Here is a 57,671-nt window from a genome sequence, read left to right as displayed (position 1 = left end):
CGCCGTACAGCACCGTGCCCTTGAAGGAGGTGGTGCCGGCCACGACCACGCGGTCCCCCGCGGCGACGGCGCGCGCGAAGCCGATGGAGTCCTCCCAGGGAGTCCCGCTCTGCACGCGCCGCACGTCGCTCATCGGGACACCGCCTCCAGTGCCTCCTCCAGCGTGAAGGCCTTGGCGTAGAGCGCCTTGCCGACGATCGCGCCCTCGACGCCCTCGGCGACCAGGCCGGCCAGCGCCCGCAGGTCGTCGAGCGAGGAGACGCCGCCGGAGGCGACGACGGGCTTGTCGGTGGCGGCGCAGACATTGCGCAGCAGCTCCAGGTTGGGTCCCTGGAGGGTGCCGTCCTTGGCGATGTCGGTGACGACGTAGCGGGAGCAGCCCTCGGAGTCGAGGCGGGCCAGCGTCTCGTACAGATCGCCGCCGTCGCGGGTCCAGCCGCGGCCGCGCAGCGTGGTGCCGCGTACGTCCAGACCGACCGCGATCTTGTCGCCGTGCTCGGCGATGATCTTGGCGACCCACTCGGGGGTCTCCAGCGCGGCGGTGCCCAGGTTGACCCGGGTGCAGCCGGTGGCCAGGGCCGCCGCGAGCGAGGCGTCGTCGCGGATGCCGCCCGACAGCTCGACCTTGATGTCCATGGCGCCGGCGACCTCGGCGATCAGCGCGCGGTTGTCGCCGGTGCCGAAGGCCGCGTCCAGGTCCACCAGGTGCAGCCACTCGGCGCCGGAGCGCTGCCAGGCGAGGGCGGCTTCCAGGGGCGAGCCGTAGGAGGTCTCCGTGCCGGACTCGCCGTGGACCAGGCGCACTGCCTGGCCGTCGCGGACGTCGACGGCGGGGAGGAGTTCTAGCTTCGGCAGTTCAGGCATTACAGCGTCTCAATCCAGTTGGTCAGCAGCTGGGCGCCGGCGTCGCCGGACTTCTCGGGGTGGAACTGCGTCGCCCACAGCGCGCCGTTCTCGACGGCGGCCACGAAGCGCTCGCCGTGCGTGGCCCAGGTGACCTGGGGCGCGCGCAGGGCGGGATTGGCGGTCTCGAGGTCCCAGTCGTGCACGGCGTAGGAGTGCACGAAGTAGAACCGGGCGCCGGCGTCGAGGCCGGCGAAGAGCTGGCTGTCGGCGGGCGCCTCGACGGTGTTCCAGCCCATGTGCGGGACGATCGGGGCCTTCAGCGGGCCGACCGTGCCGGGCCACTCGCCGAGGCCCTCGGTCTCCACGCCGTGCTCGATGCCGCGGCCGAAGAGGATCTGCATGCCGACGCAGATGCCCATGACCGGCCGTCCGCCGGCGAGCCTGCGGTCGACGATCCACTCGCCGCGAGCCTGCGCGAGGCCCTCCATGCACGCGGAGAACGCGCCGACGCCGGGCACGAGCAGCCCGTCGGCGTTCATCGCCGCGTCGAAGTCCCGGGTGATCTCCACGTCCGCGCCGACCCGGGCCAGGGCCCGCTCGGCGGAGCGGACGTTGCCGAATCCGTAGTCGAAGACGACGACCTTCTTGGCTGCGCTCATTCCCAGATCCCCTGAATCCGCAGGACGCCGGCGACCAGGCACATCACCGAGGCGATGGTGAGGAGCACGATCAGGCCCTTGGGCATCTGCTGCTTGGAGAAGGAGTACACACCGCCGGCGAGGAAGAGCCCGACGACGATGAGGATGGTGGAGAGGCCGGTCATGGGGTTAGAGGGCGCCCTTCGTGGAGGGGAGGATGCCGGCGGCGCGCGGGTCGCGCTCGGAGGCGTAGCGCAGCGCCCGGGCCAGGGCCTTGAACTGGCACTCCACGATGTGGTGCGCGTTGCGTCCGTACGGCACGTGGACGTGCAGCGCGATCTGGGCCTGGGCGACGAAGGACTCCAGTATGTGCCGCGTCATCGTCGTGTCGTACGCGCCGATCATCGGGGCCATGTTCTCGGGCTCGGTGTGCACGAGGTAGGGGCGGCCCGACAGGTCCACGGTGACCTGGGCGAGGGACTCGTCCAGGGGCACGGTGCAGTTGCCGAAGCGGTAGATGCCCACCTTGTCGCCGAGCGCCTGCTTGAAGGCGGCGCCGAGCGCGAGGGCGGTGTCCTCGATGGTGTGGTGGGAGTCGATGTGCAGATCGCCGTCGGTCTTGACGGTGAGGTCGAACAGACCGTGGCGGCCGAGCTGGTCGAGCATGTGGTCGTAGAAGCCGACGCCCGTGGCGACGTCGACCTTGCCGGTGCCGTCGAGGTCGATCTCGACGACGACGGAGGTCTCCTTGGTGGTGCGCTCGACTCTTCCTACGCGGCTCATGCGCTCTGCTCCTTCGGGGGCGTGGGGGTGTCCCCCACAAAACACTGCAACTGACGAACCGCGTCGAGGAACGCGTCGTTCTCTTCGGGCGTGCCGGCGGTGACCCGCAGCCAGCCCGGGACTCCGTTGTCGCGGACCAGAACGCCTCGGTCGAGGATCCGCTGCCACATCTCGTGGGCGCCGCCCTCGCCGGCGAAGTGCCCGAACTGCACGAAGTTGGCGTCGGACTCGGTGACTTCGTAGCCGATCGCCCGCAGCTCGGCGACCAGGCGGTCGCGCTCGGTCTTCAGCTGCTCGACATACCCGAGCAGCGTATCGGTGTGCTCCAGCGCGGCGAGCGCGGTGGCCTGGGTGACGGCCGAGAGGTGGTACGGCAGCCGTACCAGCTGGACGGCGTCGACCACGGCGGGGTGCGCGGCCAGATACCCCAGGCGCAGACCGGCCGCGCCGAAGGCCTTGGACATGGTGCGCGAGACCACCAGGTTCGGCCGGCCCTCGATCAGCGGCAGCAGCGAGGGGCGGTGGCTGAACTCGACGTACGCCTCGTCCACCACGACCAGCGACGGCTTGGCCGCCTGCGCCGCCTCGTACAGCGCGAGGACCGTCTCGGCCTCGACCGCGGTGCCCGTGGGGTTGTTGGGCGAGGTGACGAAGACGACGTCCGGCCGGTGCTCGGCGATGGCCGCCGTGGCGGCGGCGACGTCGATGGTGAAGTCGCTCGTGCGCGGCCCGGAGATCCAGCCGGTGCCGGTGCCCCGCGAGATCAGGCCGTGCATGGAGTACGAGGGCTCGAAGCCGATCGCGATCCGGCCCGGCCCGGCGAAGGTCTGCAGCAGTTGCTGGATGACCTCGTTGGAGCCGTTGGCCGCCCAGACGTTGGCGAGGGAGACCTCGTGTCCGCCGGTGCGGGTCAGATAGCGGGCCAGCTCGGTGCGGAGCTCGACCGCGTCCCGGTCGGGGTAGCGGTTGAGCTGCCGGGCCGCCTCGCGCACCCGCTCGGCGATGCGCTCGACCAGCGGCTCGGGCAGCGGGTAGGGGTTCTCGTTGGTGTTCAGGCGTACGGGCACGTCGAGTTGGGGGGCGCCGTACGGGGACTTGCCGCGCAGCTCGTCCCTGATGGGGAGGTCGTCGATACCGGTCACTTGCCCGGCGCCTTCCAGTCGAAGCGCGCCTTGAGGGCGGCCCCGTGCGCGGGCAGGTCCTCGGCCTCCGCCAGGGTCACCACATGGTGGGTGATCTCGGCGAGGGCGTCGCGTGTGTAGTCGACGATGTGGATGCCGCGCAGGAAGGACTGGACGGACAGGCCCGAGGAGTGGCAGGCGCAGCCGCCGGTGGGCAGCACATGGTTGGATCCGGCCGCGTAGTCGCCCAGGGAGACGGGGGACCACGGGCCGACGAACACGGCGCCCGCGTTGCGCACCCGGTCGGCCAGCTCGCGCGCGTCGCGGGTCTGGATCTCCAGGTGCTCGGCGCCGTAGGCGTTCACGACCGCGAGGCCGTCGTCGATGCTGTCGACGAGGACGATCGCGGACTGCTCGCCCCTCAGCGCGGGCTCGATCCGCTCCTCGCGGTGGCGGGCGACGGCGACCTGCTTCTCCAGCTCGACCACGACCCGGTCGGCGAGGTCCGCGCTGTCGGTGACCAGGACGGAGGCCGCGAGCGGGTCGTGCTCGGCCTGGCTGATCAGGTCGGACGCCACGTGGACCGGGTCGGCGGAGTCGTCGGCGAGGACGGCGATCTCGGTCGGTCCGGCCTCGGCGTCGATGCCGATCCTGCCGGTGAAGTAGCGCTTGGCGGCGGCCACCCAGATGTTGCCGGGGCCGGCCACCAGGTTCACCGGCTCGCAGGACTCGGTGCCGTACGCGAACATCGCGACGGCGGTGGCGCCGCCGGCCGCGTACACCTCGTCGATGCCGAGCAGGGCGCAGGCCGCCAGGATCGTGGGGTGCGGCAGGCCGCCGAATTCCTTCTGGGCCGGGGAGGCGAGCGCGATCGAGGGCACGCCGGCCTCCTGCGCCGGGACCGTGTCCATGATCACTGACGAGGGGTAGACGGCGCGGCCGCCGGGCGCGTACAGGCCGACGCGGTCGACCGGCACCCACTTCTCGGTGACGGTGCCGCCGGGCGCGACCTCGGTCACCTCGGTGGTGCGGCGCTGGGCGCGGTGGACGATCCTGGCGCGCCGGATCGACTCCTCCAGAGCGGCCCTGACCTCGGGGTCGAGCTTCTCCAGGGCCTCGTCTATGGCCGCCTGCGGCACGCGTACCCGCGTGAGCTGCACGCCGTCGAACCTCTGCGCGTACTCGATCAGCGCCGCGTCGCCGCGATGATGCACGTCCTCGCAGATGGGCCGCACCTTCTCCAGGGCGGCTTCCACGTCGAACTCGGCACGGGGCAGCAGGTCGCGCAGAGCGCCACCCTCGGGGAGGGCGTCGCCGCGCAGATCGATTCGGGAGATCACAGAGCCAATTCTCTCAGACCGCATCCGGCCGTCGGTCCTCCGTATCACTGGCTGATACACGGGGACGCCCCTGTCACCTCGCGTCACTCGCGCTACCGGAAGTTGACCATGACCACTAGCGTTCAGTCCGTTACTCAGCGGGAAGAACAGCTGTACGACAAGGAAGCGGAGGAGCGGCAGTGACCGAGCCGCTGGACGAAGGGCCTCCGGACGGGCTGAGCCCGACCGAGGTGCGCATGTGGAACGCCTTCAGGAACGGGAGCACGTACGACCTCAGCGACCCCAACCCCCTGCTGAACGATCCCTTCTCCCCCCGCCCCTGGGGCCCCGAGCGCAGCGTCCGCGCCTCCATCGTGGCGCGGCTGCTGCTGAGCGGGCCGAACGCGCTGCCGGGCCGGGTCGCGGCGCTCAAGCTGCGCGGGATCCAGATCACCGGGACGCTCAAGCTCGCGGGCGGCAGCATCGGACCGTACGTCGAGCTGAACGGCTGCCGTTTCGAGAACGAGCTCTTGATGCCCGAGGCGCACTTCACGACCGTACGGATGGTCGGCTGCGCGATCCCCCGCATCGAGGCGGCCCGGCTGCGCACGGAGGGCGATCTGCATCTGCCGCGCTGCCGGGTCGAGCACGGCATCCGGCTGACCGACGCGCAGATCGGCACGGACCTGTTGATCAACCAGATCCATGTGCGGCCGGACCGCCGGGGCCGGGCGATCACCGCGGACGGCATGTCGGTGGCGCAGGACTTACAGGCCGAACTGATCGAGACGTACGGCGAGTTCAGTCTGCGCGGCGCGAAGATCGGGGTCTCGCTGAGCCTGCGCGGCAGCCGGCTGCGGGCGGCGGCCGAGCGCCGGGCGCTCAACGCCCCGCAGCTGAGCGTGGAGCGCACGCTCTATATGACGGGCGCGTGGGTGATCGAGTCGACGGGCAACCAGGGCGCGACTCCCCCGTTCGGCATCGGGGCGGTGGCGACGCCCGCGCGCGGCACCCGGCTCCAGCGCTTCGAGTGCCATGGCGGGGTGCGGCTGGACGACGGGCGGTTCGGCGACGCGGTCGACCTGAACGGGGCGCGGTTCGCGCTCAGCGCGCGCGAGGAGCTGTCGCTGCGCCGGATCGCGACGCCGGAGCTGCGGTTCAACGCGGAGCGCCCGGAGGAGGGGCGCGTCGTGCTGAACGGCGCGCGGGTGGTGACGCTGATCGACCTGGCGGCGAGCTGGCCGGGCCCGGGCGGTCTGGCGATGGGCGGCTTCGTCTACGAGAACCTCGTGCCGTACGCGGAGTTCCCGCTCTCCCGCCGGCTGGAGTGGGTGGCATCGGCGACCCCGGAGTACTCCCCGGAGCCCTACGAGCGCCTGGCGACCGTGCTGCGCAACAGCGGCGAGGACGCGGACGCCCGGGAGGTGCTGCTCGCCAAGCAGCGCAGGCGGCGCGAGACGCTGCCGCTGGCGGCGAAGCTGTGGGGCTACCTCCAGGACTGGACGGTGGCGTACGGCTACCGGCCGGGGCGGGCGGCGCTGTGGATGGCGGTGCTGTGGGCGGCGGGGGCGGCGGCCTTCGCTACGGTGGAGCCGCCGGCGATCAAGGCTGATGAGCATCCGCGGTGGAACGCCGCGCTGTACGCCCTGGACCTGCTGCTGCCGGTGATCAATCTCGGCCAGGACGGGTACTGGCGGATGGAGGGCAGATGGCAGTGGGCCTCGGCCGCGCTGATCCTGCTCGGGTGGATCCTTGCGACCACAGTGGCCGCTGGGGCGTCACGCCTTCTACGGCGCGGCTGAGTCACTTTCTTTACGCTCTCTTGACTTCCGCCAGGACAACCATTCCGCCGCTACGAAAGTTTCACAGCTGGCCCCTGGCGCGCCTTTTGACCTGCGGTTTTCAATGGTCCGCACCATGTCATTGCTGACCGCCCTGATCCGCACCGCGCGCATGATCCGTCATACGCCGCAGCTCGCAGACGGCCTGCCGGCCGACGAGCTCGTGCTGCTCGACGCCCCCGACGAGCGGCTGGGCCCCGCACTCGTCGCGGCGGCGGTCGGCGAGTGGGAGCCGGCGGCGAAGCTGCTGGCCACCACGCGCGAGGGCGCGGAGTGGGAGAACCGCGACCGCTATGTCACGCGGCTGGCGGCCTTCGCCCACAACCGCGACGAGTGGCTCTCCAGCTGGCTCGGCGCGGCCCCGCGCGATCCGGACGCGCTCGTCGTCAAGGCGCAGCTCGCGGTCCGCAAGGCCTGGGAGTCGCCGGCGCGCGCCGAGCGGCTGCGCGAGGTCGGGCCGCTGATCGACGCGGCGGCGGACAGCGAGCCGGGCGACCCGGTGCCGTGGCGGATCTCGCTGGACCACGCGCGCGGCACGCATGCGACGCACTCCGCGTTCGAGGCGCTGTGGGAGCAGGCGGTGCAGCGCTCCTCGCACCACTACGGCTGCCATGTGGCGGCGCTCCAGTACCTGTCGGCGCAGTGGTACGGCTCGCACCGCGAGTGCTTCGACTTCGCCGAGCAGGCGGCGCAGGACGCGCTGCCGGGCTCGCTGGTGCAGGCGCTGCCGGTGCGGGCGGCGTTCGCGCAGCTGCTGACCGGCGAGGGCCGCACCTCCGTGCAGGACGACCGGATCGACGCGGCGGCGGACCTGGCGATCACGCTCTCCTCGGACTACGCGGCCGGGGACCCGTGGCCGGCCGAGGTGCGCAATGTGCTGGCGTACGTCCTGGTGGCCAGGGGCCGCTGGGCGCCGGCGCTGGAGCAGTTCCGGCTGGTCGGCCCGTATGCGACGTCCTTTCCGTGGACGTACTCCTCCGACGATCCGCTGGGCCAGTTCCTCGACGCGAGGGACGGCGTACGGATCCAGATCGCCTCGGCGACGCCGCTGCGGGGACGTTCGGGGGGACGGGTAGGCGGGAGGGCCGGACGCGGCGGGTCCGCGGACCATTAGTCTTGACCGTTGTGACCCCAGCACGTCTCCCCCTCTTCCCGCTGAACTCGGTTCTGTTCCCGGGCCTCGTCCTGCCCTTGAACGTCTTCGAGGAGCGCTACCGCGCCATGATGCGCGAGCTGTTGAAGACGGACGAGTCCGAGCCGCGCCGGTTCGCCGTGGTCGCCATCCGCGACGGCCGCGAGGTCGCGCCGACCGCGCCCGGCCTGCCCGACCCGACCGCGCTGCCCGAACGCGGCCCGGCGGCGGGCTTCGGACCGGACCCGATCCAGTCCTTCCACCGGGTGGGCTGCATCGCCGACGCGGCGACGATCCGCGAGCGCCCGGACGGCAGCTTCGAGGTGCTGGCCACGGGCACGACACGGGTCAAACTGCTCTCGGTCGACGCGAGCGGCCCCTATCTGACGGCGGAGCTCGAGGAGATCCCGGAGGAGGTCGGGGACGGCGCGGGCGCGCTGGCGGAGGGAGTGCTGCGGGCGTTCCGCAGCTACCAGAAGCGGCTGGCGGGCGCGCGCGAGCGGTCGCTGTCCTCGGGTGCGGATCTGCCGGACGAGCCGTCGGTGGTGTCGTACCTGGTGGCCGCGGCGGCGGTGCTGGACACCCCGGCGAAGCAGCGGCTGCTCCAGGCGCCGGACACGGCGACGCGGCTGCGGGAGGAGCTGACCCTGCTGCGCTCCGAGACGGCCGTGATCCGCCATCTGCCCTCCCTGCCCGCGGTCGACCTGACCCGGGCCCCGACGAGCCCCAACTGACGGGAGCAGCCAGAGGTGGCGAAGAAGCCGAAGAAGTCCGGCGGAACTCCGGCGACGGTCGCGCTGACCGCGGCGGGCACGGACTTCACCGTCCACGCCTACGACCACGACCCCTCGTCCCCGTCGTACGGCGAGGAGGCGGCCCAGGCGCTCGGCGTCTCCCCCGCCCGGGTCTTCAAGACGCTGGTCGCGGACGTGGACGGCGAGCTGACGGTGGCGGTCGTCCCGGTCGCGGGCCAACTCGACCTCAAGGCGCTGGCCGCGGCGGTCGGCGGCAAGCGCGCGACGATGGCGGACCCGGCGGCGGCGGAGCGGACGACGGGCTACGTGCGGGGCGGAATCTCCCCGCTGGGCCAGCGCCGACGACTGCGCACGGTCCTGGACGCGTCGGCGACGGACCACCCCACGATCTGCGTCTCGGCGGGCCGCCGCGGCCTGGAGGTCGAGCTGTCCCCTCAGGACCTGACGTCGCTCACCTCGGCGGTGCTGGCCTCGATCGGCCGCGCGTAGGGGCTCGACGGGCGGGGCGTCGTCGGCTACGACCATAGGAACAGCCGGCGAGGCGAGAGGACGCGTCCATGTCCAAACGAACCCGCAAGCGCAAGTGGCGCATCCGCAAACACCGCGCCAACCACGGCCACCGCCCGGCGTGATCCTGGGGGCTCTGCCCCCATCCCCCACCTCCAGCCCCGCGGGCGTTTGAGGCGCGCCTTCAGCCCCGCCGACGCTTGAGGCGCACATCCAGCCTCGCCGGCGCTTGAGGCGATCCCAGCCCCGCCGGCGCTTGAGGCGCACCTTCAGCCCCGCCGGCGTTTGAGGCGCGGGGTCCGGGGCAGCGCCCCGCGGGCAGCCCGCACAGGGGACGCCGCCCTAGACCTCGGGCGCTCCACGTCCTCAAACGCCGGACGGGCTGAAATGGTCGGGCCGCGGGGTTCGGGGCAGCGCCCCGCGGGGAGGCCGTGCTCGCGTAAGGACCGCTACCGGAGGTCGAGGTTCTCCGGGTCCGGGTCGCGGGGGGTGAAGGCTGCCGTCAGGGCCAGATGAACGACCATCGCCGCCACCGGCCAAGCCAACAGCACCCCCCACGCCTCCAGCTTCAGATACGCGTCGAAGGCGACCCCCACCCCCGCCTCCCGTGCCAGCGCCTCCACGTCCTGGGAGGGGCCGAGCCAGACGCCCGTGCCCCAGGCCAGCAGGGAGCCGAGCACGCCGCCCACCGCCAGCGCCACCACCAGCGGCACGCCCCCTCGCCTGCGCCACCAGAAGACCGCCGCCGCCGTCACCGCGCCGAAGCCGAGCGCCAGCAGGGCGAACGTTCCGTCCGCGCCCACCGCCTCCTCGCCCTCGGTGTCCTTGAGGAAGACCGCCTCGCCGTTGGAGACCAGCGGCACCCGCGGCGCCAGCCACAGCCACAGCAGGCCCAGCGCCACGCCCAGCACGGTCACGACCGCCACGACCACGGCAGAGTCCCGCAGCTCCTTCTTCAGCTCCGGGTCTAGGCCGCGGGACGCGCCCTTCGCGTACTCGGGCACGGAATCCGTCGGCGGCGACTGCCAGGGGTCGTCGTTCGAAGGCGGCTGGTGCGGCGGTGTCAGCGGTGCGGTCACACGGCCATCGTGCCAGGCCCGCCCGACGGGTGCCTCACCGGACCGCCGCCCGCCGGTACGCCCACGTCGCGACGGTCAGCGAGACGACCCCCACAGCCGCGCAGACCGCGAGATCGAGACCGACGACCGACCAGTTCGGATGGGCGTCGAAGCTCCTGGCCAGCGCTTCCACGCCGTACGTCGACGGCAGCAGGTCACGCGCGTACGACACCGGCCCCGGCAGCCGGTCCGCCGGCAGCACCCCCAGCAGCAGCGCCGCGGACATGCCCAACTGGCCGAGCAGCGTGGCGAGTTCCTGCCGTGGTGCGAGCAGCCCCAGCGCCGCGCCCAGCCCCGCCAGCGCCGCGCCCGAGAGCGGGATCACCGCGGCCAGCACCCATAGATGCGTCAGCGGCAGCTGGAACAGGACGCTGCCCGCGACCGCCGTGACGATCGTGCCGGGCACGGTGAAGGAGGCGTACGCGCCGGCCGCCCCGAGCACCACCGCCGCCGGCGGCACCGGCAGGGTCGCGTAGTGGTCGAGGCCGCCGCTGGCCCGCAGCTGTCCGAAGTACTGGGCGAGCAGGTTCAGCGCGACGAAGGCGACGACCAGGACGCTCGACCCGGCCACCACGGCCCGCGCCTCCGCGCCGCCGTCGACGACGCCCCGCATCAGGACCATGATCCCGACGGACTGGAAGGTCGCCACGAAGAGCAGCGGAATCCGGGCGACCCGCGCCCGCGACAGCTGCGCGCGGTACACGGCGCCGAGCGCCGGCAGCAGCCGCGCTCGCGGCGCGAGCGGGGCGGCGGTCTCGGCCGCCGCCGCGCTTGGAACCCTGGCCTTCTTCCCCGACACTGCCTCCGCGGGCACAATGCTCACGCCTTGACCAGCCCCTTCGTCGCGTTCCCGCCGAGTGCCAAGTACACGTCCTCCAGGCTGGGCGTGGCCAGAGTGAAGTCGTCGAGCGCCGCGAACGCCGCGCCGCCCGTCACCGCGCCGACCGCCGCGCGCGCCTCGTCCGGCGCGAGTCTGAGCACCCACTTGCGCCCGGACTCCTGCGCCGAGGGCCGCAGCGCGGCGACCTCGGGCACGTCCAGCGGCGCACGCTCGCGCCAGACCAGCTCCACGCGCACCTCGCCGGCGACGCGCTCCTTCAGCCCGGAGGGGGTGTCGCAGGCGATGACACGGCCTCGCTCCAGCACGGCGACCCGGTCCAGGACCGTCTCCGCCTCGATGACGTTATGGGTGACGAGCAGCACGGTCGCGCCGTTCTCGGCCCGTCGCCGGTCCACCGCGGCCCACACCGCGCGCCGCGCGACGGGGTCCATGCCGGTGGTCGGCTCGTCCAGCACCAGCACCGGGCGCTCTCCCACCAGCGTGGCCGCGAAGCAGGCGAGCCGGCGCTGCCCGCCGGACAGCTTCTTCATGGGGCGCGCGGCGAGCTCGCTCAGCCCGAGCTCCTCCAGGACCGCGTCGCGCTCGGCGCGCGCGTCGCGCGTGGTGAGCCCGCGCAGCCGTCCCGTGGTCTCCGCGGCGAGCGAGACGGTCAGCTCGTCGAGGGCGGTGGACTCCTGCCCGAGGTAGCCGATGAGCCGGGAGGCGCGCTCCGGGTGGCGTACGAGATCGTGGCCGAGCACCTCGACGCTGCCCGCGTCGGGCCGCATCAGACCGGTGAGCTGTCGTACGAGGGTGGACTTGCCCGCGCCGTTGGGTCCGAGCAGCCCGAAGATCTCGCCGCGCCGGACCAGGAGGGAGATCCCGTCGGTGGCGCGGACCTCGGGTGTCCCGGGCGCACCCCGTCTGCCGCGCGCGGCGGGGTACGTCTTGACCAGATCCCGCACCACGCACACCGTACTCACGAGGTACGAGACTACGGGGTCCGGCCGCCTCGGATGCCCTCGGGCCCCGTCTGCTCCCCGGCGGGGGTGTGCTCGGCGGCGGCCCGTACGTCGATCTCGCGCCAGAATCCGGCGCGGATCGCATAGCGGTCGTGCTCGTCGATCTGGTCGTCCTTGTGGGCGAGCAGACCGAACCGCGCCGCGTACCGCAGCAGTTCGCCGTCGATGCGGTGCGGGATGCGCGGGTAGAGGGTGGACAGCTTCGGGACATGGCCGGCTTCGGGGAGCCGTTCCATCCAGCGGCGGGCGAAGACCTGCCCGACCTCGAAGGGGTCGCCGCCGACCGTGGTGATGTCCTCCTCGCGGTCGGCCCAGCGCTGCTCGGCGCTGGTGAGCTGGGCGAGGGTGGGCAGCGAGGCGGTCTCGGCCGGCTCGCCCAGCGCCCCCGAGCCGCTGCCGGGGCGCTCGACCCAGCCCTTGTCGGAGGACCAGCGCAGGGTGGCGTTCGCGGGGTGGGGCGCGGGGGTCGCGCCGGGGGCGCGCAGCGAGGCCAGGTCCTTGGGGGTGGGCACGCCCTTGGGCGCGGCGGGGGCGGCGGCGGGCTCCGCGCCGTTCTCCGCGGCCGGCTGCGGCGTTCCGTTGCGCACGGCCTCGGCGGCCCGCTCCTGCGAGGCGGCGAGCGCCGACTCGGGCAGGGGCGCGGAGAGGATCGCGGCGATCTCGGGGCGGGGGGCCGGCGGCGGGGCGCAGATTCCGGTGAGCTCCTTGGCGCGCACGGCGCGGGTGATCCAGGCCCGGTCCAGCACCCGCCGCTCGTCGGCCTCGGCGACGAGGTCCTCGGACTGGTTGTAGTCCCCGTCGGCGGCCTGCACGGCCCACAGGTGGACGGCGACGCCGTGCTCCTTGGCGGACATCAGTCCGGGCAGCAGGTCTCCGTCGCCCGTCACCAGCACGACGTCGGAGCAGGCGCGATTTCTGGCCAGTTCGGTGAGCTCGGCGTGCATGGCCGCGTCGACGCCCTTCTGCGCCCAGCGGCCGTCGCTGCGGGTCAGCGCGCCGAGCCGGACGGTCACACGCGGCATGACCCGCAGCCGGCGGTGCTCCGGCTGGGGCACCCGGTCGGGGGCGCCGTCGAACCAGTAGATGCGCAGCAGCGGGCGTTCGGTGTCGGTTTCGGCTAGTTCGCGCAATCCCTGGATGAGGGCGGCGTGGTCGACGGTGATCCGGGAACGCGCCGGTTCTCCGGCGAGCAGGCTGGCGGCGGCGCCCAGGAGATATCCGGCGTCCACCAGGACGACGCAGCGGTCCACGCGTTCCACCCTCTTTCAGGAACTTCGGGATCGGGGAAGGTTCCGGATCGGGGATTGTTCCGGGTTTCCTTCGAGTCTGCCCGACCTCGCGGAGGTTAACGGCCGGAACTCGATCATCGGCGTGGCGGATCGAGCCTTCCGGGCCGTACCAACTGCCCGTTACTCACTGCAATGATCCGAAATGCGGCAGTACGCTTCGTATGTGAATCTGGTCGCGGCCCTGGCCCCGAGAAACTCCACAGGAGGCATCACCATGGCCAAGAACAAGAATCGCAAGCAGGGCGGTCAGCAGCAGGCCCGCTCGGCCGCGGAGCGCGGCAGCGAGCAGGCCAAGTCCACCGCCTACGAGCACCAGACTCAGCCCCAGACCCAGGCGCAGGGCAGCCCGGCGGATGTCGCCCGTAAGCACCAGCGGCGCTTCGGCCACAACTGATCACGCACAACTGATCACGCCGTAAAGCCGGAAGGCATTAAAGCCTTAAGGCCCGCAAAGCCGTAGGACAGCCGCGAGGGGCGCACCCGTGACGACGGGCGCGCCCCTTTGCGTCGCGTACGGCGCGGCGAGTTCGCGTCACATACTGCGCCGCGAGGCCGCGTGCGCTCTCAGCCGGCCAGGCAGGACGGGCCGAGCAGCACCTTCAGATCGCCGAAGAGCGCCGGATCGGGCTGTACACGGTGCCGGTCCAAGCGCAGCACCGTGGTCTTGCGCGGGCCCTGGAGCTTGATCCGGACCTCGGTGTTCCCCTTGTGGTGGCTGAGGATCTCGCCGAGCCTGGTGACCATCGGCGGGGTGACCTTCACCGTCGGAATGGTGACGATCACCGGGGCGTTGGCGCCGGCCGAGGAGAGGTCGGGGACCATCAGCTCCATGGCGACCAGCCGCGGAACGTCCTCACGCTTGTCGAGCCGTCCCTTGACGAACACCACGGTGTCCTCGACGAGCTGCGTCGAGACCAGCTGGTACGTCGCCGGGAAGAACATGCACTCGATGGAGCCCGCCAGGTCCTCGACGGTGGCGATGGCCCAGGCGTTGCCCTGCTTGGTCATCTTGCGCTGGAGGCCGGAGATGATGCCGCCGATGGTCACGACCGCGCCGTCGGCGTGCTCGCCGCCGGTGAGCTGGGAGATCGCCGCGTCCGTCTTGTCGGACAGGACGTGCTCGATGCCGAAGAGCGGGTGGTCGGAGACGTACAGACCGAGCATCTCGCGCTCCTGGGCGAGCAGATAGGACTTGTCCCACTCGATGTCGGAGAACTCGACGTCGAGTCCGAAGCCCGGCTCGTCGGCGGTCTCCTCGCCCATGCCGCCGAAGAGGTCGAACTGCCCCTCGGCCTCCTTGCGCTTGACCGCGACGACGTTGTCGATCATCGGCTCGTGGTGGGCGACCAGGCCCTTGCGGGTGTGGCCCATCTCGTCGAAGGCGCCGGCCTTGATCAGCGACTCGACGGTCCGCTTGTTGCAGACGACGGCCTCGACCTTGTCGAGGAAGTCGGGGAACGAGCTGTACTTCCCCTTGGCCTTGCGGCACCTGATGATCGACTCGACGACGTTCTGGCCGACGTTGCGCACGGCGGTGAGGCCGAAGAGGATCACGTCGTCGCCCTGGGCGGCGAAGTTCGACTGGGACTCGTTGACGTTGGGCGGGAGCACCTTGATGCCCATGCGCCGGCACTCGTTGAGATAGACGGCCGACTTGTCCTTGTCGTCCTTGACCGAGGTCAGCAGTCCGGCCATGTACTCGGCGGGGTGGTTGGCCTTGAGGTAGGCCGTCCAGTAGGAGACCAGTCCGTACGCGGCGGAGTGCGCCTTGTTGAAGGCGTAGCCGGCGAACGGGACCAGCACGTCCCACAGCGCCTGGATGGCCTCGTCGCTGAAGCCCTTGTCCCGGGCGCCCTTCTGGAAGAGGACGAAGTTCTTCGCCAGCTCGTCGGGCTTCTTCTTGCCCATCACGCGGCGGAGGATGTCGGCCTCGCCGAGGGAGTACCCGGCGATGATCTGGGCGGCCTTCTGCACCTGCTCCTGGTAGACGATCAGGCCGTGGGTGACGTCCAGGACCTCCCTGAGCGGCTCCTCCAGCTCCGGGTGGATCGGCGTGATCTCCTGCTGCTTGTTCTTGCGCAGCGCGTAGTTCGTATGGGAGTTCATGCCCATCGGGCCCGGGCGGTACAGGGCCGACACGGCGGAGATGTCTTCGAAGTTGTCGGGCTTCATCAGCCGCAGCAGCGAGCGCATGGGGCCGCCGTCGAACTGGAAGACGCCGAGGGTCTCACCGCGCTGGAGCAGCTCGAAGGTGGCCGGATCGTCCAGCGGCAGCGCCAGCAGGTCGAGGTCGATGCCCTTGTTGGCCTTCACCATCTTGACGGCGTCGTCCATGATGGTCAGGTTCCGCAGGCCCAGGAAGTCCATCTTCAGCAGGCCGAGCGACTCGCACTGGGGGTAGTCCCACTGCGTGATGGTCACCCCGTCCGTGTGCCGCACCCAGATCGGGGCGTGGTCGACGATCGGCTCGCTGGACATGATCACGCCGGCCGCGTGCACGCCCATCTGCCGGACCAGGCCCTCGACGCCGCGGGCGGTGTCGATGACCTTCTTCACGTCGGGCTCGTTCTCGTACATCGCCCGGATCTCGCCCGCCTCGCTGTAGCGGGGGTGCGAGGGGTCGGTGATGCCGTTGAGGTCGATGCCCTTGCCGAGGACGTCGGCGGGCATCGCCTTGGTGAGGCGGTCGCCCATGGCGTACGGATAGCCGAGGACCCGGGCCGAGTCCTTGATCGCGTTCTTCGCCTTGATCTTGCCGTACGTCCCGATCATGGCGACCTTGTCGGCGCCGTACTTCTCGGTCACATAACGGATCACCTCGACGCGCCGACGCTCGTCGAAGTCGATGTCGACGTCGGGCATGGAGACGCGCTCGGGGTTGAGGAAGCGCTCGAAGATCAGGCCGTGCGGGATGGGGTCGAGGTCGGTGATGCCCATGGCGTACGCCACGATCGAGCCGGCCGCGGAGCCTCGGCCGGGGCCGACCGCGATGCCCTGCTTCTTGGCCCACATGATGAAGTCGGCGACGACGAGGAAGTACCCCGGGAAGCCCATCGAGATGATGACGTCCATCTCGTACTCGGCCTGCTTCTGGCGGTCCTCGGGGACGCTGCCGGCGAAGCGGCGCTCCATCCCGAGCCGGACCTCCTCGCGGAACCAGGTGACCTCGGTGAAGCCGTCCGGGATGTCGAACTTCGGCATGAGGTTCTTCGCCTCGAACATGCCGGAGGGGTCGATCTGCTCGGCGACCAGGAGGGTGTTGGCGCAGCCCTCCTGCCAGGCGTCCGAGGAGTCCACGGCGTACATCTCGTCCGTCGACTTCAGGTAGTAGCCGGTGCCGTCGAACCGGAAGCGGTCCGGGTCCGAGAGGTTCTTGCCGGTCTGGATGCAGAGCAGGGCGTCGTGCGCGGTGGCCTCGTGCGCGTACGTGTAGTGCGAGTCGTTGGTGACCAGCGGGGGGATGCCGAGCTTCTTGCCGATCTCGAGCAGCCCGTCGCGGACCCGGCGCTCGATCTCGATGCCGTGGTCCATCAGCTCCAGGAAGTACCGGTCCTTGCCGAAGATGTCCTGGTACTCGGAGGCGGCCTTCAGGGCCTCGTCGAACTGGCCGAGGCGCAGCCGGGTCTGGAGCTCGCCCGAGGGGCAGCCGGTGGAGGCGATCAGGCCCTCGGACCACTGGGCGATGGTCTCCTTGTCCATGCGCGGCCACTTCTGCAGCCAGCCCTCGGCGTACGCGTCGGAGGAGAGCCGGAAGAGGTTGTGCAGACCCGTGCTGTTCGCCGCCCAGATCGTCTTGTGGGTGTAGCCGCCGGAGCCGGAGACGTCGTCCCGCTTCTGGTGCGGCTGGCCCCACTGGATCTTCCGCTTGTTCCGCCGGGACTCCGGGGCGACGTACGCCTCGATGCCGATGATCGGGGTGACCCCGGCCTTCTTCGCCGTGTGGAAGAAGTCGTACGCGCCGTGCAGGTTTCCGTGGTCGGACATGGCGATATGCGTCATGCCCATCTCATTGCAGGCGTCGAACATGTCCTTGAGCCGCGCGGCACCGTCCAGCAGGGAGTACTGCGTGTGCACGTGAAGGTGCGTGAAGGGCGGCTTGGTCACGGTGGGAGGCCTCCGGCTGACAGTCTGGGCGGACAGCCTGGAAGTCTACGTCTTGGCACTGACACCCGACGGGCACTCGCACGTACCTTCATGCGTTGACCGACGGGGAACACCAGTCCCAGATCTCACGCAGTCCCAGCACCAGGAGGCACCCACCGATGTCGGACCACCAGCCCTCGGCCGACGAGCGCGGCGAAGAGATCCTCTCCGTCTTCGACACCGCCTTCGGCGAGCTCCTGGCAGCCGACCCGGCCGCCTTCCGGGTCAAGTTCCGCAAGATGGCCGCCTCCGCCTTCGCCTTCTACCGGGGCACCGCCTGCCTGTTCTACAACGACCTGGAGCAGGAGCAGCACGGCGGTCCGTATCTGGACGACCGCACCGGCCGGGTGTGGATCCACGGCGACCTGCACGCGGAGAACTTCGGCACGTACATGGACGCCAACGGCCGGCTGATCTTCAACGTCAACGACTTCGACGAGGCGTACGTCGGCCCCTTCACCTGGGACCTGAAGCGGCTGTCGGCCTCGCTGGCGCTGATCGGCTACACCAAGGCGCTCAGCGACGAGCAGATCACCGACCTGGTGCGGATCTGCGCCGCCGCCTACCGCGAGCGCATCCACGACCTGGCGGCCGGCGGCGCCTCGGAGCTGCCGCCCTTCACGCTGGACACGGCGGAGGGGCCGCTGCTGGAGGCGCTGCGCGACGCCCGCTCGCGCACCCGCTTCGCGCTGCTGGACTCGATGACCGAGATCCGCGACTACGAGCGCCGCTTCGCCCCCGGTGGCGGCTCCATCGAGCTGGACGCGGCCACCCGGTACAAGGTGCTGGCCGCGTTCGACGGATATCTGGAGACGCTGCCCGAGTCGAGCCTGACGCGGCCCGACTCGTACCGCGTCAAGGACGTGGTGGGGCGGCGCGGCATCGGCATCGGGTCGGCCGGCCTGCCCTCGTACAACATCCTTCTCGAGGGCAACAGCGACGCCCTGGAGAACGATGTGGTGATCTATATGAAGCAGGCGCAGACGCCGGCGGTCTCGCGCCATATCGACGACGCCTCCGTGCGCGGGTACTTCCAGCACGAGGGCCACCGCACGGTGATCTCCCAGCGCGCGCTCCAGGACCACGCCGACCCGTGGCTGGGCTGGACGGAGCTGGACGGCTCGGGCCAGCTGGTGGCCGAGGTCTCGCCGTACGCGGTCGACCTGGACTGGTCGGACATCGACGACCCGGGCCAGATCGCGGAGGTCGTCGCCGACCTCGGCCGGGCGACGGCGACCATGCACGCGGCGGCGGACGACGAGAGCGGGCACTCCCTGGTGCCGTTCTCCACGGAGCGCGCCATCGACGCGGCCATCGCAGCCGACGAGGAGGGATTCGGCGAGCTGCTGGTCTCGTTCGCGCACAGCTATGGAGCGCGGGCGCGGGCGGACCACCAGATCTTCGTCGATCTGTTCCGCAACGGACGGATTCCAGGGCTCAAGGGCCTCTAGGCGCCCGGTTCCTTAGGAGTCCCTTACACGCTGACATGGGAGACTCGGCGGCGATGGACATCTCCGGGACGCAGCTCAGGGGGCTGCGGGCAGCGATCTTCACGGCTCTGGTCGTGACGCTGTCCGCCGCCTCCCATGTGCTGCTCTCCCAGGCGCCGCTGCCGCTGACGACGCTCGTCCTCGTCGCGGGCGCCGTGTTCGCCGTCGCGTTCGCGCTCTCGGGCCGGGAGCGGGGCTTCTGGCGGATCGCGGGGCTGCTCGTCCCGCTGGAGCTGGCCGCGGACACCGTCTTCACCACCGGCCAGCACGTCTGCTACGGCCCTTCGGGCGGTCCGGTCGCCGGATCGCTGCGCTCGGTCGGCTTCGACGTGCTGTGCGGCGGCGGCAGCACGAACGCCGGGGTGCCGCTGCCCGGCGTGCCCGCCGCGTCCGGCGGGAGCGTGTCGGCCCTGCTGAACTCGCCCGACCCCGCCCTGCCCTGGCTGCTGCTCGCCGCCCATGTGTCCCTCGGGCTGCTCGCCGCGGCCTGGCTGCGGCGCGGCGAGGCGGCGCTGGCGGGCCTGGTCCGGGCGGTGGGGGCGTTCGCGTTCCGGCCGCTGCTGATCGCGTTCGCCGTCGTGGTCGCCGGGCGCCGGGCCGTGCGCCGCGGCTCGCGGCCCGCGCTCGGCCGGCTCCGTGCCTCCCGTTCGCGCCTGTTCGTGCACTGCGTGGGACGGAGGGGACCGCCGCGCTCGGCCGCAGTCTTCGCCTGAGCCAGCAGTCCCCTCCCCGCTTTCCACGTCACACGGAGTGAACGATCATGAGTGCACGCAACAGCCAGGCCAACAAGGCGGCAGCCCGCGAGCGGCTGCGCCAGGAGCGCGAGCGCCAGGCCAAGAAGGACAAGGTCCGCCGCCAGCTCGTCGTCGTCGGCACGGTCGTCGGCGTCCTCGCCGTCGCCGGCGGCATCGGCTACGCCGTCATGCAGGCGAACAAGCCGACCCACTGGGAGTCGATGAAGAGCGAGAAGAGCATTCTCGCCCCGAAGAACACCGAGGGCGAGAACGGCACGACCGTCGTCATAGGCAAGCCGTCCGCCAAGAAGACCCTGGAGCTGTACGAGGACTCGCGCTGCCCGGTCTGCGCGACCTTCGAGCAGCAGGTCGGCGAGACGATCAAGAAGGACGTCGAGGCCGGCAAGTACAAGGTCAAGTACGTCGGCGCCACCTTCATCGACGGCGACAAGTCGATCAACGGCGAGGGCTCGAAGAACGCCCTGAGCGCGCTGGGCGCGGCGCTGAACGTCAGCCCCGAGGCATTCAGCGCGTACAAGACCGCGCTGTACTCCGCGAAGTTCCACCCGCAGGAGACCGACGACAAGTTCGCCAAGGACGCGTACCTGCTCGAGGTGGCGGACTCGGTGCCGGCGCTCAAGGGCAACGCCGAGTTCAAGAAGAACGTCGAGGACGGCGCCTTCGACGCGTGGGCGATGAAGATGACGGACGCGTTCAACAAGAGCGGGGTGTCGGCCACGCCCACGCTCAAGATGGACGGCAAGAAGATCGTCGCCGAGGGCGCCGAGACCGCGCCGATGACGGCCGAGCAGTTCAACGCCGCCATGGAGAAGGCGCTCAAGGGCTGAGCCGCCACCACCGCTGCAAACCCCCTCAGGCGGGCGCCGGACGCGTATCCGGCGCCCGCCTGAGGCGTTCGCTGGATCTCGGCCTCGCCGGGGCGCCGCCGAGGCCGGCGCGGCCGAGCCGCCGCCGGTCCCCGCGCTGAGCACGGCCCGCTGGAACGTCCTGCGGGAACGGCCTGCGGGGAACGCCTGGTTGACCGCCGTGAAGCGGTGGGAGAACTTTGGCACTCGGCTCTCGCCCATTGGCCTACCGGCCAGTAGTCTGACCGGCCGTGACCAGTCGATTTTCGTCAACTCCAAGCCGCCGCACGGTCGTCAAGGCCGCTGCCGCCACCGCTGTCGCCGCCCCCGTGCTCGCGACAGCCGCCACCGCCTCCGCCGCCACGGCGGACCAGGCTCCGGCCTTCCTCCACGGCATCGCCTCCGGCGACCCGCTGCCCGACGGCGTACTGCTGTGGACCCGTGTCACACCCGCCCCCGACGCGACGCCCGGCTCCGGCAAGGGCCCGGACACCGCAGTGCGTTGGGAAGTCGCCGAGGACAAGGGCTTCGCCCGGGTCGTCGCCCACGGGGAGACGACCGCCAGGGCCGCCGCCGACCACACCGTGAAGGTGGATGTAAGGGGCCTGCGCCCTGCGGCCGCCTATTACTTCCGCTTCACCGCGGGCACGACGCTCTCCCCGGTCGGCCGCACCCGCACCGCCCCGGCCGCCGAGGCCGCGACGCCGGGCGTCCGCTTCGGCGTCGTCTCCTGCGCCAACTGGGAGTCCGGCTACTTCTCCGCGTACCGCCATCTCGCCGCCCGCGCCGACCTCGACGCGATCCTGCACCTCGGCGACTACATCTACGAGTACGCGAGCGGCGCGTACCCCGAGGCGAAGTACGTCGTACGGCCCCACTCGCCGAAGCACGAGATCCTCACCCTCGCCGACTACCGCACCCGGCACGCCGCCTACAAGACGGACGCCGACCTCCAGGCGCTGCACGCCGCGCACCCGGTCATCGCCATCTGGGACGACCACGAGATAGCCAACGACGCCTGGTCGGGCGGCGCGGAGAACCACACCCCCGGCGCCGAGGGCGACTGGGCGGCCCGGGCCGCGGCGGCCCGCCAGGCGTACTTCGAGTGGATGCCGGTGCGCGCCTCGACCGAGGGCACCGTCTACCGCCGGCTGCGCTTCGGCAAGCTCGCCGATCTGCACCTGCTGGACCTGCGGACGTTCCGCTCCGAGCAGTCGAAGGTCGGCAACGGCGGCGTGGACGACCCGGAGCGCACGCTCACCGGCCGCGCCCAGCTCGACTGGCTCAAGGCCGGGCTCGCCGGATCCGACGCCGCCTGGAAGCTGGTCGGCACCTCGGTGATGATCTCGCCGGTGGCCTTCGGCTCGGTGCCGGCCCATCTGCTGGGGCCGATCGCGGAGTTGCTGGGGCTGCCCAAGGAGGGCATCGCCGTCAACGTCGACCAGTGGGACGGCTACACCGACGACCGCAAGGAGCTGCTGAAGCACCTGACGGACCGCGGCATCGAGAACACCGTCTTCCTCACCGGCGACATCCATATGGCCTGGGCGAACGACGTCCCGGTCAAGGCGGCGACGTACCCCTTCTCCAAGACGGCGGCGACCGAGTTCGTCGTCACGTCCGTGTCCTCGGACAATCTGGACGACATCCTCCATGTCGCCCCGGGGACGCTCTCCCTGGTCGCGGCCACGGCGGTCAAGGCCGCCAACCGCCATGTGAAGTGGGTGGACATGGACGCGCACGGCTATGGCGTCCTCGACGTCACCGCCGAGCGCTCGCAGATGGACTACTACGTCCTGTCCGACAAGAGCAAGAAGGACGCCACCTCCAAGTGGGCCCGCTCCTACCGGACCCTCTCCGGCACACAGCATGTCGAGCGGGTGGATCAGCCCGTACGCTGACCCGCATGAGCGGGGGCGCGGGCGGCGCGGACGGCAGGATCGTCGACGGGCGCTTCGAGCTGCGGGAGCGGCTCGGCAGCGGTGGCATGGGCACGGTATGGCGTGCCTGGGACACTGCCCTGCACCGTGAGGTGGCGCTCAAGGAGGTCCGGCCGCCCGACCCCGCCGTCGCGGCGGCCCGCCCGGACGCCGCGCGCACGCTGCGCGAACGCGTGCTGCGCGAGGCCAGGGCCCTGGCCAGGATCAGCCACCCGCATGTGGTGACGATCCATCACATCGTGGACGAGGGCGCGCATCCATGGATCGTCATGGAGCTGCTGCCGGGCACGACGCTCCAGGACCGGCTGGCCCAGGGCGCCCTCAGCCCGCGGGAGACGGCGAGGACCGGGCGGCAGGTGCTCTCCGCGCTGCGCGCGGCGCACGCGGCGGGCATCCAGCACCGCGATGTGAAGCCGGCCAACATCATGCTGCGCGCCGACGGGAGCGCCGTGCTCACCGACTTCGGCATCGCGGCGCTCCAGGGGTCGGCCTCGCTGACGGCGACGGGCGATCTGATCGGCTCGCCCGAGTACATCGCGCCCGAGCGGATCCGCGGGCACGACGACGACCCGGCCTCCGACTTCTGGTCGCTGGGCCTGGTGCTGTACGTGTGCGCGGAGGGCGTGAGCCCGCTGCGCCGCGCCACGACCCTGGCCACGCTGGCGGCGGTGCTGGACGACCCGGTGCCGCCGCCGGTGCGCTCGGGGCCGCTCGCGCCGGTGCTGAGCGCGCTGCTGGTACGCGATCCGGCCGCGCGGCCCGACGCGGCGCGGCTGGACGCGATGCTGGAGGAGGTGGAGGCCGGGAGGGCGGAGGCGGACGCGCCGCCCTGGTCGCGGCAGCAGACGATGACGGCGACGCGGCCGGGCAGGCCGGAGAGGCCAGAGTGGCCGGATCGGGCAGATCGGGCAGGGTGGGCAGACCGGGCACACCGCCCGGACCAGCCGGATCGGCCGGACCCCGGGGACCGGCTTCGGAGCCGTACGCCGGTCGTCGCCGCGGTCATCGGGGTGGCCCTCGCGATCACGGCGGGCGCGGCGCTGGTCCTCGCGATCGAGGGCCAGGAGGAACGGGCAGGCGGCAGCGCCGGGGGCAAGGGCAGCGGCTCCCCGAGCGTGACGGCGACAGCCAGCCCGACGGCGAAACCGACTACGACCCCTTCGCCCGCCCCGACGCCCACGCCGAGCCCTACCCAGGCGCCCACTCCCCCGCCGACGCCCACGCCCAGTCCCACGCTCACGCCCACTGCCACGCTCACGCAGTCCGGCGCCCCGGTGGACGGCTTCTGGGTCGCCCAGCTCGCCTCCGTGCCCACGTCGGCGGGCGCCGCGGCCCGGGACCGCCAGGAGCAGGCCCTGCGCGACCGGGGCCTCGCCGGCGTCCAGTACGTCGAGAGCGGCGCGTACGCCTCGCTGCGCGCGGGCTACTGGATGTTCTACGTCCCCGGCTTCGACGACGGGGCGGCGGCGGTCGCCTGGTGCCGGGCCAACGGCCTCGACACGAAGGACGAGTGCCTCGGCCGCTTCCTGAGCCACCAGGAGTCCGATCGCGGCTATCTCTGCAGCCCGGCTCCGGGCGGCGGCACGACCGGCCGCTGCACACGCCCCTGAGTGCTCCTTGAGTGCTCCCTGAGCGCCCTCGGGACCTCGGGACCTCAGAGCGTCGCGAGGAAGCCCAGCGAGGTCCGCCAGGTCAGCTCGGCCGCGGACTCGTCGTAGTCGGGCAGGTCCGGGTCGGTGTACAGGTGCCCGGCTCCCGGATAGCGGTAGATCTCCACGTCCGCGCCCGTCCGCTGCATCTGCAGGTACCAGGTGTTCAGCCAGTCCTCCTGCTCGAACGGGTCCGGGTCCGCCACATGCAGCTGCACGGGCAGATCCTCCACCGTCGTGCCCGCCGCCAGGTCGGACGTGCCGTGCAGGAGCAGCAGCCCGCGCGCCTTCTCGTCGCCCAGCGCGAGGTTCTGCGCGATCGACCCGCCGAAGGAGAAGCCCGCGTACACCAGCCCCTGCTCCGAGTGCGGCGCGGCGGCGAGGACCGCGCGGCGCAGCACCTCGTCCTTGCCGATCTTGTCTCGGAGCGCGATTCCAGCCTCGACGGTCTCGGCGGTTTGCCCGTCGAAGAGGTCGGGCACGCGCACCTCGTGCCCGGCCTCGCGCAGGCGTTCGGCCCACGCGTGGACGGCCGGGCGCAGACCGTAGACCGAATGGAAAAGCATGATGTTCATTCGGCCATCCTGCCAGTTAGCTACGGAGACATGGAGAACGTGCTGCGCCCGATCATCGTCCTCGGCGGCTCGGTCGTCCTCACCCTGCTGCTCGGGTGGGTCGTCGACCTGCTGCTCCGCCGCATCGACGACCGCCATCCCGAGACGCCCCTGTGGGGACTGCTGCGCCGCTGCCGGCTGCCGCTCCAGGTGGTCCTGCTCACCGCGCTGCTCAGAAGCAGCTACAGCCAGTCGCAATGGCAGCCGATCGAGGAGCACGAGGCCGCGATCGGCCATGTGCTGACGCTGGTCCTGATCGCCGCCGGAGCGTGGCTGGTGATCCGGATCGCCTCCGCGGCGGTGGAGTCCACCTACGCCCGCTACGCGTCCACGACCCGCGATCCGGCCCGTTTGCGCCGGGTGCGCACCCAGGTCACGCTCATCATGCGGATCGTCACGGCCGTCGTGGCGGTGGTCGCGGTCGCGGCGATGCTGCTGACCTTCCCCGGCATGGAGCGGCTCGGCGCGTCGCTGCTGGCCTCGGCGGGGATCATCGGCATCGTCGCGGGCGTCGCCGCGCAGTCGACGCTGGGCAACCTCTTCGCCGGCTTCCAGATCGCGTTCGGGGACATGGTGCGCATCGGGGACACGGTGGTCGTGGACGGGGAGTGGGGCGTGGTCGAAGAGGTGACGCTGACCTTCCTCGCCGTACGGACCTGGGACGAGCGGCGCATCACGATGCCGGTGTCGTACTTCACCGGCAAGCCGTTCGAGAACTGGTCGCGGGGAGGGGCTCAGATGACCGGAACGGTCTTCTTCCACCTCGACCACTCGACGCCGGTGGGTCTGATGCGGGCGAAGCTGCACGAGATCCTGACCGAGTGCCCTGCTTGGGACGGCCGGGACTGGAGCCTGGCGGTCACGGGGACGACCCCGAGCACCATGGAGGTGCGGGCGGTGGTCACGGCGAAGGACGCGGACGACGTCTGGACGGCCCGGTGCACGGTCCGGGAGCAGATGATCACCTGGCTGTGCGAGGAGCATCCGTACGCGCTCCCCCGCATCGCGACCTCGGCGGCGGCGTTGCCGCCCGGGCCGAAGATCCCGCTCGTGCCCGACCAGCCCGACCAGCCCGCCGAGGACCCGTCGCCGCGCACGGGCCGGGGCTGAGACCCGGCCCCGCGGCCCCCACGCCCGCGCCCCCGCCCCCGCGACGGGCGCGGGGCCGCCCGCCCCTCAGCGCATGCTGCTCGAGCGCATGCTGCGCACGTCCAGGTGCCGCAGCACCCGGTCGACCACCTCCGGGTTCACGCCCGGCTCGCTGCGGGCGGCGAGGACCTCGTGGCGGGCCGCCGACAGCATCTCGCGCTGGATCCGCTGCACCGTCCTGAGCCGTTCCACGCGCTTGGCGAACCAGTCCCTGCGCTCGTCGTCCACGATGTCCGGGCTGATCCGCGCCCCCATGTCGTACGCCGCGCGCAGCAGCCGCTCGCTCATCTCCTCGGACAGCTCCTCCACCGCCTCGATGTCCCTGAGCCGGTGCTTCGCGGCCTTGGCCGCGCGCAGCGCCAGGCTCCGCTCCAGGTCGCGCTCCGCGTCCGTGTCCGCCCGTACGCCGAGCCGGCGCACCAGCCAGGGCAGGGTGAGCCCCTGGAGGACGAGCGTCGCCAGGATGACCGCGAAGGCGATGAAGACGATCTCCTCCCGGCCGGGGAAGGGCGATCCGTCGTCCGTCTTCAGCGGGATCGCCAGCGCCAGCGCCACGGAGGCCACGCCCCGCATCCCCGCCCACCACATGACGACGGTCTCCCGCCAGGTGGTCGGGATCTCCTCGTCGTAGTCCCGTCGGCGGTGGAGCCTCTTGGCGAGCCAGGTGGCGGGCAGCAGCCACAGCAGCCGTACGACGACGACCACCCCGACGATCGTCGCGCCCCACCCGATCATCTGCGCCTCGCGGCCGTTCGCCGTGCCGAAGACGTGGTGCAGCTCCAGGCCGATGAGGCCGAAGGCGACGCCGGTCACAAGCGTGTCGACGATCTGCCAGAAGGCGTTCCCGGCCAGGCGGCCCATCACGTCGTCGGCGTCGGCGGCGTGCTCGGCGAGGAAGAGGGCGGTGGTGAGGACGGCGAGCACGCCGGAGCCCTTCAGCTCCTCCGCGAGCACATAGCTGACGAACGGCACCATCAGCGTGAGCCCGATCTGCAGCGTCGCGTCGCCGAGCATGCCCATGAGCTTGTTGGAGAGCCAGCCGAGCGCGATCCCGACCGCCAGCGCGACCACGGCCGACAGCACCAGCTCGCCCGCCGCCACCGGCCAGGAGAAGGTTCCGCTCACCGCCGCGGCGATGGCCACGTGGTAGAGCACGATCGCCGTGACGTCGTTGAAGAGGCCCTCGCCCTCCAGGATGGAGACCAGCCGCCGCGGCAGCCCGAGCGAGCCCGCGACGGCGGTCGCGGCGATGGGGTCGGGCGGCGCGACCAGCGCGCCGAGCGCGACCGCCGCGGCGATGGACAGCCCCGGCACGACGGCGGAGGCGACCGCGGCCACCGCGGCGGTCGTGACGAAGACGAGCGCGACCGCGAGCAGCAGGATGGGGCGGATGTTCGCCGTGAACTGCCGCCAGGAGGTGCGCTGCACGGAGGCGTAGAGCAGCGGCGGCAGCAACAGCGGCAGGATGAACTCCGGCGGGACCTCCACGTTCGGCACGAACGGCAGGAACGCCAGCACGAGCCCGGCCAGGGTCATCAGCACCGGCGCGGGCAGCCCCAGCCGCTGCCCCAGCGGCACGGTCACCACGGCCCCGAGCAACAGCGCGAACAGCAGGGCCAGTTGGTCCACGGGTGGGCCCTCCGGGGTGCGAGACGTCGACGACCAGAGCCCCAGCCTGCCACGCATTCCGCCCGAAACCGGAATGGTGCGTTCAGCAAGGTCCGGCGGCCCGTCCCGTGTGCCGACCGGCGCCAGTCCCGTACGCCGGAGGTGCCCGTCCCGTGTACGGGGCGCTGCCCGTCCCGTGTGCGGCCGGGGAGGTGCCCGCCTCGTGTGCCGAGCGGCGCCAGTCCCGTAGTACCGGGTACTGCCCGTCCCGTATACCGGGAGCGCCCGCCTCGCGCGCCGAACGGTCAGGCCGAGCGGTCAGGCCGAGCGGTCAGAGCGTGCGGCGCATCGCCCGGTGAGGGATGCCCGCGTCGGCGAACTCGGGGCCGTACGCCACGTACCCCAGACGCTCGTAGAAGCCCAGCGCGTGCGTCTGCGCGTGCAGGTCGACAGAGGCCAGACCGCGCTCGCGGGCCGCGTCCTCGATCGCGCGGACCAGGGCCGCGCCCACGCCCAGGCCGCGGGCGGCCGGGGTGACGGCGAGTCGCCCCAGCGAGCCGGCCGACGGCTCCCCGGGCAGCAGGCCGATCAGCAGCCGTCCCGTGCCCAGCGGCCCTTGAGGGCCGACCGCGAGGACGTGCACCGCGTCCGCGTCGTGCGCGTCGTACTCGATCTCCGCGGGCACCCGCTGCTCGACGACGAAGACCGCCCGGCGGACCGCGAAGCAGGCCTCGCGGTCGGCGCTCTCGTGAGCGACCCGCACCACGTAGGCGGCGTCCTGGGCGGCCCGGTCCTCGGCCCGCGCGCCCTGGGAGCTCACTCGCTCTCCGCCCGGATCGCGTCCAGCGCGCCCTGCAGATCGGCCGGGTACCCGCTCGCGTACTCCACCCACCGGCCGTCCGACGGGTGCTCGAAGCCCAGCCGCACCGCGTGCAGCCACTGCCGGGTCAGCCCCAGCCGCTTGGCGATCGTCGGGTCCGCGCCATAGGTCAGGTCGCCCACGCACGGGTGCCGGTGCGCCGACATGTGCACGCGGATCTGGTGGGTGCGCCCGGTCTCCAGCTTGATGTCCAGCAGCGACGCCGCCCGGAACGCCTCGATCAGGTCGTAGTGCGTCACCGACGGCTTGCCCTCCGCCGTCACCGCCCACTTGTAGTCGTGGTTCGGGTGCCGGCCGATGGGGGCGTCGATCGTGCCGCTCATCGGGTCCGGGTGCCCCTGGACCAGCGCGTGGTACCGCTTGTCCACGACCCGGTCCCGGAACTGCGCCTTGAGCAGCGTGTACGCGCGCTCCGACTTGGCGACGACCATCAGCCCGGAGGTGCCCACGTCCAGCCGGTGGACGATGCCCTGGCGCTCCGCGGCGCCCGACGTCGAGATCCGGTACCCGGCCGCGGCCAGCCCGCCGATCACGGTCGTCCCGCTCCAGCCGGGGCTGGGGTGCGCGGCCACGCCGACCGGCTTCACGATCACGACGATGTCGTCGTCGTCGTGGACGATCTCCATGCCCTCGACCGGCTCGGCCACGATCTGCACCGGCGCGGGCGCCTGGGGCATCTCGACCTCGAGCCACGCGCCGCCGTGCACCCGCTCGGACTTTCCGACGACCGAGCCGTCCACCTGCACCTTTCCGGCGGCGGCCAGCTCGGCAGCCTTCGTACGGGAGAACCCGAACATCCGGGAGATGGCGGCGTCGACGCGCTCGCCCTCCAGGCCGTCGGGTACGGGCAGGGTGCGGATCTCGGGAAGGGTACTCACCCGTCGAGTATGCCTTGTCAGTCCTTGTGGACTGTCCCGTCGGGGTCCAGGCCCTTGAAGGACAGGATCACGATCAGGAAGCCGCCGCAGACGATCGCCGAGTCGGCGAGGTTGAAGACGGCGAAGTGCGCGGGCGCGATGAAGTCCACGACCGCGCCCTCGAAGACGCCGGGCGAGCGGAAGATCCGGTCGGTGAGATTGCCGAGCGCGCCGCCCAGCAGCAGCCCCAGGGCGATGGCCCAGGGCATGCTGTAGAGCTTGCGCGCCAGCCGGGCGATCACCAGGATCACCGCCGCGGCGATCACCGTGAAGATCACGGTGAAGGCCTCGCCGATGCCGAAGGCCGCTCCGGCGTTCCGTACCGCCTCGAACTTCAGCACACCATCGATGATCTCGATCGGCTCGTGGTGCTCCAGCTTCGCCACCACGATCATCTTGCTGACGAGATCGAGCAGGTACGCCACGAGCGCGACGGCGAAGAGCACGGCGATCCTGCGCCTGCCCTTCGGCTGCTCGGCGGGCTCCGCGGCCTCTTCGGCTCCCGCTGAATCCGACGTACCGATGACGCGCTCCGCCTCTGCCACGTGAGTCCCTCAACCTAGGTGCCTGACTGTGCACGAGGGTACGGCACACACGTACGGAGGCTCAGCCCCGGCGTTCTTGCTTCTGCTTGTCCTCCACGCACAGGGTGGCCCGTGGGAACGCCTGCATACGGGCCTTTCCGATCGGGTTGCCGCAGACCTCGCAGAGTCCGTACGTCCCCGCCTCCAGCCGCTGCAGCGCACGCTCGGTCTGCTCCAGCATCTCCCGTGCGTTGGCCGCCAGGGACATCTCGTGCTCGCGCGTGATGTTCTTGGTCCCGGTGTCGGCGTCGTCGTCGCCGGCGCCGTCCCCGGAGTCCCGCATCAGCCCGGCCAGAGCCACCTCGGACGAGAGCAGCTCGGCGTTGAGCCGGCTCACCTCGCCCTCCAGCAGCCCTCGGGCCTCGGCGACCTCTTCGGGGGTCCACGGATCCTCTCCGGGCCGCACCGCCAGTTCCCCGGGCAGTGTCGCCGTACGGGTCGGCAACGCCGTGCCCTTCCCGGCCGCCGATGCCCCGCCCGCGGTCTTCTTCGCTGCCACCGTCCTGGCTCCTGTCTGCTGTGCGGCCTGGGCCGCCCCCTGGGCCGCGGCTGCGGCCTTCTTCGCAGCCTTCTTGGCGCCGGCCGCGGACTTCTTGGTAGACGCCATGGAGGCGGTGTCCGCCTGCTTCATCGCCGTGGTGTTGTTCGCGCCGCTGACGGCCGTCTGCTCGGCGGCCTCCCCGACGGGCTTGCCGGCGACCTTCTTGGCCGCCGTCTTCTTGGTCGCCGTCTTCTTGGCCACGGCCTTCTTCGCGACCGCCTTCTTGGCCGCCGTCTTCTTGGCGACCGCCTTCTTCGCGACCGCCTTCTTGACGGCCGGCTTGCCGGCGGGCTTGTCGGAGAGGGTCTTCTTGGCGCTGGCCCTCTTGACGACGGTCTCCGTGGCGACCGTCTTCTTCGCCGCGGCCTTCTTCGCCGTCTTGGCCGTGGTCTTGCGCACGGCCGGCTTCTGGGCCGCGAGCTTCTTGGTCGTGGTCTTCTTCGCCGCCGTGTTCCCGGTGGCTGCCGCGGCCTTCTGCGCGACGGTGCTCTTCTTGCCGCCGGCGTCCTTGACCGCCGCCTCAGCGGCGGTGGATCGTGCGGACGCCGTCTTCTCGGCGGTCTTCTTCGCCACCATGGCCGCGGCCCCTTCACATATTGTGATCTTGCTCGCGATTCGTGCTGGGACGATAAGACGGCCCCAGCCCCTCGGCAACGGGGCACGCCGCCGGGGCGGCCCGCCCCGGGCTGCGACACGGCGGGCCTGCATCCGTTGTGCCCAGCTCCCCGCCCGGTAATCCGCCCTCGACGTGCGGCTGGAGCCCGCGGACGTCCATATGGCCATTCGGGTCAACGCGGCCGGTCGGCGAGGCGCGGGGAAAACCGGTCGGCCGCGCCTCGTAGGGGCCCGTACACTGGGCGCAGCGAAAGGCGTGGATGGGGACGAGTAACTTCGTACGCAGCCATGAGCGACCCGGGGACGGTGAGAGCCCGGGGGCGAGCGCGAAGCGAAGGATCACCCCTGAGCCGCCGGAAGAAAGCCCGCACAGTCCGCGGGCGAGTAGAACCGGCCTCGCGACCCCAATGAGGGGGCTCACCGGCCGTCGCCGGCGGGCCAAGGAGGGTGGTACCGCGGGAGCAGCTGCTCTCGTCCCTCCGACGGAACAGACATTGTCCGTTGGAGGAGCTCGTCGATGACGCCACCGCAGTACAACCAGGTGCCCGCCCAGGTCGACCTGCCCGCGCTCGAGCACGCCGTGCTCGACTTCTGGCGCGAGAGCAAGGTCTTCGCCAAGAGCCTCGAGCAGTCTGAGGGCCGCCCCGAGTGGGTCTTCTACGAGGGCCCGCCGACCGCCAACGGCATGCCCGGCGCCCACCACATCGAGGCCCGCGTCTTCAAGGACGTCTTCCCGCGCTTCCGCACCATGCGCGGCTACCACGTGGCCCGCAAGGCCGGCTGGGACTGCCACGGCCTGCCCGTCGAGCTCGCCGTCGAGAAGGAGCTCGGCTTCTCCGGCAAGAAGGACATCGAGGCGTACGGCATCGCCGAGTTCAACGAGAAGTGCCGTGCGTCGGTGACCCGCCACACGGACGCCTTCGCCGAGCTGACGACCCGCATGGGCTACTGGACCGACCTCGACGACGCGTACCGCACGATGGACCCGTCGTACATCGAGTCGGTCTGGTGGTCGCTGAAGGAGATCCACGGCAAGGGCCTGCTGGTCCAGGACCACCGCGTCGCCCCCTGGTGCCCGCGCTGCGGCACCGGCCTGTCCGACCACGAGCTGGCGCAGGGGTACGAGACGGTCGTCGACCCGTCCGTCTTCGTCCGCTTCCCGCTGACCTCCGGCCCGCTCGCGGGCGAGGCCGCGCTGCTCGTGTGGACGACGACCCCCTGGACGCTGGTCTCCAACACGGCCGTCGCCGCCCACCCCGACGTGACGTACGTCGTGGCGGTCCGCACCGGCGAGGACGGCAGGGAGAAGCTCGTCGTCGCGCAGCCGCTGCTGGAGAAGGCGCTGGGCGAGGGCTGGGAGGCCACCGGCCAGTCCTTCACGGGCGCGGAGATGGAGCGCTGGAGCTACGAGCGCCCCTTCGAGCTGATCGAGTTCCCCGCCGAGGCGCACTACGTCGTCAACGCCGACTACGTCACCACCGAGGACGGCACGGGTCTGGTCCACCAGTCCCCCGCCTTCGGCGAGGACGACCTCAAGGTCTGCCGGGCGTACGGCCTGCCGGTGGTGAACCCGGTCCGCCCCGACGGCACCTTCGAGGAGGACGTCCCGCTGGTCGGCGGCGTCTTCTTCAAGAAGGCCGACGAACGCCTGACCGCCGACCTCCAGGAGCGCGGCCGGCTCTTCAGGCACATCCCGTACGAGCACAGCTACCCGCACTGCTGGCGCTGCCACACGGCGCTGCTCTACTACGCGCAGCCCTCGTGGTACATCCGCACCACCGCGATCAAGGACCGGCTGCTCGAGGAGAACGCGAACACCAACTGGTTCCCGGACTCCGTCAAGCAGGGCCGGTACGGCGACTGGCTGAACAACAACATCGACTGGGCGCTGTCCCGCAACCGCTACTGGGGCACCCCGCTGCCCATCTGGCGCTGCGAGGAGGACCACCTGACGGTCGTCGGCTCGCGGGCCGAGCTGACCGAGCTGACGGGCACGGACCAGTCGACGCTGGACCCGCACCGCCCCTTCATCGACGAGGTCGTCTTCGACTGCCCGCAGTGCTCGGGCACGGCGACGCGCGTGCCGGAGGTCATCGACGCCTGGTACGACTCGGGCTCGATGCCGTTCGCGCAGTGGGGCTACCCGTACAAGAACAAGGAGCTCTTCGAGAAGCGCTACCCGGCGCAGTTCATCTCGGAGGCGATCGACCAGACGCGCGGGTGGTTCTACACGCTGATGGCGGTCGGCACCCTGGTCTTCGACAAGTCGTCGTACGAGAACGTGGTCTGCCTGGGCCACATCCTCGCCGAGGACGGCCGCAAGATGTCCAAGCACCTGGGCAACATCCTCCAGCCGATCCCGCTGATGGACCAGCACGGCGCGGACGCGGTCCGCTGGTTCATGGCGGCGGGCGGCTCGCCCTGGGCGGCGCGCCGGGTGGGCCACGGCACGATCCAGGAGGTCGTGCGCAAGACCCTGCTGACGTACTGGAACACGGTGGCCTTCCAGGCGCTGTACGCCCGTACGTCCGAGTGGGCCCCGTCCACGGCCGACCCGGCCCCGGCGGACCGCACGGTCCTGGACCGCTGGCTGCTCTCGGAGCTGCACGCGCTGGTGGACCAGGTCACGCAGGCTCTGGAGGCGTACGACACCCAGCGCGCCGGAAAGCTGCTGTCGTCGTTCGTCGACGACCTGTCGAACTGGTACGTACGCCGCTCCCGGCGCCGCTTCTGGCAGGGCGACAAGGCGGCGCTGCGCACCCTCCACGACGTGATCGAGACCGTCACCCGGCTGATGGCCCCGCTCACCCCCTTCATCACCGAGCGGGTGTGGCAGGACCTGGTGGTCCCGGTGGCGCCGGAGGCCCCTGAGTCGGTCCACCTGTCCAGCTGGCCGGACGCCGACCTCTCGGCGATCGACCCCACCCTGTCGACCCAGATGGCGCTCGTACGCCGGCTGGTCGAGCTGGGCCGCGCCACGCGGGCGGAGTCCGGGGTCAAGACCCGCCAGCCGCTCTCCCGGGCGCTGGTGGCCGCGGCGGGCTTCGAGGCCCTGCCGCCGGAGCTTCAGGCGCAGATCACCGAGGAGCTGAACGTCTCCTCGCTGGCCTCCCTGTCCGAGGTCGGCGGCTCGCTGGTCGACACCACGGCGAAGGCGAACTTCCGCGCGCTGGGCAAGCGCTTCGGCAAGGGCGTCCAGGCGGTCGCCAAGGCGGTCGCGGAGGCGGACGCGGCGGCGCTGTCGCTGGCCCTGCGCAACGGCACGGCGACGGTCGAGGTCGACGGCGCGCCGGTGACGCTCTCCCCGGAGGAGGTCATCATCACGGAGACCCCGCGCGAGGGCTGGTCGGTGGCCTCCGACTCCGGCGCGACGGTCGCCCTGGACTTGGAGATCACCCCGGAGCTGCGCCTCGCGGGCCTGGCGCGCGACGCCATCCGCCTGATCCAGGAGGCCCGCAAGAACAGCGGCCTGGACGTGGCGGACCGCATCGCGGTGAGCTGGTCCTCCCCGGACGAGTCCACCGCGCAGGCGCTGACGACCCACGCGACCTTGATCGCCGACGAGGTCCTCGCCACGGCCTTCACCACAGACGCCCCGGACACCACCTTCGGCCCCCCGTTCACGGACGAGGGCCTGTCCCTGACGTTCCGCCTCCGCAAGCAGTAGCCGAGAGCACCCACACATGCGGAAGGGGCCCGGGCACCAGCCCGGGCCCCTCCACATGCCCTGGAGAACCGGCCCTATCCAGCCCGTCCGGCGTTTGAGGACCGGCCCCATCCAGCCCCGCCGGCGATTGAGGCGCGGGGCCCGGGGCAGAGCCCCGCAAGCAACCCGCACACCCCCGCCCCGCGATCGATGACCGGCCCATTCAGCCCGTCCGGCGACCGAGGACCGGCCCTATTCAGCCCGTCCGGCGATTGAGGACCGGGGCCCGGGGCAGAGCCCCGCAGGCAACCCGCACCCGCAAGGAACCCCCGCCCCCCACCCCGCCCACACAAAAGCGCCGGGCCCAGGACTTTCGTCCCGGGCCCGGCCCTCAGCCTGCCGACGGCTACGCGCAGTCTGCGCGCGCCCCCGTCAGTTGTCGTCCTCGTCGATCAGAAAGCCCCGCATCGGCGACGGCGCCTGCTGCATCGGCTGCGGCGCCTGCGGCCGCACCGGCGCCATCGGCTGCGTCATCGCCGGGGACATCTGCTGCTGACCGCCGTACGACGGCGCTCCGCCCATCGACTGGTTGCCGCCCATGGACTGGCCCATGGACTGCCCCATGGACTGTCCCATGGAGGGGGCGCCGCCCATCGTGTGACCCATCGCACCCGCACCGGCCGGCGCCATCGAGCCGCTCATCGAGGGGCTCGGCGGCAGCGAGGCGGTCGCGGGGGTCCGCGGCGGCGCGAGGGAGTCGTCCGCCTGGGTCTCCAGCTGACGCAGCTGGCTCTCCAGGTACGACTTCAGTCGCGTGCGGTACTCGCGCTCGAAGCCACGCAGGTCCTCGACCTTGCGCTCCAGCGTCGCGCGCGCGGACTCCAGCGAGCCCATCGCCACGCGGTGCTTTTCCTGAGCGTCCCGCTCCAGCGCGTCCGCCTTGGCGCGCGCGTCGCGCTCCAGGCCCTCGGCGCGCGAACGCGCCTCTCCGACGATCTTGTTGGCCTCGGAGCGGGCCTCCGCGATCGCCTGGTCGGCGGTCTGCTGCGCCAGCGAGAGGACACGGGCGGCGCTGTCGCCGCCGGGGCCCTGGCCCGGCTGCGGCATCTGCGGACCGTGACCGCCCATGGGGCCGCCCATCGGACCGCCCATGGGGCCGCCCTGCATCGGGCCGGGACCCATCTGCTGACCCGGACCCTGCGGGCCGCCGTGGCTGGGACCGGCGGGCAGCTGCGGAGCACCGCCGGGCAGCTGGGGCGGACCCATCTGCGGGGGCTGCTGCTGGACCGGCGGACCGGATATGGCGGCGGGTACCGGTGCGCCGGGACCACGGCCGTCCTGCGGCTCCGGCGGCTTGCGCATGCCCTGCTGCTGCTGGTTCTGCGCGGCCGCACGGGTCGCCGCGGCCAGCTTGGCGCGCAGGTCCTCGTTCTCGCGGAGCAGGCGGGTCAGTTCAGACTCGACCTCGTCGAGGAAGGCATCGACCTCGTCCTCGTCATAGCCTTCTCGGAGGCGGACCGTCGTGAACTGCTTGTTCCGCACGTCCTCGGGGGTCAGCGGCATCTCTTCTTCACCTCTACGTAGTCGTCGGCAGTCGGCAAGACCGTATCGTTCACATCCGGCTCGCAAAGCTGTTCACGATGGAGATCAGGATGTAGACGATGATCATCAGAACGAAGAAGGACAGGTCGAGTGCCACGCCCCCGAGACGCAGCGGCGGAATGAACCGCCGCAGGAGCTTGAGCGGTGGATCGGTGACAGTGTAGGTGGCCTCCAGAACGACCACCATCGCCTTGCCGGGTTGCCATGAACGGGCGAACTGGAAGACGTAGTCCATGACCAGCCGGAAGATCAGCACGATGAGGAAGCACATCAGCGCGATGTAGACCACCTGTAGTGCGACGCCCATCCCGCGCTTCCCTCTCCCCTGTGCTCTCGTATCCGGCCTCGCGGCCGGGTCGTTCCCGGTGTCGTGCTCTCAGCTCTGGTTGAAGAATCCGCCCTCTGCGATACGGGCCTTGTCCTCCGCCGTGACATCGACGTTAGCAGGCGACAACAGGAACACCTTCTGCGTCACTCGCTCAATGCTGCCATGGAGCCCGAAGACGAGTCCGGCGGCAAAGTCGACAAGTCGCTTCGCATCCGTGTCGTCCATCTCCGTGAGGTTCATGATCACCGGGGTGCCCTCGCGGAAGTGTTCCCCGATGGTACGGGCCTCGTTGTAGGTCCGCGGGTGCAGCGTGGTGATGCGGTACGGCTCCCGCTCGGACACGACCTTGGGCATGATCACCGGTGCGTTCTTCTCCAGGCTCGGACGTTCAGGTGTGATGGATGCCACGGGGGCGATTCGTGCCGGACGTCCACTTTCAACAGGAAGCGGAGCGGATCGGGGCACCGGCTCACGCTGCGCGGGCGGCTGCACCGCGCGCACCGGCTCCTCCCGCTCCACCTGGTGCGGGGGCTGGTGCCGCCGGTGGTCCCGCTCGGGCTCCGGCTCGGGTTCGAAGTCGTCGTCGGGATCGAAACCCCGGCCGTCGTACCCATCGTCCTCCACGAGGCCGAGGTAGACCGCCATCTTGCGCATCGCGCCGGCCATTCTCTGAGTCCTCCGCTCTGTGGTGGATCGGCATTCGTCACCAAGTGCCCGCGATCCACTGGGTCCGCCCGCTTTCGACGGGAATGACCATATTTTCTGCTGTGGTCCGACTTGCTTCGCGACGTTACCCGAGCCGGGGTCGGTCTCCGAGTACCGCAGTGCCGACGCGTACATGTGTCGCTCCGGCCGCCACGGCCTCCTCGAGGTCCGCACTCATCCCTGCTGACACCATGTTCGCAGCAGGATGCCCGACGCGCAGGCTGGATGAGAATTCCATCAGCCGCTCGAACGCCGCCTGTTGCCGCCCCGCGTACGGCCCGGCCAGCGGCGCGACGGTCATCAGCCCGTCGAGCCGCAGCCCCGGCGCGCCGGCCACCGCGGCGGCCAACTCCCCGATCCCGTCCGGCGCGACGCCTCCGCGCTCGCCGCGCTCGCCCGACTCGGCGTCGAACGCCACCTGGATCAGACAGCCGAGCTCGCGCTCCGCCTTCGCCGCGGCCGCGGACAGCGACGAAACGAGCTTGAGGCGGTCGACGGACTGCACGATGTCCGCATAACTCGCCACAGAACGGACCTTATTGGTCTGAAGCTGCCCGACGAAGTGCCACCTGAGGTCGAGATCCGAGCAGGCGGCGGCCTTCGGCGCCGCGTCCTGGTCCTTGTTCTCGGCGACATGGCGCACGCCGAGCTCGTTCAGCAGCCGCACATCGCTCGCGGGGTAGGTCTTGGTGACCACGATCAGGGTCACCTCCTCCCGCTTGCGCCCGGCAGCCGCGCACGCGGAGGAGATACGTTCCTCCACGGCCGCCAGGTTCGACGCGAGCTCGTCTCTGCGCTCGCCCGGTGCGGTCGGGTCCGTCGTCTCGGTCATCTCGGTCTACGAGCCTTCCAGCCAGACATATCCGGCGAGCCGCCCCGTGGTGCGGTCGCGGCGGTACGAGTAGTGGTCCCGCGATTCCAGTGTGCACACCGTCGAGCGCTCGCGGTCCCGCACGCCCAGCGCTTCGAGCTGGGCGTGGACCCCTGCGGTGACGTCGACGGCCGGGGTGCCCCAGCTGGTCTCGGACCAGGCCGCCGGCTCCGCCGCGGCCACCTCGGCGCGCATCTGCTCGGGAACTTCGTAGCACCGCCCGCAGACGGCGGGACCGGTGCGGGCGATCATGCGGCCGGGCTCCGCGCCCAGCGCCCTCATCGCCTCGACCACCGCGGGCACCACGCCCGCGATCATTCCGGGGCGGCCCGCGTGCGCGGCGCCCACGACCGAGGCCACCGGGTCGACGAGCAGCACCGGGGTGCAGTCCGCGGTCAGCACCGCGAGGGCGAGCCCCCGTCGCGCGGTGACCACGGCGTCCACCGGGGGAATCGGGCCCTCGCCCCACGGCGCGTCCACCACGGCGACGTCCTTGCCGTGGACCTGGTTCATCCAGACGACTGCGCCCGGGTCGAGCCCGAGCTCCTTCGCGGCGACGGCCCGGTTGGCCAGCACGGCCGAGGGGTCGTCGCCGACCGCTCCGCCGAGGTTGAGCTCCTCGTACGGAACGGCGCTCACCCCGCCCCACCGGTCGGTGAAGGCGAAGTGGGCGCCGCTCGCGTGTATCGCGTCGTGCCGCACGGTCACTTCAAGAAGTCCGGGACGTCCAGCTCTTCGGCCTGGCTGTCCTGGTACGGGCGGGCCGGCGGAACGCCCGGCGAGCCGAGGTCGTTCGCGACCGGCGCGGGCTCGGCCGGAGCGGCCGGGGGCTCGTCGCGCGTGGGCACGGCGCCGAGGCCGCCGGACTGGCGCGAGTCGGTGGAGCGCGCCGGAGCGGCCTGCGGCTCCTCGCGCTTGCTGGAGGTGGAGCTGATCACGTTCTCCCGGCGGGCCGGCGGCTGGCCGCCGTCGAAGCCGGCCGCGATGACCGTGACCCGGACCTCGTCGCCGAGCGCGTCGTCGATGACCGCGCCGAAGATGATGTTGGCCTCGGGGTGGGCGGCCTCGCTCACCAGCTGCGCGGCCTCGTTGATCTCGAAGAGACCGAGGTCCGAGCCGCCGGAGATGGAGAGCAGCACGCCGCGAGCGCCGTCGATCGACGCCTCGAGGAGCGGGGAGGAGATGGCCATCTCCGCCGCCGCGACGGCGCGGTCGTCGCCGCGCGCCGAGCCGATGCCCATGAGCGCCGAGCCGGCCTCGGACATCACGGACTTGACGTCGGCGAAGTCGAGGTTGATCAGGCCGGGCGTGGTGATGAGGTCGGTGATGCCCTGGACGCCGGACAGCAGCACCTGGTCCGCGGACTTGAACGCGTCCAGGACGCTGACCTGGCGGTCCGAGATGGACAGCAGGCGGTCGTTGGGGATGACGATGAGGGTGTCGACCTCTTCGCGGAGCTCGGCGATGCCGTCCTCCGCCTGGTTCGCGCGGCGGCGGCCCTCGAAGGTGAACGGCCGGGTGACCACGCCGATGGTCAGCGCGCCGAGCGAGCGTGCGATGTTGGCGACGACGGGTGCGCCGCCGGTGCCGGTGCCGCCGCCTTCGCCGGCGGTGACGAAGACCATGTCGGCCCCCTTGAGGACCTCCTCGATCTCCTCGCGGTGGTCTTCTGCCGCCTTGCGGCCGACTGCGGGGTTGGCTCCGGCCCCCAGGCCGCGGGTGAGTTCACGACCGACGTCGAGCTTGACGTCGGCGTCGCTCATCAACAGGGCTTGCGCATCAGTGTTGATCGCGATGAACTCGACGCCCTTGAGACCGACCTCGATCATTCGGTTGATGGCATTGACACCACCGCCGCCGACACCGATGACCTTGATGACTGCGAGGTAGTTCTGCGGTGCTGCCACGTCGAAGGCCTCTCGCCTCGAGTTACGTGTCGTCGCTGCGCGGTTGTCGCGTCGCGACGACGGATGCCGATGGGACGGTCCGAAACGCCGACCCAAACCCTAACGTTGAAGTTTAGGGTTACCAGTGTGTCTGTTTCTTGGACTCTCCGAACAGGACACTAAGTCGACAAGTGGCGCACGTTCAACGAACACGCCGAACCTCCCGTTTTTCTTTTCACCCTATGTGATCACCCATAGCGATGACCAACCAGGGTGCTGGCCAGGGCGTTTGTGCGTCAACTCCCCGCCGCGGCAGGGGCAGTGGGCGCACTCACGTCGAAGTGCCGGGCCTTGGGCGCCGCCTTCATCAATGCGGTGAGCGCCCGCGCCTTCGCCTCGCCCTCCTCGCCGCTGCCCCAGACCACCGTGCGCCCGCGGGTCAACCCCAAAGAGATGTAGTCGTATGAGCGCACTGTCACAACTCTCGTGTCCGCCGCGACTTTCGCGGGGAGTTCGCCTCTGACCCTCACCGCCTCTTCGAGCAGTCGCTCCGCCCCGAAACGGCGCAGACTCGGCGACCGCGCGGCCGACATCTTCAGCAGCGGGACGCCCTCGGGGGCCTTGTCCACCGTGGCGAACCGGACTCCCTCGTCGTCCACTTCGACGAACTTAGCGCCCTTTGCGATGAGCAGGACCGGCTTCCGTTCGATCACGTTCAGTCCGATTCCCCGCGGCCATGACCGTACGACCTCCACGGAGTCGATACGCGGCAGCTTCTGTACGAGTCTGGCCTCAATGGCGTCGGTATCGACGGAAATCAGCGGCGATCCGATCGGGACCGCCGCCACCTCCTTCACCTCGTCCGCGGTCAGGACCTCGGTCCCCGAGGTCTCGACATGGTCGACGCGCAGCCATTCGGAGCCGTAGAACAACCAGACTCCGCCCCCGAGGAGCAGGATCGAGACCACCGCGGTCAGCAGCGCGCGGCGGCCGGGGAGGCGCAGCCGAAGGCGGCCGGGCGGGCCGCCGCCCCGGCGGGGGCGGCGGGCCGGGCCGCCCGATCGGGGACGCGGCTTGCGTGCACCGCGTTCGGCGGTGGTCGGTCCGGCCACGCTCCCTGCCCTTCTGCTACGCCTGTCGGCGTGCGGCAATCGCCTCGTACACCATGCCGACGAGCAGGTCGTCGGCGTCCCTGCGGCCGAACTCGGCGGCCGCACGGGACATCTCGTACAGCCGGTGCGGGTCGGCGAGCACCGGAAGAACGTTGCCCTGGACCCACTCGGGGCTCAGCTCGGCGTCGTCGACCAGCAGTCCGCCGCCGGCCTTGACCACCGGCTGGGCGTTGAGCCGCTGTTCGCCGTTGCCGATCGGCAGCGGCACATAGGCGGCGGGCAGGCCCACGGCGGAGAGCTCGGCGACGGTCATCGCGCCCGCGCGGCAGAGCATCATGTCGGCCGCGGCGTACGCAAGATCCATCCTGTCCACGTACGGTACCGGGATATAGGGCGGCATACCGGGCATGTTGTCCACGCGCGGCAGTTCGTTCTTCGGGCCGACCGCGTGCAGGATCTGGATCCCGGAGCGCTGGAGCACCGGCGCGATCTGCTGGACGACCTCGTTGAGGCGGCGGGCGCCCTGCGAGCCGCCGGAGACCAGCAGCGTGGGCAGATTGGGGTCGAGGCCGAAGGCCGCACGCGCCTCGGGGCGCACCCGGGCCCGGTCGAGGGTGGCGATGGTGTGCCGCAGCGGAATGCCGATATAGCGGGAGTTGCGCAGCTTGCTGTCGGGCGTGGCGACGGCCACCCCGGCGGCGTACCGCGAACCGATCTTGTTGGCCAGACCGGGGCGGGCGTTGGCCTCGTGGACCACGATCGGCACGCCGAGCCGCTTGGCGGCCAGATAGCCGGGCAGCGCGACATAGCCGCCGAAGCCGACGACGCAGTCCGCCTTCGTGCGCTCCAGGATCTGCTCCGCGGCCTTGATCGTGCCGCGCAGCCGCCCGGGAACGGTGATCAGCTCCGGCGTCGGCTTGCGCGGCAGCGGAACGGCGGGGATGAGCGCCAGCTCATAGCCCCGCTCCGGCACCAGCCTGGTCTCGAGTCCGCGCTCCGTGCCCAGGGCCGTGATGCCCACGCTCGGGTCCTGCCTGCGCAGGGCGTCCGCGAGGGCGAGCGCGGGCTCGATGTGGCCGGCGGTCCCCCCACCGGCGAGTACGACATGCACCGAAATTCACCGCTCTCCGGACGGACGCTTCTTGACGCGCCGTCTCATCGTCTTCCATCTCACCCCAGGCCTCCGCACGGCCAGGGCCGCTTTCGCGGCGGGATCCTCTCGCGCGAAAGCGATCAGCAGCCCGATAGCGAACATGGTCGGCAGCAGGGCCGATCCTCCGTAGGAGAACAGCGGGAGCGGGACGCCGGCGATCGGCAGCAGGCCGAGCACCGCACCGATGTTGACCACGGCCTGGGCCGTGACCCAGGTCGTCACACCTCCCGCTGCGTACCTCACGAAGGGATCCTCCGTGCGTCCGGCCACGCGGATACCCGCATAGCCTAGAGCCGCGAAGAGGGCGAGCACCGACAGCGTCCCCGCCAGGCCCAGTTCCTCCCCGGCGATGGCGAAGATGAAGTCGGTGTGCGGTTCGGGGAGTTGACCCCATTTTTCCACACTTGCACCAAGACCGGAACCGAACCATCCGCCCGACGCAAGAGCATAGATGCCGTGCACAGCCTGCCAGCACTCGCCTTGCGGCCCCAGCTCGATCGCGCCGACGCAGAAGAGCCGGGACATCCGGTTCTCATTCGTCTTGATCAGCAGCGTCCCGGCGAGCCCGGCGACGGCCAGCACGCCCGCGAAGAGCCGGGTGGGCGCTCCCGCGAGCCAGAGCAGGCCGAAGAGGATCGCGGTCAGGATGATCGCCGTGCCCATGTCGCCGCCGAGCATGATCAGGCCGAGCAGCATGAAGGCGATGGGGACGAGCGGGACCAGCATGTGCTTCCACTGGGCCAGCAGCCGCTTGTCCTGTTTGCGGGCGAGCAGGTCCGCGCCCCACAGGATCAGCGCCAGCTTGCCGAACTCGCTGGGCTGGAGCTGGAAGGGGCCGCCGAGGTAGAGCCAGTTCTGGTTGCCGTTGACCGCGTGCCCTATCCCCGGCACCTGCACGAGGATCATCAGGAAGACGGTCCCCATGAGAAGCGGGTAGGCCAGCGCCCGGTGGAGCTTGACCGGCATCCGGGAGGCGAGCAGCAGCAGACCGGTGCCGATGACCGCGGCGAGGAACTGCTTGCGGAAGAAGTACGACGCGGGCAGCGAGAGCTCCAGCGCCTTGATCATCGACGCTGAGTACACCATCACCAGCCCGAGGGCGGTGATCAGCAGGCTGCTGCCGAGGATCAGGTAGTAGGCGGTCAGAGGGCGGTCCCAGGCCCGCCTGGCCTGCTCGTAGGCCAGCCGTAGGCCGCTGCCGCGCGGAGGGCGGGAGGGGCCGCCTGACGCGCTTTTGGCCTTCCGGCCCGCGGCGGGCCCGCGGGCGCCGGCGGTCCTGCTGCGCAGCGCGAGGCCGGGCAGCCGGGGCAGACCGGACGGGCCGGACGGCCCGGCGGAGGCGGGCAGGCCGGCGAGGGCGGGCGCGGGTCGCCTCGGCGGCAGCTTCGCCCTCACACGCCGGACGGGCTGGAATTCCATGATCGCTGTCCCCTCCAGTCGTGCCTGGCGCGGCCTGCCCGGATCCCGGGTCCCAAGATCCGCGGCACGGTGCGAGGTCGGGGCGGTCAGGCGCGCTCGGCGGCGAGAGCGCGGACCGCGTCCGCGAACGCCTCGCCTCGCTTGTTGTAGTCGGCGAACATGTCCATCGAGGCGCAGGCCGGGGCCAGCAGGACCGTGTCCCCTGGCCGGGCGAGCCGGGCCGCCTCCGCGACCGCCGCCGACATCGCCCCAGTGTCGGTCCGGTCGAGGTCGACGACCGGGACCTCGGGGGCGTGTCGCGCGAGGGCTTCGCGGATCAGGGCGCGGTCCGCGCCGATCAGCACGACGCCGCGCAGCCGCTTCGCCGACTCCGCCACGAGCTCGTCGAAGGCCGCGCCCTTGGCCAGGCCGCCCGCGATCCACACGATCGGCTCGTAGGCGGCCAGGGAAGCCTGTGCCGCGTGGGTGTTGGTGGCCTTGGAGTCGTCGACGTACGCGACCTGGGCCACGTCTGCGACGTGCTCGATGCGGTGCGCGTCCGGGCGGAAGGCGCGCAGCCCGTCGCGCACGGCCGCGGGGGCGACGCCGAAGGCGCGGGCGAGCGCCGCGGCGGCCAGCGCGTTGGCGATGTTGTGCGGGGCGGGCGGATTGACGTCCGCGACCTCGGCGAGCTCCTGGGCGTGCTTGTGCCGGTTGGCCACGAAGGCGCGGTCGACCAGGATCCCGTCGACGACGCCGAGTTGGGAGGGGCCGGGCGCGCCCAGGGTGAAGCCGATCGCCCGGCAGCCCTCCTCGACGTCCGCCTCGCGCACCAGGTCCTCGGTGGCGGGGTCGGCGGCGTTGTAGACGCAGGCGACCGTGTTGCCCTCGTAGATCCGGCCCTTGTCGGCGGCGTACGCCTCCATGGAGCCGTGCCAGTCGAGGTGGTCGGGTGCGAGGTTGAGCACCGCGGCCGAGTGGGCGCGCAGCGAGGGCGCCCAGTGCAGCTGGTAGCTGGAGAGCTCGACGGCGAGCACGTCGTACTTCTCCTCGCCGGTGACCACGTCGACGATCGGCGTGCCGATGTTGCCGATCGCGGCGGTGCGCAGACCGGCGGCCGACAGGATCGAGGCGAGCATCCGCGTCGTCGTGGTCTTGCCGTTGGTGCCGGTGATCGCGAGCCAGGGGGCCGCGTCCGGGCCGCGCAGCCGCCAGGCGACCTCGACGTCGCCGACGACGTCCACGCCCGCCTGAGCGGCCGCCTCGAAGAGCGGGCTGGACGGCTTCCAGCCGGGCGAGGTGACGACGAGGTCGGTCCCCTCGGGCAGGGTGTCGGCGTCGCCGAGGCGGACGGCGACGCCGAGCTCGGCCAAGTGGGCCGCGCGCCCGCGGTGCGCCTCGCTGTCGCCGCCGTCCACGACGGTGACCGAGGCGCCGAGGCCGGCCAGGGCGCGGGCGGCGCTGATGCCGCTCACGCCGAGTCCCGCGACGGTGATCCGCTTGCCCTGCCAGTCCCGGTTGCTCACTTGTCGGCTGCCCATCCTGCGTAGAAGAGCCCCAGACCCACGATGACGCACATGCCCTGAATGATCCAGAAACGGACCACGACAAGGACTTCGGACCACCCCTTGAGCTCGAAGTGGTGCTGGAGCGGCGCCATCTTGAAGACCCGCTTGCCGGTCATCTTGAAGGAGCCGACCTGGATGACCACGGAGAGGGTGATCAGGACGAAGAGGCCGCCGAGGAGGGCGAGCAGCAGCTCCGTGCGGGAGCAGATCGCCAGACCCGCGAGCGCGCCGCCGAGGGCGAGCGAGCCGGTGTCGCCCATGAAGATCTTGGCGGGCGAGGTGTTCCACCACAGGAAGCCGAAGCAGGCGCCCATCAGCGCGGAGGCGACGACCGCGAGGTCGAGTGGATCTCGTACCTCGAAGCAGGCGTCCGGGTTGGTCAGCGTCATCGCGTTGGCGCAGGACTCCTGGAACTGCCACAGCCCGATGAAGGTGTACGCGCCGAAGACCATCACCGACGCGCCGGTGGCCAGGCCGTCCAGACCGTCCGTCAGGTTCACGCCGTTCGACATGGCGAGAATCATGAACAGCGCCCAGACGACGAACAGCACCGGGCCGATCGCCCAGCCGAAGTCCGTGATGAAGGACAGCTTGGTGGAGGCCGGGGTGTTGTTGCGGCTGTCGGCGAACTGCAGCGACAGCACGGCGAAGGCGATGCCGACGATCAGCTGGCCGGCCATCTTGGCCTTGGCCCGCAGACCGAGCGAGCGCTGCTTGACGATCTTGATGTAGTCGTCGAGGAAGCCGACCAGGCCCATGCCCGCCATCAGGAAGAGCACCAGGACGCCCGAGAAGGTCGGGTCCTCGCCGGTGATCACCTTGGCCAGGGCGTAGGCGATGAGCGTGGCCAGGATGAAGGAGATGCCGCCCATGGTGGGCGTGCCCTTCTTGCTGCCGTGGCTGCGCGGGCCGTCGTCGCGGATGAACTGCCCGTATCCCTTGCGGGCCAGCAGCTTGATCAGCAGCGGGGTGCCGACCAGGGTCAGGAAGAGCCCGATGGCTCCCGCGAAGAGGATCTGCCTCATCGGCCGGCGACCTCGCCCTCGGCTGTGTTCTCGAGCAGCGCCTGGGCGACCCGCTCGAGACCCACCGACCTGGAAGCCTTCACCAGCACGACGTCTCCTGGCCGCAGTTCACTGCGCAACAGGTCGACCGCCGCCTGCGCGTCGGACACGTGCACCGACTCCTCACCCCACGAACCCTCGTTATATGCGCCCAGTTGCAACCAGGACGCTTCCCTGCCCCCGACTGCGACGAGCTTGCTGACGTTGAGCCGGACGGCGAGCCGTCCGACCGCGTCGTGCTCGGCGAGCGCTTCGTCGCCGAGCTCGGCCATCTGGCCGAGCACCGCCCACGTACGGCGTCCCTTGCCCATGGCCGCGAGCGCGCGCAGAGCGGCTCGCATGGACTCGGGGTTCGCGTTGTAGGCGTCGTTGACGATCGTCACGCCGTCCGGACGCTCGGTGACCTCCATGCGCCAGCGGGAGAGGGCGCCCGCCTCGGAGAGCGCGAGGGCGATCTCGTCGACGGACATGCCCAGCTCATGGGCGACGGCGGCCGCGGCGAGCGCGTTCGACACGTGGTGCTCACCGTACAGCCGCATGGTCACGTCACTGCACCCGGTGGGTGTGTGAAGGCTGAAGGAGGGCTGTCCGGCGTCCGTGAGCCGGACGTTCTCGGCGCGTACGTCGGCGTCCAGGGCCTCGCCGAACAGCAGGACGCGCGCCTTGGTGCGGGGCGCCATGGCCCGTACGAGGGGGTCGTCCGCGTTGAGGATCGCGGCGCCGTCGTGCGGCAGGGCCTCGACCAACTCGCCCTTGGCCTGGGCGATCTGCGCGCGGCCGCCGAACTCGCCGATGTGGGCGGATCCCACGTTGAGCACGAGGCCGATCCTCGGCGGCGTCAGAGAGGTGAGGTAGCGGATGTGGCCGATGCCGCGGGCGCCCATCTCCAGGACCAGATGCCTGGTCTCCTCGGAGGCGGTGAGGGCGGTGAGCGGCAGGCCGATCTCGTTGTTCAGCGAGCCGGGCGTCCACACCGTCGGGGCGTGGCGCTGGACGACCTGGGCGATCAGGTCCTTGGTGGAGGTCTTGCCGGCCGAGCCGGTGAGCGCGACGACGTCGACGCCGAGCCGGCTGACGACCGCGCGGGCCAGCGCGCCCAGCGCGCTCTGGACGTCGTCCACGACGATCGCGGGGACTTCGAGGGGCCGGGTGGCCAGCACGGCCGCCGCGCCCGCCGCGACGGCGCGCTCGGCGTAGTCGTGGCCGTCGACGTGCTCGCCGGCGAAGGCGGCGAAGAGGCTGCCGGGCTGCACCGCGCGGGAGTCGATGACGACGGGGCCGGTGATCCGTACGGCTGGATCCGGTATGTCGTACGACTGCCCGCCGACGATTTCGGCGATCTCGGCGAGGGAGAGGGCGATCACTTGGTCATCCCTGGGGGTTCTCGTGGAAGCGGGCGCTGATGGCGGCGCGCAGTACCTGGCGGTCGTCGAAGGGACGGACCACCCCGGCGATGTCCTGGCCCTGCTCGTGGCCCTTGCCGGCGACCAGCACGGTGTCGCCGGGCTGGGCGCGGGCGACGGCGGCGGCGATGGCCGCCGCCCGGTCGGCGTCGACCAGGACGTCGCCGCGCTCGTGGATCGGCACCTCGGCGGCGCCGGCGAGCATCGCGGCGAGGATCGCGAGCGGGTCCTCGGAGCGTGGGTTGTCGGAGGTCAGCACGGCGGTGTCGGCCAGCCGCGCGGCGGCGGCGCCCATGGGGCCGCGCTTGGTCTCGTCGCGGTCGCCGCCGCAGCCGAGCACGATGTGCACCTTGCCCTGGGTGACCTTGCGCAGGGAGCGCAGGACGGACTCGACGGCGTCGGTCTTGTGCGCGTAGTCGACGACCGCGAGGTAGGGCTGGCCCGCGTCCACCCGCTCCAGACGGCCCGGGACGCCGGGCACGGCGGCGACGCCGTCGGCCGCGGTCTGCGGGTCGATTCCGGCCACGGCGAGGGTGACGACGGCGGCCAGGGTGTTGGCCACGTTGAAGGGGCCGGGCAGCGGGGCCTCGGCGCGCACCCGCTCGCCGCTGGGGCCGACCGCGGTGAACGTGGAGCCGTGGGAGCCCACTTCGACGTCCTCGGCCCGCCAGTCGGCGTCCGGGTGGCCCTCGGCGGAGAACGTGACGACCGGCACGGTCGCCTCCTTGACCAGCCTGCGGCCGTACTCGTCGTCGAAGTTGAGGACGCCGACCTTGCTGCGCTGCGGGGTGAACAGCTGCGCCTTGGCCTGGAAGTAGTCCTCCATGCCCGAGTGGAACTCCATGTGCTCGGGGCTGAGGTTGTTGAAGACGGCGACGTCGAAGACGCAGCCGTCGACCCGGCCGAGCACGAGGGCGTGGCTGGAGACCTCCATGGCGACCGCCTCGACGCCGCGTTCGCGCATGACCGCGAAGAGCGCCTGGAGGTCGGTGGCCTCGGGGGTGGTGCGCTCGGACTTGATCCGCTCGTCGCCGATGCGCATCTCGACCGTGCCGATCAGGCCGGTCGCGCGCCCGCCGGCGCGCAGTCCGCCCTCGACAAGGTACGCCGTGGTGGTCTTGCCCGAGGTGCCGGTGATGCCGATCTGCAGCAGATCGTCGCCTGGGTGCCCGTAGATCTCGGCGGCGAGCTCCCCCATGCGGCCGCGTGGGCTCTCGGCGAGCAGGACGGGCAGGCCGGTCGCGGCCGCGCGTTCCTGGCCCGCCGCGTCGGTGAGGATCGCGGCCGCCCCGAGGTCCGCGGCCTGGGCCGCGAAGTCGGCGCCGTGGAAGCGGGCGCCGGGCAGGGCGGCGTACACGTCACCGGGGCGTACCGCCCGCGAGTCGTGGGTGATGCCGGTGACCTCGCCGGAGCCCGGGGTCTTCGCGCTCGGGGGCTTCGCGCCCAGCCGGGCGGCCAGCTCCCCGAGGGACGTCGGACGGGGCCGGTCCGGGCGGGGCGCGCCCGGATGCTGCGCGGGGGCGTCCTGCTGGGCGGTTCGGTACTGATCAGCGTGTGACACGGCGGTGAGCGTACCGGGCGCACCCGGCCGGGGGCTAAATGAGGGGGCCCCCTCCGCACGGTCGCCGGGCGTGGACTGCTGCGGGGCGCGGGAGGCAGCGGCGTCGTCGGCCCCGCGGCCGTGCGGCTGGTTCCCGGAATCGGAGGTGATGGTTGTCACTGATGGTTCCTCGGTCGTCACTCGCCGGGTTTGAAGGCGACGGGCAGCCGGGCGGGGGCTTTGCCGGTCGGCGCGATCTGCAGGGTCTTGAGGGCGAACGCCATGACCTTCTGGAAGACCGGACCGCAGATCTGGCCGCCGAAGTAGCTGCCCGAGGTCGGGTTCTGGATGGCGCAGTAGACGGTGATCTCGGGGTCGTCGGAGGGTGCGAAGCCGGCGAAGGAGGCGGTGTAGCCCTGGTAGCGGCCCGTCTCCGGGTCGACGCGGTTGGCGGTGCCGGTCTTGCCCGCGACGCGGTAGCCGGGGATGCGGGCCTTGGTGCCGGTCCCCTCCTCGTCGCCGACGACCGACTCCAGCATCGTGGCCACGGTCTTCGCGGTCTGCTCGCCGACCACCCGGGTCTTCTTGGGGGCGGGGGCCGGGGTGAAGCGCCCGTCGGCGCCGCGGTGTCCGCGGACCAGGGTGGGCTCGATGCGCACGCCGCCGTTGGCGATGGTCGAGTAGACCGAGGCCGCCTGCATGGCGTTGAGCGAGAGGCCCTGTCCGAAGGGGATCGTGTACTGCTGCGAGGTCGACCAGTCCTGCGGCTTGGCGAGGATGCCCGACGTCTCTCCCGGGTAGTCCAGCCCGCTCGGGCTGCCCATGCCGAACTTGCGCAGATAGGAGTGGAGCACCTTGTTGGCCTCGGGCTGGCTCTTGCCCAGCTGGCCGGTGGCCAGGATGGTGCCGATGTTGCTGGACTTGGCGAGCACGCCGTTGAGCGTGAGGTACCAGGTCGGGTGGTCGATGTCGTCCTTGAAGAGCCGGTCGCCGCGGTGCAGCCGGTTGGGGACGACGACATGGGTGCCGGGCACGGCCTTCTTCTCCTCCAGCACGGCGGCCATGGACATCACCTTGGCGGTGGAGCCCGGCTCGTACGCGTCCTGGAGCGCCGCGTTGCCCATGGCGGCCGAGTCGGCCTGGGAGAGGTCGTTGGGGTCGAAGCCCGGCGCGTTGGCCATGGCGAGGACCTCGCCGGTGCGGGTGCTCTGCACTATCACGTAGCCGCGGTCCGCCTTGGAGGTCTCCACCTGCTCGGCGATGGCCTGCTGGGCGGCCCACTGGATGTCGCGGTCGATGGTCAGCTCGATGTCGGAGCCGGGGACCGCGGGGACCTCGCGGGAGCCCGCGGTGGGCACGCGCCGGCCGCCCGACTGGGCGAAGGTGATCTCGCCGTCCTTGCCGGCGAGCTCCTTGTCGAGCATGGACTCCACGCCGCCGCCTCCGCGGCCCTCGGCGTTGACGTAGCCCAGTATCCCGGCGGCGAGGTCGCCGTTGGGGTAGACGCGTTTGCTGCTCGGCTCCTGGAAGACGCCGCCGAGCACGTTCGCGCCCGGGCCCCCCTTGCGCTCGTCCTCGCGCGCCTTCTCGGCGAAGACGCTCTTGAGGTCCTTGATCTGGTTCCACACCTGGGGGGTCTGGCGGCGGGCCAGGACGGTGTAGCGGGACTTGGTCCTCAGCTTCTCGGCGATCTCGGCGGCGTCCTTGCCGAGGATCGGGGCGAGCAGCGCGGCCGCCTCGCGCGGGGCGTCGGCGACCTTGCTCTCCTCGGGCGTGAACATCTGCGGGTCGGCGGTGATGTCGTGCGCGTCGACGCTGGTGGCGAGCGCGATGCCGGCCCGGTCGGTGATCTCGCCGCGCTCGGCGGCGAGGGTGTGGCTGAGGTAGCGATTCTTCTCCGCCTTGGCGGCGTACGCGCTGGCGTCGACCGCCTGCACCTGGAGGAGGCGTACGACGAAGACCAGCATCACCAGGGTCAGACCGAGGCTGACCAGCCGAAGCCGGGGGCGGGGGCTGCCGAGCCGGATCGAGGCCGGGCGCGGCCGGCGGGCCGCGGGGCGGGCCGGCGGACGCGCGGAGGGCCGCCGGGCGGGCTGCCCCGGCACCCGGCGGCGCGGTGGTTCCTTCGGGGGCACTGCGTCACCTGCCGGGGATCGTCGGGATCGGCTTCGCGGGCGGGAGCGAGGGCTGGGAGCCGCTCGCGGGGGCTGAGGCGTCTGCGGGGGCTGCCGCCGCCGGTCCTGCCGGGGCCTGGCCCGCCTGCGCCGAGACGGCGGGAGAGGGGGCGGGCGGGGCGGCGGGGGCGGCCTGGGGCGAGGGGGAGGCGGGGGCCGAGGGGGACGGCGGGCTCACGGCGGAGGCCGAGACCGGCAGCGAGGGCGACGCCGAGGCCGCCGCAGGGTCCTGGGCGTCCATGGGCGACGGATCGGCGGCGGGCGGCGCGGACGCCTGCCCGGGCACGCCGCGCACCTTCCCGTCGGCGTCGAGGAAGGCGGGGCTGCCGCCGGGCACCATCCCCAGCTCGCGGGCCCGGCGCGCGAGCGCGCCCGGCGCCGAGTAGCTGTCCACGTCCCGCTGGAGCGCCTGCTGCTCGTCGGTGAGCTCGGTGGTCTGCCGTTTGAGCTCGCTCAGCTTGAACGAGCCCTGGTTGAGCGAGGAGTTCAGCAGCAGGAGCATGATCAGCCCGCCGCCGAGGAGGAGGACGACCAGCAGGACGAACGGCGTCCGAGCCGCGGCGCCCGGCCCGGTGGGCAGCAGCCGCGCCAGCCGCGCGGCCCGTCCCTTCAACTGCTTGGCCGCTGTGCTCACCGGATCTCCCCGCTCGCGTCGCTCACCGATTGTCCTCCCGGATGCGCTGCGCTCCCCGAAGCCGCGCGGGCGCCGCCCGGCGGTTCTCGGCGACTTCCTCCTCCGTGGGCAGCTCCGCGCCGCGCGTCAGCAGCTTCAACCGGGGCTGGTACTCCTCGGGCACCACCGGCAGGCCTGGCGGCGCCGTGTTGGCCGCGCCGGCCGCGAAGACCTGCTTGACCAGCCGGTCCTCCAGGGAGTGGTACGACAGGACGGCGATCCGCCCGCCGACCGCGAGCGCCTTGACCGCGGCCGGGATCGCCCGCTCCAGCACGGTCAGCTCGCCGTTCACCTCGATCCGCAGCGCCTGGAAGGTGCGCTTGGCCGGGTTGCCTCCGGTGCGCTTGGCGGCCTGCGGGAGCGCGTCGCGGATCAGCTCGACCAGCCGGGCGCTGTTGGCGAAGGGCTCCTTCTCCCTCTCGCGCACGACCGCGGAGACGATCCGCTTGGCCTGCTTCTCCTCGCCGTACATGCGCAGGATCCGCACCAGCTCGCCGGGCGGGTAGGTGTTGAGGACCTCGGCGGCGCTGACGCCGGTCGTCTGGTCCATGCGCATGTCGAGCGGGGCGTCCTGGGCGTAGGCGAACCCGCGCTCGGCCTCGTCCAGTTGCATCGAGGAGACGCCGAGGTCGAACAGCACGCCCTGGACGCGTGGAACGCCCAGGCGGTCCAGCACCTCGGGCAGTTCGTCGTAGACGGCGTGCACCAGGTCGGCCCGGTCGCCGAAGGGGGCGAGCCGCTCGGCCGACAGCCGCAGCGCCTCGGTGTCCCGGTCCAGCGCCACCAGCCTGGCCTCGGGGAAGCGGGCGAGCAGCGCCTCGCTGTGCCCGCCGAGGCCGAGGGTGCAGTCGACCACCACCGCGCCCGGCTCCTGGAGCGCCGGGGCCAACAGGTCCAGGCACCGCTGGAGCATCACCGGGACGTGTCGGGTCTCGCTCATGCGCCCTCTCAGGTCCCGCGCGGACGTATGCGCCGCCGAGTCCCCGCCCGCTCGGAGAAGGGGAGGTGGTCCGCCGGCGCCTCGAAGGGGCGTCGGCCGACCGCGAGCGGGAGGAGGCCGAGCCGCACGTACGCCGCACACGCGGGGGGAAGTTTGGAAATGTGCAGGATGTGTCCGTGAACTGCGCGTCACTTTAGTCCACGGGCCCCGCCGGTCAATCAACCGGCAGGCGCGTCGCGCTGGGTGTGACGGGATGGGCCGTCGGGCACGGGATCTCACTCGTACGGAGGCGGTGACTGCACACCTGTGGGTTACCTCACAACAAGCCTCATTGACGTTCTTTGTCCCCTCTCACAGCGGACTGGCGGCCCCCGTGCGCACTACCGTCGTCCCCATGTCGACTTCCGCGCACCCCTCCCCCGACGCCGTGCGCTCCGGCGAGACGGTCACGGACCGTCTCGTCGAGGCGAACCGGCGCTACGCCGCCGACTTCCAGGACCCCGGCATGGACGCCCGCCCCGTGCTCCGCGTCGCCGTGGTGGCCTGCATGGACGCCCGGCTCGACCTGCACGACGCGCTCGGGCTGGAGCTGGGCGACTGCCACACGATCCGCAACGCCGGCGGCGTGGTCACGGACGACGTGATCCGCTCCCTCACGATCAGCCAGCGGGCGCTCGGCACCCGCAGCGTCATGCTGGTCCACCACACCACCTGCGGTCTGGAGAGCCTGACCGAGGACTTCCGGCACGAGCTGGAGGACGAGGTGGGGCAGCGTCCGTCGTGGGCGGTGGAGGCGTTCCGGGACGTGGACCAGGATGTACGGCAGTCGATGCAGCGGGTGCGCACCTCGCCGTTCCTCGTGCACACCGACGATGTGCGCGGCTTCGTCTTCGACGTCAAGCAGGGTCTGCTGCGGGAGATCGACCCCGCCGAGTGAGCGCGCGGAGGGTGTGCGATCTTAATGCCGCCGGATGCGTTTGGTGTCGCTGAGTGAGCTCGGTCCTGTCGCGTGAGCGGCTTTACACCTGAGAAAATAAGGCAAAGCCCCCATATCCCACCCACTTATCCACAGGCGAGTGACACAACGCGGTAACGGCAACAAGAATGCGGGTGTGACGCCCTCCGGAACCATCCGGAGACGGTGTCCGTGTTTTGGGGTGGGCCGGGGCCGTTCGAAGAGCCACCGGCCCGTGAACGGGCCGAGGAGGGCCGGGTGACGACCTATGACGATCGAGCGAGCCTCACAGATCTGACGACGACGGCGGAGCGTGTCCGCAGGTCGATCGAGGGTGTGATCGAGGGCAAGCCTGAGGTCGTACGGCTTTCGCTGACCGTGCTGCTCGCCGAGGGGCATCTGCTCATCGAAGATGTGCCGGGCGTGGGCAAGACGATGCTGGCCAAGGCGCTGGCGCGTTCCATCGACTGTTCGGTGCGGCGTATCCAGTTCACGCCGGACCTGCTGCCGTCCGACATCACCGGTGTGTCGATCTTCGACCAGCAGCGCCGCGACTTCGAGTTCAAGCCGGGCGCGATCTTCGCGCAGATCGTGATCGGCGACGAGATCAACCGCGCCTCGCCGAAGACGCAGTCCGCGCTGCTGGAGTCGATGGAGGAGCGCCAGGTCACCATCGACGGCAACACCTACGAACTGCCCAGCCCCTTCATGGTGGTGGCCACCCAGAACCCGGTGGAGATGGAGGGCACCTACCCGCTGCCGGAGGCGCAGCGCGACCGCTTCATGGCGCGGGTGTCGATCGGCTACCCCAGCGCGGACGCCGAGCTGCAGATGCTGGACGTGCACGGCGGGATCTCGCCGCTCGACGACCTCCAGCCGGTGGCGCACGCCCATGACGTCGTCAAGCTCATCGAGGCGGTCCGCTCGGTCCACGTCGCCGAGTCCGTGCGGCGCTACGCGGTCGAGCTGGTGGGCGCGACCCGCAGCCACCCGGACCTCAGGCTCGGCGCCTCGCCGCGCGCCACGCTGCACCTGCTGCGTGCCGCGAAGGCCTCCGCCGCGCTCTCCGGCCGTGACTACGCCCTGCCGGACGACGTCCAGGCGCTGGCGGTCCAGGTCCTCGCGCACCGGCTGCTGCCCACCGCGCAGGCCCAGTTGAACCGTCGTACGTCCGAGCAGGTCGTGCTGGAGATCCTGCAGCGCACGCCCGTGCCCACGACCGGCAGCACCGACGGCGGCTATGTCCAGGGCGGACCGGCCCAGCCGCCGCTGTACGGCCAGCAGCCCGGCGCCCGGCGGCTGTGATGTCCGCCGGGACCCCCGCCGTCTCGGAGGGCGCGTCCGCCGCTTCCCAGGGCAGGTCCGCGGCAGCTGAGGGCCAGGACCACGACGGCGAGCGGGACACGAGCGGAGTGCGGGCGGCCCTGGGCGGGCTGACCACGCGCGGCCGCTCGTTCCTGGCGGCCGGCGTGGCGGCGGCGGTGTGCGCGTACGTCCTGGGGCAGGGCGACCTGCTCCGGGTCGGGCTGCTGCTCGCCGTGCTGCCGCTGGTCTGCGTGGCCGTGCTCTACCGCACCCGCTACCGCGTCGCCGGCAGCCGCCGGCTCTCGCCCTCGCGGGTGCCCTCGGGCTCCGAGGCGCGCGTCCATCTGCGGATGGACAACGTCTCGCGGCTGCCCACCGGACTGCTGATGCTCCAGGACCACGTGCCGTACGTGCTCGGTCCGCGCCCCCGTTTCGTACTGGACCGGGTGGAGGCGGGCGGCCGGCGCGAGGTCTCGTACCGCGTCCGCTCCGACCTGCGCGGCCGCTATCCGCTCGGGCCGCTCCAGCTGAGGCTGAGCGACCCCTTCGGCATGTGCGAGCTGACCCGCTCCTTCAGCGCCTTCGACCTGCTCACCGTCATTCCGCGGACCGAGCCGCTGCCGCCGGTGCGGCTGGCGGGCGAGGCCGCGGGGTACGGCGACGGGCGGCACCGCTCGCTGGCGCTGGCAGGCGACGACGACGTGATCCCTCGTACCTACCGCTACGGCGACGATCTGCGCCGGGTGCACTGGCGCTCGACCGCGCGCTACGGCGAGCTGATGGTGCGCCGCGAGGAGCAACCGCAGCGGGCCAGGTGCACGGTCCTGCTGGACACCCGCGGCCTCGCCTACCAGGGCGCGGGCCCCGACTCCGCCTTCGAGTGGGCGGTCTCGGGCGCGGCGTCGGCCCTGGTGCACATGCTGGAGCGGGGCTTCGCGGTCCGGCTGCTGACGGACACCGGGAGCTCGGTGCCCAGCGAGGGCGGCGACGGCTTCGCTGGGTCGAGCCAGGAGTCCGCGGAGGCCGCGGGGCTGATGATGGACACGCTCGCGGTCGTCGACCACTCCGACGGCGCGGGGCTCTCGCGCGCGTACGACGTGCTGCGCGGCGGGAACGAAGGACTTCTGGTCGCCTTCTTCGGCGATCTGGACGAGGAGCAGGCGTCGTTGGCGGCCAGGATGCGCCAGCGCAGCGGCGCGGCGGTGGCCTTCGTCCTGGACAGCGGGACGTGGGCGACGAGCGGCGCGGTGGCCGGGGCGGTCGACGAGAGGCTGCGGCAGCTGCGGGAGGCGGGCTGGACCGCGCTGGCCGTGCAGCCGGGGGCGTCGCTCCCGGACCTGTGGCAGCAGGCGGGCCGCCAGCGGCTGGACTCCTCCGGGCTGTCGGGGCCCTCGACGGCTCCTGAGGCCCCGCGGGCCGGCGGCGCCGCGGCTGCGTCCGGGCGGCTGGGACGGTCGGGCGCCGCGTCGGCGTCCGCGTTCTCCATGCCCTCGGGCCCCTCGCCGAAGTCGGCGTTCTCCAAGCCCTCGGGCGACTCCGCGGCACACCGGACGCCCGGGTCCGAGCCCGCCGCGCCGGACGCCGCACCGCGGTCCCCGTTCGCGCCCGGGGCCTCGCCCAGGCCGACGCGGCGGCCCGCGCCCTCCGACGGCGACACGAACGGTTTCTCTGGGGGTTGGTCATGAGCGGTCGCGGAAGGCTCGCGCTGTGCGCCTTCGCCGCCACCCTGATGGCGGCGGGCGCACTGCTGCCGCTGGTCGATCCGGCCACCTGGATGCTGCAGGCCGCGTTCCTGCTGGCGCTCCAGAGCGGGGCGGGGGCGCTGGCCAGACGGGCGCCGCTGGCGCGGCCGCTGACGGTGGCGGTCCAGGCGCTCACGACGCTGCTTCTGCTCACCGTGGTCTTCGCCCGGGAGCAGGCCCTCCTCGGCATCGTCCCCGGGCCCGAGGCAGTCCAGCACTTCAGCGATCTGCTCAGCGCGGGCGGCGACGACGTCGGGCGGTACGCGATCCCGGCGCCGGCGACCGAGGGCATCCGGCTGATGGTGGTCGGCGGCGTGCTGATCATCGGCCTCGCGGTCGACGCGCTCGCGGTGACGTACCGCGCGGCGGCCCCGGCCGGGCTGCCGCTGCTGGCGCTGTACTCCGTGGCCGCCGGGCTGTCCGGCGGCGGCGCGAGCTGGCTCTGGTTCCTGCTGGCGGCCTCCGGGTATCTGGTGCTCCTGCTGTCGGAGGGCCGGGACCGGCTCTCCCAGTGGGGACGCGTCTTCGGCGGGGCCCCGCCCGGGCAGAGCCGCACCGCGGGCGGACTCGACGCCGCGGGCGGCAGGGCGCTCGCCCCGGCCCGGTCCGGCCGGCGGATCGGCGCGCTCGCGCAGGGCGTCGCCCTCGTGGTCCAGCGCGGGAAGGGCCGCCGGGACCATAATGG

The 57,671-nt window shown here is 71.7% G+C and carries 49 protein-coding genes and 1 pseudogene (1 of these 50 running past the window's edge); 16 read left to right on the top strand and 34 right to left on the bottom strand.

Annotated features, from left to right (window positions below):
• The 7 genes in view from AB0M39_RS23285 to hisD are tightly spaced (at most 8 nt apart) and all read right to left on the bottom strand, a layout consistent with a single transcriptional unit that may run on beyond the window.
• On the bottom strand, nt 1-133 hold the 5' end (the start) of the coding sequence (locus AB0M39_RS23285; RefSeq protein WP_365367338.1) for a RidA family protein. 266 nt of this gene lie to the left of the window's left edge; the window shows 133 of its 399 coding nt (coding positions 1-133); its start codon is at nt 131-133; its stop codon lies beyond the left edge, outside the window.
• Complete coding sequence (gene priA, locus AB0M39_RS23280; protein ID WP_365367364.1) at nt 130-855, bottom strand: bifunctional 1-(5-phosphoribosyl)-5-((5-phosphoribosylamino)methylideneamino)imidazole-4-carboxamide isomerase/phosphoribosylanthranilate isomerase PriA; 726 nt, start codon at nt 853-855, stop codon at nt 130-132. The genes AB0M39_RS23285 and priA overlap by 4 nt, the downstream gene beginning before the upstream one ends.
• An 8-nt stretch (nt 856-863) precedes the next feature.
• Complete coding sequence (hisH, locus tag AB0M39_RS23275) at nt 864-1,511, bottom strand: imidazole glycerol phosphate synthase subunit HisH (protein ID WP_365367362.1); 648 nt, start codon at nt 1,509-1,511, stop codon at nt 864-866.
• The gene (locus tag AB0M39_RS23270) at nt 1,502-1,669 is read right to left on the bottom strand and encodes a hypothetical protein (RefSeq protein ID WP_365367336.1); all 168 of its coding nucleotides are present in this window, start codon (nt 1,667-1,669) and stop codon (nt 1,502-1,504) included. The genes hisH and AB0M39_RS23270 overlap by 10 nt, the downstream gene beginning before the upstream one ends.
• 4 nt (nt 1,670-1,673) lie before the next feature.
• Nucleotides 1,674-2,267 (bottom strand): imidazoleglycerol-phosphate dehydratase HisB, encoded by a 594-nt coding sequence (gene hisB / locus AB0M39_RS23265; protein ID WP_138055870.1) that lies wholly within the window; start codon nt 2,265-2,267, stop codon nt 1,674-1,676.
• Nucleotides 2,264-3,409, bottom strand: a complete 1,146-nt coding sequence (locus AB0M39_RS23260) for a histidinol-phosphate transaminase (protein ID WP_365367334.1) — start codon at nt 3,407-3,409, stop codon at nt 2,264-2,266. The genes hisB and AB0M39_RS23260 overlap by 4 nt, the downstream gene beginning before the upstream one ends.
• Nucleotides 3,406-4,728: a histidinol dehydrogenase gene (gene hisD, locus AB0M39_RS23255; protein ID WP_365367332.1), complete on the bottom strand. Its 1,323-nt coding sequence runs from the start codon at nt 4,726-4,728 to the stop codon at nt 3,406-3,408. Before hisD ends, AB0M39_RS23260 begins: the two co-directional genes overlap by 4 nt.
• Before the next feature lie 179 nt (nt 4,729-4,907).
• Between hisD and AB0M39_RS23250 the strand changes: the two genes are divergently transcribed.
• The 4 genes from AB0M39_RS23250 (at nt 4,908) to ybaK (ending at nt 8,924) form a co-directional block, all read left to right on the top strand.
• Nucleotides 4,908-6,509, top strand: coding sequence for an oxidoreductase (locus tag AB0M39_RS23250; RefSeq protein ID WP_365367330.1), 1,602 nt, complete (start codon nt 4,908-4,910; stop codon nt 6,507-6,509).
• 103 nt (nt 6,510-6,612) lie between these two features.
• Nucleotides 6,613-7,662 carry a hypothetical protein gene (locus AB0M39_RS23245; protein ID WP_365367328.1) on the top strand — a complete coding sequence of 350 codons (1,050 nt, stop codon included), beginning with the start codon at nt 6,613-6,615 and terminating at the stop codon, nt 7,660-7,662.
• A gap of 11 nt (nt 7,663-7,673) precedes the next feature.
• Nucleotides 7,674-8,414, top strand: a complete 741-nt coding sequence (locus AB0M39_RS23240; RefSeq protein ID WP_365367326.1) for an LON peptidase substrate-binding domain-containing protein — start codon at nt 7,674-7,676, stop codon at nt 8,412-8,414.
• A gap of 15 nt (nt 8,415-8,429) precedes the next feature.
• Entirely contained in the window at nt 8,430-8,924 is a 495-nt protein-coding gene (gene ybaK, locus AB0M39_RS23235; RefSeq protein WP_365367324.1) for a Cys-tRNA(Pro) deacylase, read from the top strand.
• Nucleotides 8,925-9,391: 467 nt separating this feature from the next.
• Here the strand turns inward: ybaK and AB0M39_RS23230 are convergent, their stop codons facing one another.
• From AB0M39_RS23230 to AB0M39_RS23215, 4 genes are read right to left on the bottom strand one after another with little or no spacing between them, the layout of a single operon-like run.
• Nucleotides 9,392-10,021 (bottom strand): hypothetical protein, encoded by a 630-nt coding sequence (locus AB0M39_RS23230; RefSeq protein WP_365367322.1) that lies wholly within the window; start codon nt 10,019-10,021, stop codon nt 9,392-9,394.
• Between the two features lie 34 nt (nt 10,022-10,055).
• Nucleotides 10,056-10,883, bottom strand: coding sequence for an ABC transporter permease (locus tag AB0M39_RS23225; RefSeq protein ID WP_365367320.1), 828 nt, complete (start codon nt 10,881-10,883; stop codon nt 10,056-10,058).
• Nucleotides 10,880-11,854, bottom strand: coding sequence for an ABC transporter ATP-binding protein (locus AB0M39_RS23220; protein ID WP_365367360.1), 975 nt, complete (start codon nt 11,852-11,854; stop codon nt 10,880-10,882). The genes AB0M39_RS23225 and AB0M39_RS23220 overlap by 4 nt, the downstream gene beginning before the upstream one ends.
• A 20-nt stretch (nt 11,855-11,874) precedes the next feature.
• Entirely contained in the window at nt 11,875-13,152 is a 1,278-nt protein-coding gene (locus AB0M39_RS23215) for an NYN domain-containing protein (RefSeq protein WP_365367317.1), read from the bottom strand.
• Nucleotides 13,153-13,405: 253 nt separating this feature from the next.
• Between AB0M39_RS23215 and AB0M39_RS23210 the strand changes: the two genes are divergently transcribed.
• The gene (locus AB0M39_RS23210; RefSeq protein ID WP_365367315.1) at nt 13,406-13,585 is read left to right on the top strand and encodes a hypothetical protein; all 180 of its coding nucleotides are present in this window, start codon (nt 13,406-13,408) and stop codon (nt 13,583-13,585) included.
• 170 nt (nt 13,586-13,755) lie between these two features.
• Here the strand turns inward: AB0M39_RS23210 and dnaE are convergent, their stop codons facing one another.
• A complete protein-coding gene (gene dnaE / locus AB0M39_RS23205) occupies nt 13,756-17,295 on the bottom strand; it encodes a DNA polymerase III subunit alpha (protein WP_365367312.1) in 3,540 nt (1,179 codons plus the stop codon).
• A 158-nt stretch (nt 17,296-17,453) separates the two neighbouring features.
• On the opposite strand from dnaE, the gene AB0M39_RS23200 reads away from it, so the two are divergent.
• The 5 genes from AB0M39_RS23200 (at nt 17,454) to AB0M39_RS23180 (ending at nt 23,974) form a co-directional block, all read left to right on the top strand.
• On the top strand, nt 17,454-18,785 hold the full coding sequence (locus AB0M39_RS23200) for a DUF2252 domain-containing protein (protein WP_365367310.1): 1,332 nt from the start codon (nt 17,454-17,456) through the stop codon (nt 18,783-18,785).
• Between the two features lie 53 nt (nt 18,786-18,838).
• Nucleotides 18,839-19,537, top strand: a complete 699-nt coding sequence (locus AB0M39_RS23195) for a hypothetical protein (protein WP_365367308.1) — start codon at nt 18,839-18,841, stop codon at nt 19,535-19,537.
• Nucleotides 19,538-19,584: 47 nt separating this feature from the next.
• Nucleotides 19,585-20,406, top strand: a complete 822-nt coding sequence (locus AB0M39_RS23190) for a DsbA family protein (RefSeq protein WP_365367306.1) — start codon at nt 19,585-19,587, stop codon at nt 20,404-20,406.
• Nucleotides 20,407-20,675: 269 nt separating this feature from the next.
• Nucleotides 20,676-22,325 carry an alkaline phosphatase D family protein gene (locus AB0M39_RS23185; RefSeq protein WP_365367304.1) on the top strand — a complete coding sequence of 550 codons (1,650 nt, stop codon included), beginning with the start codon at nt 20,676-20,678 and terminating at the stop codon, nt 22,323-22,325.
• A 5-nt stretch (nt 22,326-22,330) separates the two neighbouring features.
• Nucleotides 22,331-23,974, top strand: coding sequence for a serine/threonine-protein kinase (locus AB0M39_RS23180; protein ID WP_365367302.1), 1,644 nt, complete (start codon nt 22,331-22,333; stop codon nt 23,972-23,974).
• A gap of 44 nt (nt 23,975-24,018) precedes the next feature.
• Here AB0M39_RS23180 and AB0M39_RS23175 read toward each other — a convergent pair whose 3' ends face one another.
• A complete protein-coding gene (locus AB0M39_RS23175; RefSeq protein ID WP_365367300.1) occupies nt 24,019-24,588 on the bottom strand; it encodes a dienelactone hydrolase family protein in 570 nt (189 codons plus the stop codon).
• A gap of 30 nt (nt 24,589-24,618) precedes the next feature.
• Between AB0M39_RS23175 and AB0M39_RS23170 the strand changes: the two genes are divergently transcribed.
• The gene (locus tag AB0M39_RS23170; RefSeq protein ID WP_365367298.1) at nt 24,619-25,737 is read left to right on the top strand and encodes a mechanosensitive ion channel domain-containing protein; all 1,119 of its coding nucleotides are present in this window, start codon (nt 24,619-24,621) and stop codon (nt 25,735-25,737) included.
• Nucleotides 25,738-25,803: 66 nt separating this feature from the next.
• Here AB0M39_RS23170 and AB0M39_RS23165 read toward each other — a convergent pair whose 3' ends face one another.
• The 5 genes from AB0M39_RS23165 to AB0M39_RS23145 form a co-directional block, all read right to left on the bottom strand.
• On the bottom strand, nt 25,804-27,405 hold the full coding sequence (locus tag AB0M39_RS23165) for a Na+/H+ antiporter (protein ID WP_365367296.1): 1,602 nt from the start codon (nt 27,403-27,405) through the stop codon (nt 25,804-25,806).
• Nucleotides 27,406-27,715: 310 nt separating this feature from the next.
• Nucleotides 27,716-28,204, bottom strand: a complete 489-nt coding sequence (locus AB0M39_RS23160; RefSeq protein ID WP_365367294.1) for a GNAT family N-acetyltransferase — start codon at nt 28,202-28,204, stop codon at nt 27,716-27,718.
• Nucleotides 28,201-29,142, bottom strand: coding sequence for an RluA family pseudouridine synthase (locus AB0M39_RS23155; RefSeq protein ID WP_365367292.1), 942 nt, complete (start codon nt 29,140-29,142; stop codon nt 28,201-28,203). Before AB0M39_RS23155 ends, AB0M39_RS23160 begins: the two co-directional genes overlap by 4 nt.
• Nucleotides 29,143-29,159: 17 nt before the next feature.
• Complete coding sequence (gene lspA, locus AB0M39_RS23150; protein ID WP_365367290.1) at nt 29,160-29,726, bottom strand: signal peptidase II; 567 nt, start codon at nt 29,724-29,726, stop codon at nt 29,160-29,162.
• A 61-nt stretch (nt 29,727-29,787) separates the two neighbouring features.
• A complete protein-coding gene (locus AB0M39_RS23145; RefSeq protein WP_365367288.1) occupies nt 29,788-30,882 on the bottom strand; it encodes a histone H1-like repetitive region-containing protein in 1,095 nt (364 codons plus the stop codon).
• A gap of 556 nt (nt 30,883-31,438) precedes the next feature.
• On the opposite strand from AB0M39_RS23145, the gene ileS reads away from it, so the two are divergent.
• On the top strand, nt 31,439-34,588 hold the full coding sequence (ileS, locus tag AB0M39_RS23140; RefSeq protein ID WP_365367286.1) for an isoleucine--tRNA ligase: 3,150 nt from the start codon (nt 31,439-31,441) through the stop codon (nt 34,586-34,588).
• 411 nt (nt 34,589-34,999) lie between these two features.
• On the opposite strand, the gene AB0M39_RS23135 is transcribed toward ileS, so the two are convergent.
• From AB0M39_RS23135 to rsmH, 16 genes are all read right to left on the bottom strand, one after another.
• Nucleotides 35,000-36,130 carry a DivIVA domain-containing protein gene (locus tag AB0M39_RS23135; RefSeq protein WP_365367284.1) on the bottom strand — a complete coding sequence of 377 codons (1,131 nt, stop codon included), beginning with the start codon at nt 36,128-36,130 and terminating at the stop codon, nt 35,000-35,002.
• A gap of 49 nt (nt 36,131-36,179) precedes the next feature.
• Nucleotides 36,180-36,476: a YggT family protein gene (locus AB0M39_RS23130; RefSeq protein ID WP_266543353.1), complete on the bottom strand. Its 297-nt coding sequence runs from the start codon at nt 36,474-36,476 to the stop codon at nt 36,180-36,182.
• Nucleotides 36,477-36,545: 69 nt separating this feature from the next.
• Nucleotides 36,546-37,163, bottom strand: coding sequence for a cell division protein SepF (gene sepF / locus AB0M39_RS23125; RefSeq protein ID WP_365367282.1), 618 nt, complete (start codon nt 37,161-37,163; stop codon nt 36,546-36,548).
• Between the two features lie 124 nt (nt 37,164-37,287).
• Nucleotides 37,288-38,034, bottom strand: coding sequence for a YggS family pyridoxal phosphate-dependent enzyme (locus tag AB0M39_RS23120; protein WP_365367280.1), 747 nt, complete (start codon nt 38,032-38,034; stop codon nt 37,288-37,290).
• 6 nt (nt 38,035-38,040) lie between these two features.
• Nucleotides 38,041-38,781 carry a peptidoglycan editing factor PgeF gene (gene pgeF, locus AB0M39_RS23115; protein WP_365367278.1) on the bottom strand — a complete coding sequence of 247 codons (741 nt, stop codon included), beginning with the start codon at nt 38,779-38,781 and terminating at the stop codon, nt 38,041-38,043.
• Nucleotides 38,778-39,980: a cell division protein FtsZ gene (gene ftsZ / locus AB0M39_RS23110; protein ID WP_365367276.1), complete on the bottom strand. Its 1,203-nt coding sequence runs from the start codon at nt 39,978-39,980 to the stop codon at nt 38,778-38,780. Before ftsZ ends, pgeF begins: the two co-directional genes overlap by 4 nt.
• Before the next feature lie 275 nt (nt 39,981-40,255).
• A complete protein-coding gene (locus AB0M39_RS23105) occupies nt 40,256-41,071 on the bottom strand; it encodes an FtsQ-type POTRA domain-containing protein (protein ID WP_365367274.1) in 816 nt (271 codons plus the stop codon).
• 16 nt (nt 41,072-41,087) lie between these two features.
• The gene (murG, locus tag AB0M39_RS23100; protein ID WP_365367272.1) at nt 41,088-42,182 is read right to left on the bottom strand and encodes an undecaprenyldiphospho-muramoylpentapeptide beta-N-acetylglucosaminyltransferase; all 1,095 of its coding nucleotides are present in this window, start codon (nt 42,180-42,182) and stop codon (nt 41,088-41,090) included.
• 6 nt (nt 42,183-42,188) lie between these two features.
• A complete protein-coding gene (gene ftsW / locus AB0M39_RS23095) occupies nt 42,189-43,643 on the bottom strand; it encodes a putative lipid II flippase FtsW (protein WP_365367270.1) in 1,455 nt (484 codons plus the stop codon).
• An 86-nt stretch (nt 43,644-43,729) separates the two neighbouring features.
• Nucleotides 43,730-45,163, bottom strand: a complete 1,434-nt coding sequence (gene murD / locus AB0M39_RS23090) for a UDP-N-acetylmuramoyl-L-alanine--D-glutamate ligase (RefSeq protein ID WP_365367268.1) — start codon at nt 45,161-45,163, stop codon at nt 43,730-43,732.
• Entirely contained in the window at nt 45,145-46,215 is a 1,071-nt protein-coding gene (gene mraY, locus AB0M39_RS23085; protein WP_365367266.1) for a phospho-N-acetylmuramoyl-pentapeptide-transferase, read from the bottom strand. Before mraY ends, murD begins: the two co-directional genes overlap by 19 nt.
• Nucleotides 46,212-47,618, bottom strand: coding sequence for a UDP-N-acetylmuramoyl-tripeptide--D-alanyl-D-alanine ligase (gene murF / locus AB0M39_RS23080; RefSeq protein WP_365367264.1), 1,407 nt, complete (start codon nt 47,616-47,618; stop codon nt 46,212-46,214). Before murF ends, mraY begins: the two co-directional genes overlap by 4 nt.
• 4 nt (nt 47,619-47,622) lie before the next feature.
• A complete protein-coding gene (locus AB0M39_RS23075) occupies nt 47,623-49,218 on the bottom strand; it encodes a UDP-N-acetylmuramoyl-L-alanyl-D-glutamate--2,6-diaminopimelate ligase (RefSeq protein WP_365367262.1) in 1,596 nt (531 codons plus the stop codon).
• A gap of 176 nt (nt 49,219-49,394) precedes the next feature.
• A complete protein-coding gene (locus tag AB0M39_RS23070; RefSeq protein ID WP_365367260.1) occupies nt 49,395-51,332 on the bottom strand; it encodes a penicillin-binding protein 2 in 1,938 nt (645 codons plus the stop codon).
• Between the two features lie 4 nt (nt 51,333-51,336).
• A complete protein-coding gene (locus AB0M39_RS23065; protein WP_365367256.1) occupies nt 51,337-52,005 on the bottom strand; it encodes a septum formation initiator family protein in 669 nt (222 codons plus the stop codon).
• Between the two features lie 22 nt (nt 52,006-52,027).
• Nucleotides 52,028-52,984, bottom strand: a complete 957-nt coding sequence (rsmH, locus tag AB0M39_RS23060) for a 16S rRNA (cytosine(1402)-N(4))-methyltransferase RsmH (RefSeq protein ID WP_365367254.1) — start codon at nt 52,982-52,984, stop codon at nt 52,028-52,030.
• A gap of 394 nt (nt 52,985-53,378) precedes the next feature.
• Between rsmH and AB0M39_RS23055 the strand changes: the two genes are divergently transcribed.
• From AB0M39_RS23055 to AB0M39_RS23040, 4 genes and pseudogenes are all read left to right on the top strand, one after another.
• Nucleotides 53,379-53,921 carry a carbonic anhydrase gene (locus AB0M39_RS23055; RefSeq protein WP_365367251.1) on the top strand — a complete coding sequence of 181 codons (543 nt, stop codon included), beginning with the start codon at nt 53,379-53,381 and terminating at the stop codon, nt 53,919-53,921.
• A gap of 276 nt (nt 53,922-54,197) precedes the next feature.
• Nucleotides 54,198-55,244 carry a MoxR family ATPase gene (locus AB0M39_RS23050; protein ID WP_365367249.1) on the top strand — a complete coding sequence of 349 codons (1,047 nt, stop codon included), beginning with the start codon at nt 54,198-54,200 and terminating at the stop codon, nt 55,242-55,244.
• Nucleotides 55,244-56,617: pseudogene (locus AB0M39_RS23045) on the top strand (DUF58 domain-containing protein); the annotation flags it as partial. The gene AB0M39_RS23050 and the pseudogene AB0M39_RS23045, both read left to right, overlap by 1 nt.
• 308 nt (nt 56,618-56,925) lie before the next feature.
• On the top strand, nt 56,926-57,671 hold a 746-nt coding region (locus tag AB0M39_RS23040), incomplete at its 3' end, for a transglutaminaseTgpA domain-containing protein (RefSeq protein ID WP_365367247.1).

The sequence above is a fragment of the Streptomyces sp. NPDC051907 genome (assembly GCF_040681075.1).
Taxonomy (GTDB): Bacteria; Actinomycetota; Actinomycetes; order Streptomycetales; family Streptomycetaceae; genus Streptomyces.
Note: the sequence above shows the minus strand (reverse complement) of the source record. Positions and strands in the feature narration are given on the sequence as shown.

Bases quoted from the DNA above. Each gene is read 5' to 3' on its own strand.
- AB0M39_RS23270 (WP_365367336.1), bottom strand. From the start codon at position 1,669: ATGACCGGCCTCTCCACCATCCTCATCGTCGTCGGGCTCTTCCTCGCC.
- hisB (WP_138055870.1), bottom strand. From the start codon at position 2,267: ATGAGCCGCGTAGGAAGAGTCGAGCGCACCACCAAGGAGACCTCCGTC.
- AB0M39_RS23245 (WP_365367328.1), top strand. From the start codon at position 6,613: ATGGTCCGCACCATGTCATTGCTGACCGCCCTGATCCGCACCGCGCGC.
- AB0M39_RS23210 (WP_365367315.1), top strand. From the start codon at position 13,406: ATGGCCAAGAACAAGAATCGCAAGCAGGGCGGTCAGCAGCAGGCCCGC.
- AB0M39_RS23200 (WP_365367310.1), top strand. From the start codon at position 17,454: ATGTCGGACCACCAGCCCTCGGCCGACGAGCGCGGCGAAGAGATCCTC.
- AB0M39_RS23195 (WP_365367308.1), top strand. From the start codon at position 18,839: ATGGACATCTCCGGGACGCAGCTCAGGGGGCTGCGGGCAGCGATCTTC.
- AB0M39_RS23190 (WP_365367306.1), top strand. From the start codon at position 19,585: ATGAGTGCACGCAACAGCCAGGCCAACAAGGCGGCAGCCCGCGAGCGG.
- AB0M39_RS23180 (WP_365367302.1), top strand. From the start codon at position 22,331: ATGAGCGGGGGCGCGGGCGGCGCGGACGGCAGGATCGTCGACGGGCGC.
- AB0M39_RS23175 (WP_365367300.1), bottom strand. From the start codon at position 24,588: ATGAACATCATGCTTTTCCATTCGGTCTACGGTCTGCGCCCGGCCGTC.
- AB0M39_RS23170 (WP_365367298.1), top strand. From the start codon at position 24,619: ATGGAGAACGTGCTGCGCCCGATCATCGTCCTCGGCGGCTCGGTCGTC.
- AB0M39_RS23145 (WP_365367288.1), bottom strand. From the start codon at position 30,882: ATGGTGGCGAAGAAGACCGCCGAGAAGACGGCGTCCGCACGATCCACC.
- ileS (WP_365367286.1), top strand. From the start codon at position 31,439: ATGACGCCACCGCAGTACAACCAGGTGCCCGCCCAGGTCGACCTGCCC.
- AB0M39_RS23135 (WP_365367284.1), bottom strand. From the start codon at position 36,130: ATGCCGCTGACCCCCGAGGACGTGCGGAACAAGCAGTTCACGACGGTC.
- AB0M39_RS23130 (WP_266543353.1), bottom strand. From the start codon at position 36,476: ATGGGCGTCGCACTACAGGTGGTCTACATCGCGCTGATGTGCTTCCTC.
- sepF (WP_365367282.1), bottom strand. From the start codon at position 37,163: ATGGCCGGCGCGATGCGCAAGATGGCGGTCTACCTCGGCCTCGTGGAG.
- AB0M39_RS23120 (WP_365367280.1), bottom strand. From the start codon at position 38,034: ATGACCGAGACGACGGACCCGACCGCACCGGGCGAGCGCAGAGACGAG.
- ftsW (WP_365367270.1), bottom strand. From the start codon at position 43,643: ATGGAATTCCAGCCCGTCCGGCGTGTGAGGGCGAAGCTGCCGCCGAGG.
- murD (WP_365367268.1), bottom strand. From the start codon at position 45,163: ATGGGCAGCCGACAAGTGAGCAACCGGGACTGGCAGGGCAAGCGGATC.
- mraY (WP_365367266.1), bottom strand. From the start codon at position 46,215: ATGAGGCAGATCCTCTTCGCGGGAGCCATCGGGCTCTTCCTGACCCTG.
- rsmH (WP_365367254.1), bottom strand. From the start codon at position 52,984: ATGAGCGAGACCCGACACGTCCCGGTGATGCTCCAGCGGTGCCTGGAC.
- AB0M39_RS23055 (WP_365367251.1), top strand. From the start codon at position 53,379: ATGTCGACTTCCGCGCACCCCTCCCCCGACGCCGTGCGCTCCGGCGAG.